The sequence below is a fragment of the Gordonia liuliyuniae genome (assembly GCF_021738805.1).
Lineage (GTDB): Bacteria > Actinomycetota > Actinomycetes > Mycobacteriales > Mycobacteriaceae > Gordonia > Gordonia liuliyuniae.
The window spans coordinates 171,336-228,057 of the sequence record NZ_JAKKOR010000002.1; the positions used below are offsets into that span (position 1 = coordinate 171,336).

Below are 56,722 nucleotides of genomic sequence, written 5' to 3' on the forward strand. Positions count from 1 at the left end.
GCAGCACGAGGAGGCGCTGGTGCGTCGTCTCGATGACGGCCTCGCGGCGTTGCCGCACGTTCGTCCGCTCCGGATATTCGACGACGCGTACGGCCGCGTCGGCATCGCGAGCTTCGTCGTCGACGGGTACACACCGCGGCAGGTGGCCGAACATCTGAGCGGCGGCCACGGGATCGGTGTGCGCGACGGCAAGTTCTGCGCGCATCCGCTGCTCGCCAAGCTCGGGCACTCCGACGGCGCGGTGCGCGCCAGCTTCGGGGTCGGCACCGGGTCCGACGACATCGACCGTCTCCTCGCCGCCCTCGCCGAGCTTGGGTGACCGACAAGCCTGCGTTAGTTCGCGTGCCGTCGAAATTACCAGCACGTATTCGCCTCAGAATCCGGATCTGAGGCGAGTACTCACCGCATACGTGCTAGTGCCTCGTATCGCTAATTCCTTAATGGCTGGCAGCGCCCCGCTGCACATCTGGCGGCGTTGCCGTCGGTCGCGATACCTACCGGTATCCTTTCCTCCTCCGCCTTGCCAGCTGCACAGCGGAACACCACCAACCGTCGAGGAATTAACGACACGCGACACTAGTAATTTCGACCGCGATGATCAAGCGCTGTAGCGCTCGACGGCTGCCTGGGCGACCTTGGCCGCCTCGTCCTTGCCGACCCAGCCGCCCGGGGTCACGGTCTTGCCGGGCTCCAGATCCTTGTAGTGCTCGAAGAAGTGGGAGATCGCCTTCAGCTCGAACTCGTCGACGTCCCCGATGTCCTGGATGTGGTCCCAGCGCGGGTCGCCTGCCGGGACAGCGAGCAGTTTGTCGTCGCCGCCTGCCTCGTCAGTCATCGTGTACATGCCGACAATGCGGGCTTTCACGATGACGCCCGGGTAGACGGACTCGGGGAGAAGGACCATCGCGTCGAGCGGGTCACCGTCCTCACCGAGTGTGTGGTCGATGTAGCCGTAATCGGCTGGGTAACCCATCGACGTGTACAGGTAGCGATCCAGGTAGACCTTGCCGGTCTCGTGATCCAACTCGTACTTATTGCGTGCACCCTTGGGGATCTCGATGGTGACCTCGAACTCCATGCGTTCTCACTCCTTCTGGTCTGTGGGACTTCCGTGTCGTGGCCGTGGGGGTTACGACCGGCGCACGAACACGTGCGACGGCACACAACGATACTGTTAGTTCTGTTCCGTGCAGTCCCCAGACCGGAGGTTCCGTGGCCCAGTCGACACCACCGATGGTGGTTCCGCCCGCCCCGCAGCCGCCGAAGCGGCGTCGGCGCGGCCTGCGAATCGCCCTTCTCGTGATCCTCGTCCTGCTGCTCGCAGGCGGTGGAATCGCAGGCTGGTGGGCGTACACCCATCGTTCGGACCCGGTGCCGGACGGGACGCCCGCGCAGCCGTCGCCCGTCGCGGTGAAGCCGGTCATCGAACCGGTGTCGCCGAACGCCCCCGTCCCGACTGCCGCCGGTGTCCGAGCTCAACTCACGCAGCCGACGAAGGACGCCGCGCTGGGCGAGTTCACCGGTCAGGTGTCGGACCCGACGACCGGACGAGTCCTGTGGAAGCTCGGGGCGGACGAAGCGAGGACACCGGCGTCGAACGCGAAGATCTTGACCGCTGCCGCCGTCCTGCTGACGCTGCCGCACGACAAGACGATCACCACCAGGGTTGTTCTCGGGAACGATGGGCAGGCGATCATCGTAGGCGCGGGTGACCCGACGCTCGCGACGGCCGGCGAAGACGAACAGACCTTCTACACCGATCCCGCGCGGATCGCGGACCTCGCCGAGCAGATCCGCAAGTCGGGGCGCGAGGTCACCTCGGTCGCGTACGCGGTCCCGGGATTCGAAGGCCCCTCGATGGACCGGACCTGGGACAAGCGCGACGTTGCCGGCGGCGACATCGCGCCGCTGTCGTCGTTGATGGTCGACGCGGGCCGTCGCGACCCGCTCGACGAGTACTCGCCGCGGACCGACGACTCCGCAGCCGAAGCCGGTCGCGCGCTCGCCGACGCGTTGGGCGTGCACTCCGAGGTCGAGGAGGTCGACGCGCCGTCGTCCGCGCAGACCATCGCGTCCGTCGAGTCGGCGCCGTTGGTGATCCGGGTCGGCGACATGATGCGGTTCAGCGACAACGTGCTCGCCGAGATGCTGTCGGTGGAGCTCGCGGAGGCGACCGGACGCGAGCCGAGCCTGTCCGGCGGCGTCGACGCGGTCCTCGCCGCCTTGAGTAAAGCGGGCTTCGACGTCGACGACGTCACCCTGCGCGACACGTCAGGTCTGTCCTACGGCGACAAAGTGCCTGCCGCGGTGCTCGACCGAGTGATGTCGGCGACGGTTTCGGGCGACAATTCGCCGAAGCTGCGGTCCCTGCTCGACACCCTGCCTGTAGCGGGCGGGAGCGGCACTCTCGCCGACCGGTTCGACCCAAAGGACAACGCGGGCGCCGGATGGGTCAGGGCCAAGACAGGAACACTGACGGGCGTCACATCGTTGACGGGAGTAGTGCAGACCGTCGACGGCCGCGTGCTGTCGTTCGCGCTGATGTCCGGCGGCACGTCGCCGGAGGATGCGCGCCCCGCGATCGACCAGGTGGCGGGCGCTCTCCGCGAATGCGGCTGCCGTGGTTGACGACACCCCAGAGGTAGGAGCATCGATGGAGACCGTGACGACATCAGAGGACGTCGAGGCAGGGGATGTCGGGGAAGGGGACGTCGACGCGCGCGAATCGCTCCCCGTCGACATCGACTGGGCGACGGCGGCGTCCGTCGGCAAACGTGTCGCACGACCGGGGCCGCGGGTCACGAGGTACACGAGCGAACAGGCTCGCATCGAACTGATCGACGCCGCGGTCCGTGCCGAAGGCCCCGTCCGCGAAGTGACCGGACTCGCGGACGGACTGCGGGTGCCGAGCGCTCGCGTCGTCGACCGCGCGGGGTGGATCGACGCGGCCGCGCACTCGATGCCCGCGATGCTGACCGACAAAACCGAGCCTGCGACGGGCTGGTCGTCCAAGATCGCCGGGGCGCAGACCGGCGGCATGCTGGCCTTCCTGTCGAGTGCGATTCTCGGCCAGTACGACCCGTTCAGTCTCGACTCGGAGACGGAAGAACCCGGGGTGCTGCTGCTGGTGGCGCCCAACATCATCGGGGTGGAACGGCAGTTGCGGGTGGTGCCGTCGGATTTCCGCTACTGGGTGTGCCTGCACGAGGTGACCCACCGAGTCCAGTTCTCCGCCAATCCCTGGATCGCCGGTTACATGCGCGACAACGTCGCGGGTCTCGCCGACGGTGACGAGGACTCGGTGACGCAGCTGCTCACGCGTGTCACCGAAAGCCTGCGCAGCGGCAAACCGCGCGAGAAGGGCATGATCGGCGTCATGCAACTGCTGCAGTCGCCTGAGCAGTTCGCGGCGTTCGAGCGGATGCTGGTGCTCGGTACTCTGTTGGAAGGGCACGCCGACCACGTGATGGACGCGGTCGGACCGGCGCACGTCCCGACCGTCGACTCGATCCGCAAGGCCTTCGACGCGCGCCGCTCGGGGCCCAAGAATCCGCTTCAGCGACTCATCCGCGCGTTGATCGGCATGGACGCCAAGATCGCTCAGTACGTGCGCGGCAAGGCGTTCGTCGACGAAGTCGTCGAGACCGTCGGCATGGAGCGTTTCAACACGATCTGGACCTCCCCCGAGACGCTGCCGCTTGCGAGCGAGATCGACGAGCCGAGCGCATGGATCGCCCGCGTCCTGTGACCGGTTCGGGGGCTCGCCTCCGGCCGACCAGCGATGGGTGATGACTGACGCGCAGGGCGCCCAACGGGCGCTCATCTCCGCGGTGCGGCACTTCGCCGCCGACCACCTGCGAGACGACGCCGTCTGCGTTGCGCTCTCGGGGGGAGCCGATTCGTCGGCGCTCACCGCCGCCGCGGTCCGTGCCGGCCTGACGGTGCACGCGATCGTCGTCGACCACGGACTCCAGGACGGGTCGGCGGACGTCGCCGAAACGGCTGCCGCCACGGCGCTCGGCCTCGGCGCGACAGCCGAGATCGTCGCTGTCCGCGTCGCCGGACCAGGCGGGACAGAGGCCGCGGCACGCGACGCCCGATATCGTGCGCTCGACGAGGCGCGTCGGGGGCGAGCGGTCCTGCTCGGGCACACCCTCGACGACCAGGCCGAGACCGTCCTCCTCGGGTTGGGCCGCGGATCGGGAGCTCGCTCGCTCGCAGGTATGCGGGCGTGGTCGGCCCCGTGGGGTCGGCCCCTGCTGGGCGTGCGCCGGACGCAGACCCGTGCCGCGTGCGACGATTGGAACCTTCCGGTGTGGGACGACCCGCACAACGACGACCCGCGCTACACGCGTGTCCGAGTCCGTTCCGAAGTGCTGCCCCTCCTCGATGACGTGTTGGCTGGGGGAGTGGCGCACGCGTTGGCGCGCACCGCGGCCCAGCTGTCCGACGATGCGGACGCGCTCGACGCGATCGCCGCCCGGGCGTTCACCGAGGCGACGACCGCACGGGGCCTCGCACTCGACCGGCTCGCTGACCTCGACGCGGCGGTCCGTACGCGCGTGGTGCGACTCTGGCTGCAGGCGATCGGCGTCGACTCGCCGCGGTACCGCGTCGTCTCGACGGTGGACGCGCTGGTCAGCGGTTGGCACGGTCAGGGGCCGATCGCGGTCGGCGGAGACGAACGGTCCCGCCTCGTCGTGACGAGACGGGACCGCGAACTGCTCGCGCAGCGCGTCAATCGCTGACCGGCTACTTAGTGTCCGGTGTGGCCGACTTCCCCGGCTTCTTCGGCGTCACGTTCTTGAACGGCGCGGTGATCGTGGTGAAGTAGCGGACCGCCGAGACGACGGCTCCGCCGCCGCCGACGACGATGGTGCCGCCGATGCCGCCGAGCGCCGCGCCCGTCGTCAGACCTGGGATACAGCCGATGGCCATGGTCAGCAGGCATCCCGCGGCCCCACCGATGACGACGCCGACGACAGTGCCGATGATCGTCGCGAGGGTTAACGTGGCACTCATCTCGGAGTTGAATCGGTTCAGCGCAGCGTCGTCGCGTTCGCGTTTGGAGCCGTACCCGTCCTTGTCGGCCACCTCGGTCGCGGCGAGTAGACGCGCGGGCGTCGCGGCCGACGTCGACGAGTCCCGCGACGGTGTCAACGTCGCGGTCCGGCCCGAGACGTGCGCGGCGATCGGGTAGGTGCGATCGTCGGGCGCGATGTACGCCAGTGGGAACTTCTCGAGCGCACGACCTCTGGCGTCGCGCACCAGAAGATGACCGCTGTCGACGGTGAGCGAACCGCTCGAGATCCGGATGATCACGTCGTCGTCGACGGCAGTGACACGCGCGTGGACGGTTCCGTCGCGCGGAGCTGCGTGCGCGGGGGACGCGATAAACGGGAGCGCGACGACGAACGCGAGTATCACGGCCGTGGCCGTGCTGATCGATTTGCTGACAGCCATGAACGTCCTTCTCTCAGGTGGCTCGGAGGGTGAGCCGAGGTCGAGATTCGCAGAAACTTCTCATCCACCCGGGGTCAATGCCGTGAGTGTGACGGGTGGGACGAAAAGTGGCACAGATTCGACCATTCGGGTGACAGTTATTCGTCTGTTCGATGGGCTGGCGTCGCCCGGTGTCAGGTGGCCGCCGACGGAACGCCCGGGTGCCGATGTCCACTCGTTGTCGACGGCGTGACAAGCTAGAAGGCGTGGCACGCGACGACAACGCCCTGGGTTCGGAAAGTGGTTACGGCGGAGACATCGATTCCGTCCTGATCAGCGAGGAACAGATACACACACGCACGGTCGAGATGGCTCGGGCCGTCGGCGAGCGATACCGGGACGCCGAAGAGGATCTGGTGCTGGTCGGCGTGCTCAAGGGCGCGATCATGTTCATGACCGATTTCGCTCGCGCGCTGCCGATCCCGTCGCAGATGGAGTTCATGGCGGTGTCGAGTTACGGCTCGTCGTCGTCGTCCTCGGGAGTCGTCCGGATCCTCAAGGACCTCGACCGCGACATCGCCGACCGCGACGTTCTGATCGTCGAAGACGTCATCGACTCCGGTCTCACCCTGTCGTGGCTGCTGAAGAACCTCGCTACTCGGTCACCGCGGTCGCTCGAGGTCGTCACCCTGCTGCGCAAGCCCGATGCGATGCGCGCGGTGATCGACGTCGCCGACGTCGGCTTCGACGTCGGCAACGAGTTCGTCGTCGGATACGGACTCGACTATGCGGAGCGATACCGCGACCTGCCTTACATCGGGACCCTCCACCCGGATGTTTACACGTCCTGAGCGGTGGAGCGGCCCGAGCGTCACACCGGGAACAACGACGGGTTCCCGGGCGTTGACCTGTAGCCTCGTATTCGTCAGTCGACGGGAAGGACTAGGGGTTCAGTGACTCGGCCCGGCGCACTCGCCGTCCGCGTCGACCACCCTCACGCGAATATCCATGAACCGTAAGAAACTGTTCCGCAATCTGGCCATCGTGGCCATCATTCTGCTCGCCCTATGGGGTTGGAGCGTCCTGCGGAACTCCGACCGCGAATATGCAGGCGTCGACACCTCGGTGGCGATAGCCCAACTCGATCAGAAGAACGTGAAGTCGGCGCAGATCGACGATCGTGAACAACGGCTTCGGATCGAACTGAAGAAGCCGATCAAGGTCGACGACGAGAACCAGACCAAGGTCACCGCCCAGTATCCGTCCGGGGTGATGCCGCGGATCTTCACCGCCGTTCAGGACTCGGGCGCGCAGACCTATCAGACGAACATCACCAAGGATTCGGGGATCTGGCAGTCGATCCTGATCTTCGTCCTGCCGATGTTGATCCTGTTGGGTTTGTTCTTCTTCTTGATGAACCGGGTGCAGGGCGGCGGCCGCGGCGGTGTGATGGGCTTCGGCAAGTCGAAGGCCAAGCAGCTCACCAAGGACATGCCGAAGACGACGTTCGCCGACGTCGCAGGCGCCGACGAGGCCGTCGAGGAACTGGATGAGATCCGCGACTTCCTGCAGAACCCGGCCCGCTATCAGGCCCTCGGTGCGAAGATCCCGAAGGGCGTGCTCCTCTACGGTCCGCCGGGAACGGGTAAGACCCTCCTGGCGCGAGCCGTCGCGGGCGAGGCGAGCGTCCCGTTCTATGCGATCTCCGGTTCGGACTTCGTCGAGATGTTCGTCGGTGTCGGCGCGTCCCGCGTGCGTGACATGTTCGAGCAGGCGAAGGAGAACAGCCCCTGCATCATCTTTGTCGACGAGATCGACGCCGTCGGCCGTCAACGCGGTGCGGGTATGGGCGGTGGCCACGACGAGCGCGAGCAGACGTTGAATCAGTTGCTCGTGGAGATGGACGGGTTCGGCGATCGCTCGGGCGTCATTGTGATGGCTGCGACGAACCGTCCCGACATCCTCGACCCGGCGCTGCTGCGTCCCGGCCGTTTCGATCGGCAGATTCCCGTCTCGAACCCGGACATCGCAGGTCGCAGGGCGATCCTCGCCGTCCACGCGAAGGGCAAGCCCATCGCGCCGGACGCCGATCTCGACGGTCTCGGCAAGCGGACCCCTGGCATGTCGGGCGCGGACCTGGCGAACGTGATCAACGAGGCGGCGCTACTGACCGCTCGTGAACACAAGAACGTGATCACCGGTGAACTCCTCGAAGAGGCGGTCGACCGCGTCGTCGGAGGCCCGCGACGTAAGAGCCGGATCATCAGCGAGCAGGAGAAGAAGACCGTCGCCTACCACGAGAGCGGGCACACGCTCGCCGCGTGGGCGATGCCCGACTTGGATCCGATCTACAAGGTCACCATCCTGGCCCGTGGCCGGACAGGCGGGCATGCGCTCGCCGTCCCCGAGCAGGACAAGGAGTTGATGACTCGCTCGGAGATGATCGCGCGACTGGTGATGGCGATGGGCGGTCGTGCCGCGGAGGAACTCGTCTTCCACGAGCCGACGACGGGCGCGAGTTCGGACATCGATCAGGCGACGAAGATCGCACGCGCCATGGTCACCGAGTACGGCATGAGCGCCAAGCTCGGGGCTGTCCGGTACGGCCAGGAGCAGGGCGACCCGTTCCTCGGTCGCGGCGTCGGCGGCGGCGGCGGCGACTACTCGACGGGTGTGGCGGCGGAGATCGACGCCGAGGTGCGCGAGCTGATCGAGGCCGCTCACACCGAGGCGTGGGCGATCCTCAACGAATACCGCGATGTCCTCGACGTGCTCGCGGGCGCATTGCTGGAGAAGGAGACGCTGGTCCGAAAGGACCTCGAGAAGATTCTCGACGGTGTCGACAAGCGCCCGCGGATCACCAAGTTCGACGTCTGGGGCGACCGCACGCCCAGCAGCGTGCCGCCGATCAAGACGCCGGGTGAGTTGGCGATCGAGCGCGGTGAACCGTGGCCGCCGAACCCGGAGCCCGTCGGCGATGCGAACGGGGCGCCGCAGCCCTACGGCGTCCCCGTGCCACCCCAGTACGGTCAGCCGCAGAACGGTCCCCAATACGGTCAACCCCAATACGGTCAACCCCAATACGGGCAACCGCAGCACGGGCAACCGCAGTACGGTCAGCCGCCGCAGCAGCAGGGGCAACCCCAGTACGGGCAGCCCCCACAAGGCCAACCCCAGTACGGCGAGCCCCAGTACGGAGATCCCCAGTACGGCGACCCGCAATACGGCGACCGGCAGTACGGGCAGCCCCAGCCCCAGCCGGGGGCGACGCGGCCGGATTACGGCGCCCCTCGCGACTGGTCGGCGCCCGGATGGCCGCCAGAGGATCAGCAGGGCGAGGAGAGACGATGACAGGCGTCGACGGTGCGCAGATCGGGATCGACAGAATCGATCGCGGCGCCGGTGTGATCGGCGAGTTCGATCAGGAGCGTGCCGAAGCGGCCGTTCGCGAACTGTTGATCGCGATCGGTGAGGACCCCGAACGTGAGGGACTCAAGCGGACTCCCCACCGCGTCGCCAACGCATATCGTGAGATGTTCGCAGGCTTGTACACCGAGCCGGACGCAGTGCTCGCGACGGTGTTCGACGAAGGCCACGACGAACTGGTCCTCGTGAAGGACATCCCGATGTATTCGACATGCGAGCACCATCTCGTCTCGTTCCGCGGGGTCGCGCACGTCGGGTACATCCCCGGCGAATCCGGTCAGGTGACCGGTCTGTCGAAGCTGGCTCGTGTCGTCGACCTGTACGCGAAACGACCGCAGGTGCAGGAGCGTCTCACCAGCCAGATCGCGGACGCGATCGTTCGCCGACTCGATCCACGCGGGGTGATCGTCGTAATCGAGGCCGAGCACCTGTGCATGGCGATGCGCGGCATCCGCAAGCCCGGTGCGACGACCACGACGTCGGCGGTCCGCGGACTGTTCAAGACGAGCGCGGTGTCGCGCGGTGAAGCGTTGGAACTGATCAGGCGGTGACCACGGCCGGTGACCCCGACCGCACCCTCGTGATGGGGGTGCTGAACGTGACCGCCGATTCGTTCTCCGACGGCGGGCGTTACCTCGACCTCGACGACGCGGTGCGGCACGGACTCGAACTGGCCGAAGCGGGCGCCGATATCGTCGACGTCGGTGGTGAGTCGACGCGTCCGGGCGCGATCCGAGTCGACCCCGACACCGAAGCCGAGCGGGTGGCGCCGGTGGTTGCCGCGTTGGCGTCGCGCGGAGTCCGCGTCTCGGTCGACACGATGCGGGCCTCGGTCGCCGAGGTTGCGTTGGAGGCCGGCGCGAGCATCGTGAACGACGTCTCCGGTGGGCGTGCGGACCCCGACATGGGCCGGGTGATCGCGCAGACGGCCGTACCGTGGGTTCTGATGCACTGGCGACCCGCGGGTGAGGGCCAGACCACCGATCGGCACTTCACGCATCGTGTCGAGGACGAGGGCGGCTATCGCGACGTCGTCGCCGAAGTGTCCGGCGAGTTGCTCGGACAGGTTGATGCGGCGGTCGCCGCGGGAGTCGACCCGGACCTCATCGTCTTGGATCCGGGCCTGGGGTTCGCGAAGACCGCCGACCACAATTGGGCGTTGCTGCACGCGCTTCCGACACTCGTCGGGTTGGGTTTCCCGGTGCTCATCGGTGCCTCGCGCAAACGCTTCCTCGGTTCGCTGCTGGCATCGGACGGGACGGACCGGCCGCCTGCGGGACGCGAGGTGGCCACGGCCGCGGTCTCGGCACTGTCGGCGGCGGGCGGCGCGTGGGGCGTGCGTGTGCATGACGTCGCCGCCAGCCGCGACGCTATCGAGGTGGCCGCCGCGTGGCGGGCAGGAGGACGGAGAGGAACCCATGGCTGACCGCATCGAGTTGCGTGGACTACGGGTCCGCGGCAACCACGGGGTATTCGACCACGAGAAGCGTGACGGGCAGGAATTCATCGTCGACGTGACGTTGTGGATCGATCTGCAGGCCGCCGCCCATAGCGACGACCTCGCCGACACCGTCGACTACGGAGCTCTGGCGCAGCTGGCGCACGCCGTGATCGCCGGGCCGGCCCGAGATCTCATCGAGACAGTCGGGGCCGAGATCGCCGACACGATCATGGCCGACGACGAGCGGATCTCCGCGTGCGAGGTAACCGTGCACAAGCCGTCGGCACCGATCCCGTTGACGTTCGACGACGTCGCCGTCGTCACTCGTCGTTCTCGGGTGTCGCGCGGAGCGCAATGAGATCGCGGGCCGTCTTGTCGGCGGGATCGAACATCGGAGACAGTGTCGGGTACCTGCGTTCGGTGCTCGACGCCGCGGGCGACGACCTGGTCGCGACGTCGGACGTGTATCGGACGGCTCCGTGGGGCGGCGTCGAACAGGACGACTTCGTCAACATCACGCTGATCGTCGCGGGCGAGCGGACGCCGCGGGAGTGGCTCGACTTCTGCCGTGCGTGCGAGCGGGCCGCGGACCGGGTCCGCGAGGTCCGATGGGGGCCGCGCACGCTCGACGTCGACGTGGTCTCCGTCGAGGTCGACGGTGTGCCGGTCGCCTCCGACGATCCGGAATTGACGCTCCCTCATCCGCGCGCCGACCAGCGTGCGTTCGTGCTGGTGCCGTGGGTGCAGGTCGATCCCGATGCGGAGTTGACCGTCGACGGTCGTGCACGGCGCGTCGCCGATCTCGTCGCGGCGCTCGACGACGCCGAAGCAGCCGGTGTGACGCGCGCGGAGGCGATCCGGTGACCGCGCGCAGACCCGATCCCGACGGTGAGGACGAGCGCCTCGGTATCACGAAGGTCCGCGATCTCGTCCTGATCGCGGTGATCGCCGGTGTCGCGCTGTGGATACTCATCCGGTACAACTACGGCGCGTTCCCTTCGCTGCCGTGGCCCGCCGGCGTGTTCCTCTACTTGCTGGCGGCCATCGAGTTCGCCACCGGTTTCATCGTGCGAGCACGGGTCGCGGGCAGAGACATCGGTCGTGCGCGCGGCCAACTGCATCCGATCGCGGCGGCGCGTGTGATGGTCCTCGGAAAGGCGTCAGCGATCCTGGGTGCGATCGCGGCGGGTGGCTGGGCCGGGGTTCTCGTGTTCCTGATGACCAACGGCCTGCTGGACGCTGCGCGCGCCGATCGTCCCGCTGCGATCGTGGGCGCCGTCGGCGGTGTGCTTCTGGCCGCCGCGGCCCTCTGGCTCGAGCACTGTTGTCGCGCACCCGACGATCCCGACGGCGACCGCGATGCGTCGGACGCCGCCCCCGCGTAGCGTTCGGCGACTCTCCGAGGTCCGGTGACCGGCGGCGACCGGACCGGCCGGTAAGTTGGCTTGCATGACCGAAGAGGCGCACAGCGGACAGACGCGTAGTTCTCGACCGTCAGCGGGCCAGTGGGCGATCGCACTGTTGATCGTGTTGGCATTGGCTGCCAGCTTGCTCATGGTCTTCAGCGACGACCTGTCCATGCAGGCGACGCTCGCGGTCATCGCAGCGCTGTGGGCGGCCGTCATCGGCGCCGTCCTGGTCACCAAGTATCGACGCCAAGCTGACACGGCCGAGAACCGGACGCGTGACCTACGCCTGGTCTACGAGTTGCAGCTCGAGCGTGAGATCGCGGCACGTCGCCAGTACGAGTCGGACGTGGAGTCGTCGATCCGGCACGAGTTGGCCGACGAGGCGAACCACGAGCTCGACGAGCTGAAGGCGCAGGTTCTGGCATTGCGGTCGAGCCTGGAACAGTTACTCGGCAAGCCGCTGCCCGAGTCGCGGATCGCGATCGGTTTGGAGCGTCCGCGCGAACTCGGTGCGGGCCTGACCGCTGCCGCCTCGTACGCCGATGTCGCCGACGATCACGCGGCGGCCGAACGGGACTTCGCGTCGACGGCTCCGCAGGCCGAGAACGGCCGCCACGTCCCTGAGCAGGCCGACGAGCCGACCCCGGTCGAGATGACCGAGATCATCCCGGTCGTCACCGACGATCCGGCCGCCGTCGAACCCGATCCCGCAGCCGAACAGGAGCCCGAGCCGGGGCCGGAGCCGGAGCCCGAGCGTGAGCCGGAACAGGAGCAGGCTCCCCGGCCAGCGCCGCCGCAGTGGCGTCCGCAGGCGCAGCGCCCCCCAGCCCCCGCTCCGCAACAGCAGCGCTACCCGCAGCCGCCGCCGATGCCGCAGGCCCCGCAGCGTCCGGGCGCTCCCCGCTTCCCGGTTGGCCCCCAGCAGCAGGGGCAGCCCCAGCAGGGGCAGCCCCAGGCCGGCGGCCACCAGCGCGCCGCCTTCGGAGCGGGCGCGTACGAGCCGCCGTCGGCGCCGTTCCGTGCGCAGCAGGGGCCGCAACAGCAACAGGCACCCCAGAACGCCCAGCCCAAGAATGCCCAGCCCCAGAACGCCCAGCCCCAGGATGCCCAGTCACAGGACGTCGAGCCGGAGATCGTCGGGGATGACGGCGCGCACGCGTCGGGTCGGCCGGCGAGTGAACTGCTTTCGCGTCTGCGCGAGGGCGCTGCAGGCGGTGGGCCGGCGACGGGTGGCCACGGCCGTCGACGCCGCGACTGATTCCCTGCTTGTCTCGCCCCTGCTGTCTTGCGGTGGGCCCACGACCGGGTGAAGCCGGTCACAGCGTTGTGGCACCTGCCGCATGCGAGGCCTATCGTGGTCAGCGGACGTCTGGTACCCGGAGCGTGCGAACAGCGCGTGGGAGGGACTGGAACGACAATGGAGGCAACGGTGGACACACCGATGGCACCGGCGCGCCTGCGCGTCGGCATCATCAGTACCGGACGCGTCGGCACTGCGCTCGGCGAGGCGTTCGCCGCTGCCGGGCACCATGTCGAATCGGTGTACGCGAACTCGCCGCGGTCTGCGGCCCGCGCCGCTGAGCGCCTGCCGTTCGCGCGCGTGCGGGAGTTCTCTGCGGTCGTCGCCGATTCCCAGCTCGTCGTCCTCGCCGTCCCGGACACCGAACTGGCAACCGTCGCCGGTGACGTCGCCGACCATGTGAAACCGGGGACGATCGTCACGCATACGGCGGGCGCACATGGCATCGAGGTCCTGGAGCCGATCGCCCACGCAGGCGGGATCGTCCTCGCCACGCATCCGGCGATGACGTTCGTCGGGTCGGCCGACGACACCGCTCGTCTGACTGCCTCGTGTTTCGGGGTGACCGCGGCCGACGAGATCGGCGACGCGATCGCGATGGCGCTCGTCATGGAACTGGGTGCGACGCCGATCCGGATCGCCGAGACGAGTCGCGCCCTGTATCACGCGGCGCTCGCGCACGGCGCCAACAATTTGAACGCACTGATCACCGACGCGGTCACCGCGTTGCGCGCCGCGATCGGTGGCCCGACGGGCGACGCGGCGGAGACCGCGACCGTCGACGGCGGCGGCATCGGCTTGGCCGAGCAACTGCTCGCGCCGCTGGTCACGGCGTCACTGGAGAACGTGCTCGCGCAGGGGCGGTCGGCGTTGACCGGTCCGGTCGCGCGCGGTGACGTCGACACCGTCGCCCGTCATCTCGACGAACTGTCCGACGTCCACGAGGGCATCGCGCGCGGCTACCGCGTGCTCGCCGGTCGCGCTGCCGCCCAGCACGACGCCGGCCCGGCCCTCCGTCACCTGCTGGAGGCACAGCCTTGACCCCGCAAGCTTCGACTCAAGCGTCGATGTTCACCCCCGGCGAACTCACGGTTCACCGTGATCCGGCCGATCTGCACCGCGTCAGTCGAGCGCTGCGGGGCGCGGGCAAGCGAGTCGCCCTGGTTCCGACGATGGGCGCGCTGCACGACGGTCACCTTCACTTGATCCGCACGGCGCAGCGCAGCGGCAACACCGTCGTCATCGTGTCGGTCTTCGTCAACCCGTTGCAGTTCGGCGTCGGCGAGGACCTCGACGCGTACCCGCGGACGTTCGACGAGGACATCGCCAAGCTGAAGGCTGCGGGCGTCGAACTCGTCTTCGCTCCGACCGTCGCCGACATGTACCCGAACGGTCCGCGCACCACAATGCATCCGGGACCGACGGGCGACATCCTCGACGGCGCGGCACGGCCCGGACATTTCTCCGGGATGTTGACGGTGGTCGGGAAGCTCCTCACCATCGCAACGCCGACGGCCGCCTATTTCGGTGAGAAGGACTACCAGCAGCTCGTCCTGGTGAACCAGATGGTTAACGACTTCAACATGGATGTCGACATCATCGGGGTGCCGACGGTCCGGGAGTCCGACGGGCTCGCGTTGTCTTCGCGCAACCGCTACCTGTCCGACGACGAGCGCACCGTCGCGACAACGTTGTCGGCGGCGCTGCTCGCCGGGACGCACGCCGCGGTGGGTGGACGCGATGCCGTCCTCGCTGCGGCGCGCGCAGTACTCGACACCCAGCCGGAGATCGAGGTCGAATATCTCGAACTGCGCGGCCGCAGCCTGGAAGAGGCTCCGGAGATCGGCGACGGCCGTCTCCTGGTGGCCGCACGCCTCGGATCGACGCGACTGATCGACAACGTCGGCGTCGCGATCGGTACCGGGTTCATTGGAAAAGAAGAGGGATGACCGCATGTTCCGCACCATGATGACGTCGAAGATCCATCGCGCCACGGTGACGCAGGCAGACCTGCACTACGTCGGTTCGGTGACCATCGACCAGGATCTGCTCGATGCCGCCGACCTGCTCGAAGGCGAGCAGGTGACGATCGTTGACATCGACAACGGCAACCGTCTCGAGACGTATGCGATCGCGGGGGAACGCGGCAGCGGTGTGATCGGAATCAACGGCGCCGCAGCGCATCTCGTCCACCCGGGAGACCTTGTGATCATCATCGCCTACGGGATGATGAACGAGGACGAGGTCCGCGCGTACGCACCGCACGTCGTGTTCGTCGACGCGGACAACCGGCCGATCACGGTCGGTGACGATCCGGCCGACGTTCCGGCAGGCTCCGGGTTGAAGGATCCGCGCCACCCCGAACGCGCCCTCGCGAGCAGCACCGCGTAGATGCTCCTGACCGTCAGCATCGGCAATACGAACATCCATCTCGGGGTGTTCGCGGGTTTCGGCGATCACGCGGAGCTGGTGCGTGACTGGCGCATCCACACCGAGCCGAACTACACGTCGGACGAGCTCGCCATGCGGCTGCGCGGACTGCTCGGCGCGGACGTCGAGCAGGTGACCGCGGTTGCCACTTTGTCGACGGTGCCGTCACTGCTGCGTGAGATGCGGGTGATGCTGCCCCGCTACTTCGGGAACGGGCCGCACGTCCTGCTCGAACCGGGCGTCCGTACCGGTGTTCCGCTGCTGGTCGACAACCCGAAGGAGATCGGCACCGATCGTGTCGCGAACGCGTTGGCCGCGCACGAGAACTTCCCGGGCCGGCCGTGCATCGTCGTCGCATGCGGAACGGCGACTGTCGTCGACGCGGTCTCGGCGACGGGCGAACTGTTGGGCGGCGCGATCGCGCCCGGCATCAACATCGGTGTCGAAGCGCTGTCGGAGTACACGGTGACCGTGCGCAAGGTGGAGCTTCGGCCGCCGCGCGGGGTCATCGGCAAGAACACGGTAGAAGCGTTGCAGTCGGGCATCCTCTACGGTTTCGCGGGCCAGATCGACGGCCTGGTGAACCGCGTTCGCCGCGACGTTCCCGGTTTCGACGGCCCGGACGTCGCGGTCGTCGCGACCGGATACCTGGCGCCGCTCATGTACGGCGAGGCCGCCACCCTCACCGATCACCACCCGCATCTCACGCTCGACGGTCTGCGTCGGGTTCACGAGCGGTCGCGCCGCCGCTGAGCCGAGCTCGGGACAGCAGTTCTGTGCTCTCCGCGGAACCGTCGAGAAGTCTGGTGGTGCGTCGGACCACCTCCCACCCGTGCATTGATACGTCGGCCCGGCGCAGTTCGAAATGGGTGGCCCCGCCACGCTGCACCGTGAAGCCGCGGCTGTGCCCGTCCGGTGAATCGTCGCGGCGGACGAGCAGGATCGTCTCGCACACCGCCGACGCGACACCACCGTTCACCGCGATGACGGCGGGGGAGTGGAAGTGGACGCAGCCGCGACCGATCAGTCCCTGATGCTGCGGCGACTCCACCATCGCGTGGATGTCTGCCCGCCCTCGCATCAGCCAGCCCTCCACGTCGTAGACGCCGTCGTCGGCCCACAGTCCAGACACGGCGTCGGCTTCGCCTGCGTCGACGAGTGGGCCGTACGACGCGATCAGTCGCGCGATGTCCCGTTCGTCTTCGAGCCGTCGGACCCGGGCCAGCAGGTCGGCGAGCACGTCGTCAGCGATGTTCGTCATTGATCTCACTTCTCTTCGCGCAGCGGAGCGACCAGTTCGGTCAGTGCTGCGAGTTGTTCTGAGTAGTTGGCGGCCGAATCGGCCGTGAGGGTGCAGGTGATCGAGGTGGCTCCCGAGTCGAGGAGGCGCGTGATCTTCTCCATCGCGCGGCCCGGATCCCAGATCGGGTCGAGAGGTGCGGTGCCGAGCACGATCTCGAACCCGGTCGGGACGTCGGCCTGTCCGAGAAGGTCGCGCAGCGCGCCGACACCGAGCCCGAACGGCATCCAGCCGTCGCCCAACTCGACGGCGCGGCGCAGCGAACGCAGGCTACGGCCACCGACCCACAGCGGTATCGACTCCTGCACGCCGCACGGTTCGACGATCAGTCCGTCGTAGTCGTAATGCTCGCCGTGGTACTCCGGACGCCGCTGCGACAGGGATGCGCGCAACGCGCGCATCGCATCGTCGGCGCGGGAGCCGCGACCTCGCCAGGCTGCGCCGAGCAGGTCGAACTCCTCCTCCAGTGAGCCGACTCCGACCCCGAGGATCACCCGGCCCGAACTGAGTCGATCGAGGGTGCCGTAGCGCTTGGCGATCTCCAACGGGTGGTGGTAGCCGAGCACGAGCACCGAGGTCGCCAGTCGGATCCGTTCGGTGCTCGCCGCCAGGAACGACAGCGTGGACAGTGGGTCCCAGTAGGCGACGCCGCGCCCCTCGGCGCTCGTCGGGACGGCGACGTGCTCGGCGCAGGTGAGGTAATCGAACCCGAGACGGTCGGCGGTCGCTGCGATCTCCGTCAGGTCGTCCACGCCGGCGTCAGCCTCCCAGGGTGAGGCCACCCCGGGTACCTGGACGACGATCGGCGTCGATATGCCGAAGCGGGGAATCGTGGTGTTGTGCTTCATACCGCCATGATGTCACCTAAACTAGAATGAATTCTAGAAATGAGGATGAATCGTAATGACTCAGTCGGATATCGCAGCATCGGACCTCGCCGAGTACGGGCCGTGGGCGCTCGTCGTCGGGGGTTCTGAAGGCGTCGGGGCACAATTCGCCGAACAACTCGCGGCCGCGGGCGTCGACCTGGTGCTCGTCGCACGTAAAGCGGGCCCGCTCGAAGAGACCGCGCAGCGATGCCGGGGGCACGGGCGCGACGTGCGGACCGTGAGCGCCGACCTCACCGTCCCCGTCGATCTCGACCGGGTCCTGCAGGCGACCGACGACCTCGACATCGGGCTGCTGGTCTGCAACGCGGGCGCCAACAGTTACGGGTCCGAATTCGTCGACGGTGATCTCGTCGAGTTCATGAAGGTACTCACCCTCAATGTCACCGTCCCGATGGCACTGGCACATCATTACGGCGCGCGCATGAAGAAGCGCGGGTCGGGAGGGATCATCACGATCGGATCACTCAGCGGCTACCTCGGCTCAGCCGAGCACACCGTGTACGGCGGAGCCAAAGCGTTCGTGCGGATCTTCACCGAAGGATTGTGGCTGGAACTGCGGGAAGCAGGCGTCGACGTCCTCCACCTGGTGCTCGGTGTCACCGATACACCGGCCATGCGACGGGCCGGTCTCGACTTCGACGTGCCCGGCCTCGTCGTCGGGCGCCCCGCGGACGTCGCCGCGGAGGGACTGGCGCATCTGTCGGACGGCCCCGTGCGCGTGGTGTCCGGGAATGAGCGGGGCGTCGCACTCGGTGGTGCCGACGACCGAGCCCGGACGGTGCTCAAGCATCATCGACTCATGACCGCATTGATGAAACGTCGTGAGGGCGACGATGCCTAGACCCAGCACGAAACGTGAGGGGGCCGCTCCGACCACAGCGGTCCAGCGTGGACGCGTGGAGGGCATCCTCCGGGTGGCGGCCCGGCTCGGCGCTGAACGCGAGCTCGACTCGGTGCGCATGGCCGACGTCGCGGCGGAGGCCGGGGTGTCCCTCGCGACTCTGTACCGTTACTACCCGACGAAACATCAGCTGTTCGCGGCGCTGATGCTCGAATACGCCGCCGATCTCGGGCCCGGACATGCCCCGAAGCAAGACGACCCGGTCGAAGCGGTGGCCGAGATGATGACCGATGCCTGTCGCAGCATGCTGGCCCGCCCGTTGCTCGGCCGCGCGATGATTGTGTCCGTCAACGCGGTCCGCGCCGAGTCGGCGGCCACCCGATTCGACCTTCGTGAACGCATTCTCGGCGTCGCGGGAATCGACACCCCGACCGTCGATGACCTGCAGCTCACCGGGATCGTCGAACAGGCGGCCTATGGCATCCTCTCGTGGGCGGTGATGGGCGAACTCACTTCGGACGAAGCCGAAGCCAGCATGCGTCGAGCCTGCCGACTGCTGCTCGCGCCGTGGCGCGACACTAACTGAGCGGGTTCGCCAACAGCAGTTCGCAGTTTCGGTCCGCGGCCGTGCCGATCCGGTCTTCCAGATGGATGTCGTTGATCGAGAGTTCGCGGTACAGGCTCGCCAGGCCCTTCTGCGACAGGTCCGACGGATCGGCGGTGTACGGGCCCTCGGCTTCGATCAGCGGCGTGAAGATGCTGAGGGTGCCGTCCTTATTGTCGGTCACCTCGACGATCCTGGCGAGCTGCGGGAAGTCGATGTGGCTGGCCGTGTTGATCTCCCAGAAGCTGTGGGCGGGTGTCGTGCCTCGATGCGGCGTCACTTCGTTGTTGTGCGTGTGGCCGTTGACCCACGCGATCACGTTCCGGTGTGTCTTGAGGCGAGCGACGAGGTGTGAGCCGTCGAACTGGGCTTCGCCGGGAGTCTCCGGGTTCGGCAGCTTCGCTGTCATCGTCGTCGACGTGTGATGGCTGAACACGATCACCAGCTGGTCGGCGTGCGCGCTGATCTGCTTCTCGATCCACGTCAGCTGCTTCTGGCTGATCGACCCGTCGGCGATCCCGAGACTGTTCGTGGTGTTCATTGCGATGCCGAGCACCCCCGGTGCGATCTGGAATCGGTACCAGCTGGGGCCGTCGGGATCGGAGAATCCGTGGCCCACCGGGCCCGCACCGGTGATCGACCGGTCGAAGTGGCTGCGGATGAACTCGCGTGGGGTGAACGGTCGTCGTCGCGCGTCCGCGGTCGCAGGCAGAGTCGGGCCGGTGGTCTTCAGCTTCGCGAGCAACCTCACCACCGACGCCGGATCACTCCGAAGCGCACTGGCGATGGCGGCCGCCGTCGGATCGGTGCCGGGGAGGTCGAATTTCACATTGCCGAGGTACAACCAGTCGATCAGGTCGTTCGGCACGGTCCCGAGCATCTGGTCGTCGTGGTTGCCGAACACTGAGTACCAGCGCATGTTCAGCCCCGGGCTGGTGTGTGACCGCATCGCCGCGTGCAGGAGCCCCGGTATGGTCGGGAAACCGTGGTCCTTGTAGAGGTCGGGCTTGTCGAGTTCGGGCCGGTAGTACATCGCCGAACCGAACGACTGCACGCCTTCGAACCGGGTCGGATGTCCGGTGTTCGGGGTGATCGTGCCGCCGGACAGCAAGTGCTGGTACCAGTCGAGTTCGACGATCTCGTGATTGTCGGTGTTGTCGCCGGTCGAGACGACGCAGTCGAACGCGCGCCCGGTGAACGGGCCGCCCGACAGGGCGTTGATGCGTTCGATCAGGGCGACTGCGCCCTGTGTGCCGAGCGCCTCCTGCGGCCGATATGCAGGTCCCTGCAGCGGGTGCACGTACTCGAAGCGGGCGGGACTCTGCACATCGGTGATGTGGATGTCGGTGAGCTGCACGAATGATGCGAGGCCGGTCCGCGTCGAGTCGCGAGTGGATTTCGCTCCGGCGAGTTCCTCGCGGACGTACAGGGGCCAGCCCTTGCCTTGGACGAGCTTGCGGTACCCCTTCTTGTCCGGCCTGCCGGCCACCCCGACCTTCTCCAGGGTGGTGCCCGCGGTGTTCGCGGACGATGCGGCACCCGGCTCGGCGCGGGCCAGGCCGGACGCGGTCGACGAGGCGGCGACCGCTCCCGCGGCGGCGGCGCTCGCGCGCAGGAACGAACGACGGGTCATGCTCATGAGACGGCCTCCGGGGATGTACAGCTCTCGTGACGACGAACACAGTGCGACGTCGACTGTATCGGCAACAGTGGTCGAACAGTCAACGTTCCTGATCGATCGATCCGATTTCGACGCGCGGTTGCGGCGCTCGAGACTGGGTGATTCGGCCCACCCGTGCGCAAAACTCTTTCCGGACTGTTCGGCGCTGTGGCAGAGTCGTCGTCGTGATCAAGAGCTGTCAGGAGTGTTGTCAGGGCTGACGTCCCCCGTGTGGACGCCCCCATCGTCAACCGCTCTGCTCGTTCGATCATTTCGAGGAATCCCTCATGACTGTTGTCGTTTCCATTCCCGTTTCTGCCCCGTTCGTCGCGGTCCCGCTGTCGGTTCAGGCGCACGAGTTCCACTCCGTTCTGCGTGATGGAGGCGCCGCCGTCGACCTACGCGACGCCTCATCGCACCGCCGGTTCGGCGCGTTGCTTGGCGCCGTTGCGATCGACTCCGCCGAGGCTCTCGACCTCCTCAGTCCGGCGTCGCCGTCGGCGTTGCGTGCGGCCACCGCCGAGGCGCAGTGGGTCCTCGTCTCCGAGGACGGGTACGACGCCGAACTACTCGCCTGGCATCTGCAGGCTCGCGGGGTCACCGGCGCCCGATTCGTCGTCGGCGGCTATCGCGCGCTGCGTGAGCGCGGGGTGACGGGGTCGGTCGGGGCCGACGCGCTCGGGCTCTACGACCCGCGCTGACCTCGTACTCGATTGGCTCCTGACCGCTGCGGCGAATTACCCTGGGTTGGTGAGTGAGCACCAGAGCGACGAGCAGACCCGCGAGGACGATCAGACCCCCGAACAGCTGCGGATCCGCCGTAAGAAGCGTGAACGCATCCTCGCCGAGGGGCGTGAGGCGTATCCCGTCGAGTTGACTCGGACGCACACGCTCGCGGAGATTCGCGCCGAGTACTCCGACCTCGAAGCGGGTTCGGAGACCGGCGTCCAGGCGGGCGTCGCGGGCCGGGTGATCTTCATCCGCAACAAGGGCAAGCTCTGTTTCGCGACTCTGCAGGAGGGCGACGGCACACAGCTGCAGGCGATGCTGTCCCAGGCGAAGGTCGGCGAGTCGTCGCTCGCATCGTGGAAGGCCGATGTCGATCTCGGCGACATCGTCTTCGTGCACGGCGAGATCATCTCCTCGCGGACCGGCGAACTGTCGGTCATGGCCGACGAGTGGCAGATGGCTTCGAAGTCCCTGCGTCCCTTGCCCGTCGCCCACAAGGAGATGAACGAGGAGTCGCGCGTCCGTCAGCGGTACGTCGATTTGATCGTCCGCCCGGAGGCCCGCGAGACCGCCCGCACGCGTGTGAAGGCGATGGCCGAGTTGCGGACGTTCCTCATCGAGCGCGACTTCCTCGAGATCGAGACCCCGATGCTGCAGACGTTGCACGGTGGTGCCGCGGCGCGTCCGTTCATCACGCATTCGAACGCCTTCGACATGGACCTGTATCTGCGTATCGCGCCGGAACTGTTCCTCAAGCGCGCTGTCGTCGGCGGCATCGAGCGGGTGTTCGAGGTGAACCGCAACTTCCGCAACGAGGGCGCCGACTCGACTCACTCGCCCGAGTTCGCGATGCTCGAGACCTATCAGGCGTACGGCACCTACGACGACGCCGCCGTCATGACCCGGGAACTCGTGCAGGCCGTCGCTCTCGGCGCGGTCGGAACGTTGACGCCGACGATGCCGGACGGGTCGACGTACGACCTGTCGGGTGAGTGGAAGTCGCTGTCGATGTACCCGTCGCTCTCGGAGGCGCTCGGTCGCCAGATCGTCCCGTTGGAGACGAGCGTCGACGAACTGCTGGCGATCGCCGCCGAGGTCGGCTTGGACGTCCCGAAGGACAAGGGATACGGCCACGGCAAGCTCGTCGAAGAGCTGTGGGAGCACCTGGTCGGTGACCATCTCGACGAGCCGGTGTTCGTGCGTGACTTCCCAGTCGAGACGTCGCCGCTCGTCCGTGCGCACCGGAGCATCCCGGGGGCCGTCGAGAAGTGGGATCTCTACGTTCGCGGGTTCGAGCTCGCCACCGGCTACTCGGAGCTCGTCGACCCGATCATTCAGCGAGAACGCTTCGTCGATCAGGCCCGCCTCGCCGCCGCAGGCGACGACGAGGCGATGGTGCTCGACGAGGAGTTCCTCGCGGCCATGGAACACGCGATGCCGCCGACTGCCGGAACCGGCATGGGCATCGACCGTCTACTGATGGCGATCACCGGTCTCGGCATCCGCGAGACGGTCCTCTTCCCCCTGGTGAAGCCCATCTCGTAGAGTCCTTGTCGGTCGAGTCCCTTTAGTTCTCCGTCGAGTCCCTTTAGTTCTCCGTCGAGTCGTAGTACATCCACGGCTCGTGGGAGACGACGCTGCCGTCCGGTGCGAGGATCTCAAGGGCGTCCGGTCGGACGTGATACGCGTATCCGTTGTTGAAGGCGTGATATCCGCCGCTCGCGTATCGCGCGGTCGGGACGACGAGCGTCGTGCCGGTCGACTTCGCGAGCCCCTTGTACGTGTAGTCGATCGCGTGGCCGGGGTTCTGGCAGATAACGACCTGCGACGACGCGGATTCGGCTTTCACGAACGCCTGACGTTCGCACCGAGGGCCGGCGGGGAAGCCGTCACCGTAGCCGGGGTCGGCCGTCGCGTGTCCGGCGCCGACTCCGGCTCCGGCGATCAGGGCGGTGGCAGCGGTCAGGGTGATGGTGCGGATTCGGTTCGTCATTCGTCTCTCCTCGTCTCGCGATGTGTCATTCTCGTGTGATTCCAGTGTGTGGCAAGCGAATCCGCGGCGTCATTCGTTCGAACCACGCCGCGGATCGTCGTCGTACTTTGGGGCGAGCATCACCGCTGGTAGTAGTACGTCCACGGCTCGCTGGAGACGACTGAACCGTTGGGTGCGGTGATCATCAAGCGGTCACGGTGCACGTGATAGGTGTAGCCGTCGTTGGTCGCGTGGAAACCGAGCGAGTTCTGGGTCGCTCCCCAGACGTCGATCCAGTTCCCAGTGGTCTTGGCTTTGCCGCTGTACGCCCACCCGGTCGGTCCTTGCACCGGGCAGATCACCACTTGGGAGACGGCCGACTCGGCCATCACTTGTACGGGCCCGTGGCAGTACGGTCCGTTCGGGAACCCGTCTGCTGACGCCTGGCCGGTACCGATCGTGACCGCGGTCGTCAGGCTCGCGGCGGCGATGCCGGCGACGGCGATGCGGGTCGCGGTGATGCGGGTGATGGAATGCTTACGCATGATGAACACGTCCTCTCGCAGGCTTGCGGAAGCGGCCGTCCGCGATCTGCGCCTATGCGTTTGGGTTGCCAACGTCGACCGCTACTGGGTACGTCGAGATCCAGGGCGTGCCACGTTAGGTGGGTGTCGTTCATGCAGATGACAGACGGAGGAAGCGTCGGGGCCGAAATCAGGGGATGAGCCGGGTCCGGCGCGCGTTGACGACCGCTTCGAAACGTGACGTCGCGTCGAGCTTCGTCATCAGTGCCTTCACGTAGTCCTTCACCGTGTAGACGCCGATGCCGAGGTGTTCGGCGATCGCGCGATTCGGCAGGCCTGCGCCGAGCAGGGCGAGGACGTCCTGTTCACGCGGGGTGAGACGCACGGTCGGCTCGTCCTCTGGGGCGTCGAGCGCGAGGCCCGCGGCGATCTCGAGCACACGTGCGCGCATCGACTCGTCGTCTACCGAGTCCGCGAGTGCGCGCAGTTGGGCGTACGAGTCGTTGACCCGCGTCCGCCAGGCCGAGAGATCGCGTTCGTCGTCGTCGGTGCGCAGCGTCGACAGGACGTCTGCGACCGCCAACTGCTGTTCCACCGCGCGCGCTTCGTCGACGACGGCGTCGAGCGACGAGCCGAGCTGTTCCTGCGCGGTGCGCCGCGCGGCGTACAGGACGCCGACCTGCTTGCGGCCCACGATAATCGGCGCCGCGACGATCGCTCGAAGCGATTCGGCGCGGATGATCTCGTCGTAGGTGTGGGTGATGAGCGGTGACCGCACATAGTCGCCGATGGCTTCCGCGCGAGCACGACCGACCACGCGACCGCCGAGGCCGTGGCCTGGGTCGAGGTTCGCGCCGCGCAGCGGCCCGACGAGGTCGCCGTCGAAGGAGAACAGTTCGATGCGTGGAGCATTGCCAGGCAGTACGCGTCCGGCGAACGCGAGACTCGCGCCGGTGCGTCGTCGGAGCCGAGCGAGCGGGCCGCGCAGACGGCGCGACAGCTCGTCTGCTGGCACACCCCTCTTCTGAGGGTTGTCGGTGTCGACGGTCACATCCATCATTGTGTCATCACGCACATCGAGAACGTGGAGGACGGGCATGAACGACCCAGCACACGGGGACCCAGCACGAGAAGATCCGGCACGGCAGGTTGCCGATTGGCTGGAGGTCTACGGCGCGTCGGACGCGAGTGCGGCGAATCTGCTGTGCGACCGACATGACCCGGACTCGGTCGCATTCACCCTGGTCGAGCCGGATCTCACGTCAGCGGCCTTCACCTACGGCGACCTCGCCGACGAGTCGCGTCGCATGGCGACGGTCCTCGCCGCGAGCGGAGTCGCGGCCGGTGACCGCGTGCCGGTGCTGCTCGGCAAACGTCGCGCCCTGATCGTGGCGCTCGTCGCGCTGTGGCGGATCGGCGCCGTGCACGTGCCCCTGTTCACCGCGTTCGCGACCGGTGCGATCGCATTGCGAGTGGAAGGCTCGGGCGCGCGGGTCGTGGTGACCGACGCGTCGCAGCGCGAGAAGGTCGACCCGATCGACGCGGTGACCGTGCTCGACGTCGACGACCTCGTCGCCGAGTCGCAGACGGCCGAACCGTCGACAGATGACGCGGTGGTCGGCGGCGACGGAGTGTTCGTGCAGCTCTACACGAGCGGCACCACGGGCAAGCCGAAGGGCGTCCCTGTCCCACTTCGGGCGCTAGCGTCATTCCAGGCGTACCAACACTTCTCGCTCGACGTCGCCGCCGACGACGTGTTCTGGAACGCGGCCGACCCGGGGTGGGCGTACGGGCTCTACTACGCGCTGATCACGCCGCTGGCCACCGGCCGCACCAGCCTATTGCTCAACGCCGGGTTCACGCCTCAGTCGACGGTCTCGGTCCTCAACGAGTTCGGCGTCACCAACTTCGCCGGGGCGCCGACGATCTACCGTTCGTTGCGGGCGCACGCGGACATGACGGGCGTGAGGCTGCGTCGAGCGTCGTCGGCTGGCGAGCCGTTGACCCCCGACATCGTCGACTTCGGTCGTGCGCATCTCGGGTGCGAGGTCCGCGACCACTACGGGCAGACCGAGATCGGCATGGTGATCGGGAATCACTGGAACGCCGACGTCGCGATGCCGTTGAAACCGGGCTCGATGGGCCAGGCGATGCCCGGATACACCGCGGGCATCGTCGACGGACAGATCGCGCTCGACGTGAAAGCAAGTCCGGCGCTGTGGTTCACCGGCTACGACGCCGCCCCCGAGAAGACCGCCGAGCGGTTCACCGGCGACGGCGCCTGGTACCTGACTGCTGACACCGGAAAGTCCGACGACGAAGGCTACTTCTCGTTCACCGCGCGCGACGACGATGTGATCCTCGCCGCCGGCTACCGCATCGGGCCGTTCGATGTGGAGAGCGTCCTCGTGACGCACGCGTCGGTGGCCGAGGTCGCCGTGGTCGGACGACCAGACCCGGAAGGGATCCGCGGCGAGGTGGTGGAAGCGTTCGTCGTGTTGAACACGGGCTTCGTCGGCGACGACGCTCTCGCGTCAGAACTGCAGGCGCTCGTCCGCGACGAGTACTCGAAGCATGCGTACCCGCGCACCGTCCACTTCATGGACGCGCTGCCGAAGACGCCGAGCGGCAAGGTGCAGAGGTTCGTCCTTCGACGGCAGTAGCGGCCAATTCGAACAAAGTTCGAATACACTATTGAATAGATCACACTCACGCGCTACGATTAGAACAACAGTTCGAGACGCGTAGTGAAGGGGTGATGACCATGTCGAACAGTTCGTGGTCGGCGCTCGACCTCGATTCGGTCGGGGCGGGCGGCGAGGCCGGGGGAGCGAAGCTCAACGCGCTGCGCGCAGGTGAGGGCTACCTCGCGTTCCTGCGTTTCCAGGCGATCTACGCGATGCTCGTCGCCGCAGCCGACGCGGAGGGTGTCGCGGTCGACGCCGCGGACCGCCGCGTGGTCGACGTGTTCGCCAGTGTCTCGCGTGAGGTGGCCGCCGCGCTGTGCGTCGCGGCTTCGACCGCAGATCGTCAGGTCAACCTCGCCGTCGAAGCAGTCGAACGCCTCTCGAAGGTCGCTCGTCTCATGCGCGATGGCGTCATCAGTGTCGCCGCATTCGGTGCCGTCGTCTTGGAGGCGACCGGCGTGGAAGACGCCGAACTGATTGCCGCCGTCGACGCCGCGACCGCATCCGAACTCGCCGAACTCGGCGGCGTCTCGCGCGGTGACGCCGAAGGCGTATCGCGTCGGATGGTCGCCGAGATCGATCCGGACGGCCTGCGCGAGCGCCGTACGGCTCGCGGTAAGGGCGTGACCGTCTCCCACGACGTGGACGGGTCGGACGTAACCATCGCCACGACTCCCGAGGATGCCGCGATGATCGACGCGAGCGTGAGGGCGGTCGCCGGGCGGGTGTGCGAGAACGACTCTCGGTCGTGCGGTGTGCGACGTCATGACGCCGCCGTCGCACTGCTGACTGGCCGCCCGTTCGTATGCGACTGCAGTGAACCGGGCTGCCCGGTGACTGCCTCGGACGACGAGATCGCCGCCGAGTTCGCCAAGATCGTCGTGCACGTGGTCGCCGACGCCGCAACTGTCGACGGCGACGCCGACAAGGCCGGCTGGCTCGACGGGTTCGGCGTGATCGATCCGCATCACGTGCGGGAGATCGCCGCCAGAACCGATGCGAGACTGCGGCCGCTCGACATCGCGGGCCTCGCCGACGGCGCCGCGCAGGCCGGGAATCCGTACCGGCCGACGGCCACGTGCGATGTGGCGATGCGTGCTGTCTTCGGCACCTGCTCGGAACCCGGCTGCGACCGTTCTGCGTGGCGCTGCGACCTCGACCACGTGACCGAGTACAACCACGACGCTCCCGCCGCGGGCGGGGCCACGTGCCCGTGCAACCTGAACCCGAAATGTCGCTACCACCACCTCGTCAAGACCTTCGCCGGCGGCTGGATCGACGACCAGATCATCGATGCCAACGGCGTCATCTGGACCGAAGTCACCACGCCGACCGGTTACACCGTGCGCTCGCGTGCCCGAAACCACTGGTTACTGCCCGACCTCGGGCTTGTGCCGTGCCGACACGGCGAGCCCGTCGCGCCGGGCGTGGTCGACGACGTCGGCCAGCCGATGCGCGGCCGATCGCGAACGAAGGCGAAGCATGCGTACCGGATGCGGATCCGCTCCCGCCGCCGCTACATCGCGGCCTGCGCGGCCGCAGCGAAGGCGGCCGAGCTCGATTCGGCGGGCCCGCCGCCGTTCTGAGGGTCGGAATCGCGGTTGAAACGCCAGTTGAGCGCGTTTCGACGACTGATCTGACGGTTTTGCGTTTCCGACAACCAGAATTCGTTACAGTTCGCGGAACCTCATCGACCGAAGGGACCGCGCAGTGAATGCATCCATCGATATCAGACGGGCCGTCCGGTCCACCTTGGCTGTCGGCGCTGCCGCCGCACTGCTCTTGGGTGGACTGACCGCTTGTTCGTCAGACGACGAATCGTCGTCCGCAGGCCCCACCACGACACTCGCCGACGATCCGGCCACCGGCGACACCATCAAGATCGGCTTCATCGCCCCCGAAGGCGGCCAGGTGACCGTCCCGAGCGTTCGCGAGGGCGCCGAGGCCGCGGCCCAGTATGTGAACGCGAACGGCGGCGGAATCGGCGGCCACAAGCTGGAGTTGGTGGTCTGCAAGCAGCACGAGGAGCCCGCCACCGCTACCAAGTGCGCGAACGAGATGGTCGAGAAGAAGGTCGCCGCCGTCGTGACCCCGCTCGGCGCGCAGGGCGCGGTGATGCTCCCGATCATTTCGGGCGCGGGCATCCCCTACATCGCGCAGGCTCCGGTCTCGCAGGCTGAGATGGTGAGTCCGGATGCGTTCATGATCTCCGGCGGCATTGTCGGGGTGCTGGCCGCCGAAGCCGCCACCGCAGCCAAGGACGGGTTGAAGAAGGTCACCGTTCTGATCGGTGACACAGGCGATGCGGCGGCGTCGGTCAAGGCACTGGGCGAGCCGATGTTCGCGCGGGCCGGCGTCGAACTCAAGGTCATCACCATCCCGACCGCCACCGCCGACCCGACGCCGCAGATCGCAGCCGGTCTCGCCGACAATCCTGACGCGGTGACCATCCTCGGTGACACCCGCCAGTGCATCCAGGGCATCAAGGCGCTCGAGAGCGCAGCCCCGGACGTGCAGAAGTACCTGATCGCCAGCTGCCTGGATCAGCCGGTGGTCGAGGCGGTGGGCGAGGAGGCATTGTCCGGCGCCAAGGCCTTCACCACGGTCAACCTGACCTCCGATGACGAGTCGGTGACCCTGTACCGCAGCGTCATGGCCGAGTACGCCCCCGACACCGATCCTCAGGGCCTGGGGTATCTGGGCTACCAGGTCGTCATGGCGGTCGCCGAAGTCGGCGGTTCGCTGCCTGCGGGCGGTGTGGGTCCCGAACAGATGAAGGCTGCACTGAAGTCGGCCACTGACGTGCCGGTCCCGGCCGCGCCGGGCCTGACCTTCACCTGCAACGGCAAGGCGATGCCGCAGCTGCCGTCGCTGTGCAGCAAGGCGATGCTCGTCAGCACCGTCGGTGACGACCTGAAGTTCACCGACACCGTCGTCGTCAACAAGTAGTCACTCCTGCCAACGTTCGCCGGGTCGCACCCACGCGGCCCGGCGAACGTTGGCCGGTACGCCCGCATCGGCACACACACTGAACGGCACTCATGATTGATCACTTGGCCTTCTTCACTCTCGGCCTCGGTAACGGCGCGGTATTCGCCGCGCTCGGCCTCGCGCTGGTGATGACCTATAAGAGCTCCGGCGTCGTCAACTTCGCGACCGGTGCCATCGCCCTCTACGCCGCCTACACGTACGCCTACTTGCGGCAGGGCGAACTCCTGAATCCGATACCGGGTTTCCCGACCACCGTGGACCTGGGAGGCAAGTGGTCGGTGCTGCCTGCGATGCTCGTCGCGGTGCTCGTGGCCTCACTGCTCGGGGTGGTGCTCTACCTGATCGTCTTCCGGCCGCTGCGTGCCGCCCCCGCGCTGGCCAAAGCGGTCGCGGCGATCGGCGTGATGCTGGTACTGCAGGCGCTACTGGCCCTGCGCGTCGGCGCCGACTCGCCGACGGTGGGACGGATCTTCCCCAGCGAGAACATTCACGTGGGCGACGTGTCTGTGCCCACCGCCAACTTCTGGCTCGCGGCAGTGATCGTCGGTCTCGCGGTCCTGGCCGCGCTGGTCCTGCGTTACACGCGCTTCGGTATCGCCACCGAAGCAGCGGCCGAATCAGAGCGGGGCGCGTTGGTGACCGGGCTCTCGCCGGACCGGATCGCCGTCGCCAACTGGGCACTGTCATCGGCTACCGCCGGTATCGGCGGCGTTTTGATCGCGCCGATGGTTCCGCTCAACCCCGTCGCGTACACCATGTTCATCGTGCCCGCGCTGGCCGCCGCGCTCGTCGGCAACTTCTCCAGTATCGGGTTGACCGTGGCCGCGGGCCTGCTGATCGGCATGCTGCAGGCGGAGACCACCAAACTGCAGGTCACCTACGAGTGGTTCCCCGACGCGGGCGTCGCCGAAGCTGTGCCGCTGCTGTTGATCATCGTCTTCCTCTTGGTGCGCGGGCAGCGGTTGCCCGGGCGCGGCGTCCTCGCCCGACGGGACCTGGGCCGTTCGCCGCGGCCGAACCACCTGGTGATCGGCACCGCGGTCGGTGTGGTCATCGCGGTCGGTGCGCTCTTCGGCACCTCGGGCAGCATGCGACTGGCTGTGGTGATGAGCCTGATCTACGGTGTCATCGCGCTCTCGCAGGTGGTCGTCACCGGCTACGCCGGACAGGTCTCGCTTGCGCAGTTGTCGCTAGCCGGGGCAGCGGCCTACTCACTATCGCGCTTGTCCACCACGGTAGATCTGCCGTTTCCGGTCGCACCGTTGCTGGCCGCTCTGGCCGCGATGGTGATCGGCGTGGTGGTCGGCCTTCCCGCACTGCGCGTGCGCGGCCTCCCACTGATGGTCGCCACGCTGGCCCTCGCCGTCTTCCTGGAGGCCTTCTGGTTCCGCAACCCCAGCTTCAACGGCGGCCTGCAAGGTGCGCCGGTCGGCGAACCGACGTTGTTCGGGCTCGATCTGGGCATCGGCCGCGGCGAGGGGTATCCGCGCATCGTCTTCGGTCTGCTCTGTCTGGCGGTACTCGTCCTGTGTGCGCTCAGCGTTGCGTGGCTGCGTCGCAGTCGGCTGGGCGCGTCGATGCTCGCGGTCCGCGCCAACGAGCGCTCGGCCGCGGCTTCGGGAATCAACGTCGGTGCCACCAAACTGCTCGCCTTCGCCATCGCCTCCTTCCTGGCCGGTCTCGGCGGCGCCCTGCTCGCCTACCAGCAGACGCTCGCCACGGCAGACACCTACCGTGTCTTCTCCGGCATCGGCCTGTTCGTGCTCTTCTACATCGCCGGCGTCACCTCGGTCTCCGGGGCGCTGCTGGCCGGGGTGCTGGCGCCCGGCGCGGTGATGTCGTATGTACTCGACATTGGTGACTACTACCTGTTGATCAGCGGAATCCTACTGGTGGTGACCATCGTCGCGAACCCGGACGGAATCGTCGGTCAGCTTCAACGGGTGCCACTCCCGGCATTCCTGCGTCGACCGCCGAAGGCACTCGACACGGACGAGGCTGCGTCTGACGGGCCGGAGGACGCGGAACCGAGCGGGCCGACGGCCATCGGCGATACGGTCGGCCCCGCGCTCACCGTCGCGGGCGTCTCGGTCCACTACGGCCCGGTGGTGGCCGTCGACGACGTGAGTTTCGACCTGCAGCCCGGCGAAATCGTCGGCCTCATCGGACCCAACGGTGCGGGTAAGACCACTTTGGTCGACGCGATCAGCGGCTTCGCGCCGTCCGTCGGCACTATCGCACTCGGCGGCACCGGCCTGGCTGGACTCCCGCCCCACCGGCGGTCGCGCGCCGGTCTGGGCCGCACTTTCCAGGACATCGAGCTGTACGACGAACTGACGGTCGCCGAGAACGTCACCGTCGGAGTGCGACGCGACGACCATGACGCTCCGGCCACCGTCCGCCGGGTCCTACGGCTCCTCGACGTCGGGCACCTGGCGACCGTCGCCGCGGCGGACCTGTCGCAGGGGCAGCGGCAGCTGGTGTCGGTGGCGCGTGTACTCGCCGGGAAGCCCCGCGTTGCGCTGCTCGACGAGCCCGCTGCCGGCCTCGATTCGTCGGAGAGCCGGTGGCTCGGCGAGCGACTCGGCGCCGCGCGTCGCAGCGGCACCACCCTGCTGCTGATCGATCACGACATGGACTTGGTGCTGTCGGTGTGCGACCGGGTGATCGTGCTCGACCTCGGCCGGTTGATCGCCGTCGGCACTCCGGATGAGATCCGCGCGGACACCGAGGTCATCGCCGCCTATCTCGGAACCCCCGTCACCAGAGAGAACATTGACAACAGTGAGGAGGTAGAGGCATGAGCGTGCTGGAAGCACTAGCCCTCGACGCCGGATACCGCTCCGACAGCCCCGTGGTCCGCGGTATCGACCTGGCGGTGGAGCCCGGCGAAATCGTCGCACTGCTCGGCCCCAACGGCGCAGGCAAGACGACGCTGCTGGAGACCTTCGCTGGTCTCCTACCGCGTCTCGACGGCCGGGTGGTCGTGGACGGCGTCGCCGTCCGCTCGGGCGACCCTCGGGCAGCGGTGCGTGGCGGGCTGGTGCTGGTACCAGATGACCGGGCGTTGTTTCGCGGCCTGAGTTGCGAGAAGAATCTCCGTCTGGCGGTTGGCTCGGCTCGGCGCTCGGAAGGCCGAGCGCGACTGGACCAGGCGCTGGAGTGGTTCCCGGCGTTGGCCAAGCGGATGAAGGTGGACGCCGGGCAGGTCTCCGGTGGTGAACAGCAGATGCTCGCGATCTCCCGTGCGCTGCTGCAGCAGCCGAAGGCATTGCTGATCGACGAACTCAGCATGGGGTTGGCGCCGGTGATCGTTGAGTCGATCCTGCCGGTCCTGCGCAGTGTCGCACGGGAGCAGGGCACAGCGATGATTCTGGTGGAACAGCACGTGCGCCTCGCGTTGGAGGCCGCTGATCGGGCTGTGGTTCTCGTCCACGGCAGCATCGCGTTCGAGTGCTCGGCGACCGAGCTCGCCGCCGATCTGCCCCGACTCGAGCGTGCCTACCTCGGCGAGTCGGCCGCGGTTTGATTCGCGTGGAGACCGACTCCGCGGCGCGGCCGTGCCTCGCCGTCGGGGACGTACGACGCGGACCGTGGTGCACGCGTCCACAGGACGTCGTCGCCCACCTCCAGTCCATCGGACTTCAGCGTCCGCTTGAGGATCTTGTTCGTGGCGGTGACAGGCAGGTCGTCGGCGATCCGGAGGAACGACGGCCACGCCTTCGGCGACAGATCTGGCTGAGCGGCGAGGAAGTCGGTGAGTTCGTCGGGGGTGAGGCTCGCGTAGTCGTTGAGTACGACGGCCGCCATCACAGCGTCGCCGACCACCGGATCGGGGACGGCGTAGACGGCCACCCGGTTGAGCGCGGGGAGCCGCTGCAAGACTCGCTCGATCGGCCCGGCAGCAAGGTTCTCGCCGTCCACGCGTAGCCAGTCGCCGGTGCGCCCGGCCAGGTAGATCCAGCCGTCGTCGTCGGTGTAGGCCAGGTCGCCGGACCAGTACATTCCGTCGCGCAGTCGGTCGCTGGTCGAGACCTCGTCGTTGTAGTAGCCGGTGAAGAGGCCGCCGCCGGAGGTGTTCACCAACTCGCCGACGGCCTCATCGGCGTTGCTCAAGGCGCCGACGGCGTTGAACTGCGCGCGCGGGCATTCGGTGCCCGTCGAGCGATCGTAGATCGCGACGCCGGGAAACCCCTTACCGATCGAGCCCGCCGGGGTGCCCGGCTCGCGAGTGATGATGATCGCCAACTCGGTGGAGCCGAATCCGTCCCATACGGCGCAGTCGAAGCGACGTGCGAACTCGTCGATGTCCCGGTCGGTGGCCTCGTTGCCGAACGCGACGCGCAGTGTGGAGTCGGCATCGTCCGGGCGACTCGGGGTGGCGAGGATGTAGGCGAGCGGCTTGCCGACGTAGTTCATATACGTGACGCCGAAACGGCGCACGTCGTCGAGGAAGGCCGACGCCGAGAAATGGGCGGGCACCATCGCCGCGCCGGATGACAGCGCCACGCAGTAGCCGCCGAGGAGCGCGGCCGAATGGAACAGCGGCATGGACAGGTAGCAGACGTCGTCGGCGGTCACCTCGAACCTCCCCACAAGCGGTGGTCCCGCGAACGGAATCATCATGTGCGCGAAGCGAACCGGCTTAGGGTCTCCGCTGGTGCCCGAGGTGAAGATGAGCATGAACGGGTCCGCCGGCCCGGGCACCGAATGCGGCTCGAGTGGACCGGCCGACTCGAGACGCCCGGCCCATTCGGGTGAAGACGTGTCGATCACGGTGATCCCGGACAGGTCCAGGCCCTCCACCAGTCCGCGGTGCGCCGCATCGGTCAGCAGGATCTGGCAGTCGGCGCGTCGTAGGTCGGCGGTCAGCGACTCTCCGCGCCGGGTGTCGTTGACGCCGACGGTCACGTAGCCGCCGAGCGCGCCAGCGGCCAGCGCGATCAACATGGCCGGGGTGTTGCCGAGGAGCACGCCGACGTGTACGGGGCGGTCGGGGTCGGTGGCGTCGAGGACCGCCGCGGCGGTGCGTCGGCCTTCGGCTACGTACTCAGCCCAGGTCCAGGTGCGCTCGTCGGCGATGACGGCAGTGCCGGAATCGCCGGCCCGTTCTTCCAGTAATTGCGTCACGGTCTCGGCCATGCCTTGAATCTAGAACGTGTTGCAGACGGATGTGCCCGAACGGTCACCTGCATCTCCTGCGGTCCACACGTTTCGAGTGGCCTTGAAACCGAATGTCGAGTCCCTTCGGTGCGACTGTGATGCCGACTGCTCTTGACAGTGTCCTGTGATCTCGCCTATACCTTGGAGGTCGGTAGTTAAGGGCTTAGATAATTCGTCCTGACCCACTGCCTCAGCCCATCGTCCAGGAGTATGTATGAAGAATCTCGATGTCGCCGTCGTTGGAGCTGGTGTGGGAGGGCTCACTGCAGCCATTGCGATGCGCCGCTTGGGGAACCGTGTCTCGGTTTACGAGCAGTCGTCAGGCTTCTCCCGGGTGGGGGCCGACATCAATCTCACCCCGAATGCAGTACGCGCCTTGGACGGTCTCGGCGGCGGTGTGGCCGAGTGGATCCGAGCCAACGGCGGTCGGCCACAGTTTCGGCTCAGTCGTATGTGGGACACGGGCGAGGAGACCTCACGGATCGAACTCGGTGCCGACGCAGAGCAGCGTTACGGGTCACCGCAGCTCACCCTGCACCGCGCGGACCTGATGACGGCGCTCGAGTCGGAACTTCCGGACGGCGTCGTTGAACTCGGCAAGCGACTCGAGAACATCGTCGACGGTCCGGGGGGTGTCCGCCTGCGATTCTCTGATGGCAGTGAGGCCACGGCCGCCGTGGTGATCGGTGCAGACGGCATACACTCGCGGGTGCGCGAGGCGCTACTCGGCGCCGACTCGCCGGAGTTCACCGGCATCGTCGCATTCCGTGCCGTCGTCCCGGCTGATCGTGTGGGTGACCTGGTGAACGCCGATTGCTTCATCAAGTGGTGGGGCCCCGATTTGAGCACTCAGATCGTGACCTTTCCCCTCGGGCTCGACGAGGTCTTCGTCTTCGCTACCGTAGGGCAGCCCGAGTGGACCGAGGAATCCTGGTCGACGCCGGGCAGCATCGCGGAACTCCAGGGCCTCTATGCCGACTTTCATCCCGACGCCCGAGCTCTCCTTGACCGGTGCGGTGACGTGTTGAAGTCGGCGTTGTACGTCCGTCGGCCGCTGCCTTCGTGGAGCGGCGAGCGAGCTGTACTGCTCGGCGACGCCTGTCACCCGATGACGCCGTTCATGGCGCAGGGTGCCGGACAGGCTTGTGAGGACGCAGTGGTGCTCGCTCGTTGTCTCTCCGAATCGGACGACCCGTCCAGCGCCTTCGCGCGATACGAAGCCGTCCGCAAGCCCAGAACGTCCGAGATTCAGGCCAAGTCGCGCGGCAACGACTGGCTCCGTTCTGCCGGCAATGGCGACTGGGTCTATGCCTATGACGCCTGGTCGGTGCCGGTCGACGCGTGAACGCAGCGCCCTCCTCGGCCTATCAAGAAGCTTCCCGTCGCGTCGTGTGTGCACGATGGCAAATCAGAGGCAACGCATGAACCGCAATGCGATTTAGGTCTAAACAAATCTCTAGTCAACTATCTCTGAGTCCCTCCCCACGAGTCCCACAACAGCCCAAGGAACGCTCACATGGAGAAAATCCTGACACCGAAGAACGGCCATTCGGCTGACTCGATCAACGCGCGAATGGAACGCTTGCCGGCAAGCGGCTGGCACGTCAGAGCCCGCGTGATCGTCGGCGCTGTCACGTTCTTCGACGGCTTCGACCAGCTGATGATCGCCTACTCGATCCCCGACCTTCCAGTCGCCTGGAATCTGACCTCCACGATGATCGCCTGGGTTATCGCGGTCGGCGGTATCGGCATGCTCGGCGGAGCGCTGGCCGGCGGCTGGCTCGCCGATCGGATCGGCCGCCTCAACGTCATCCAGATCGCCCTCGTAATCTACGCAATCACCAGCCTCGGCATGGCGTTCACTCACTCTCTGGTGCTCTTCATGGTGCTGAGATTCATACAGGGTGTAGGTCTCGGCGCCGAGGTTCCGGTCGCCGCGGCGTACATCGGCGAGATCGCCCGCACGGAGAATCGCGGAAAGTTCGTCCTCCTCTACGAGACGATTTTCCCCCTTGGTCTGGTCATGTCCGCGATCGTATCCGCGTGGGTCGTTCCGAACCACGGCTATCAGGTCCTGTTCGCGCTCGGTGCGATCCCCGTCCTCCTCGTCCCGTTGCTGCGTCGTCTTCCCGAGTCGCCGCGCTGGCTGGCGGCCCGAAACCGCATCGACGAAGCTGCCGAGTCGATGGCTCGCATCGAAGACGAGATCGTCGGTCGCTGGGGCAAGGAGCTTGAGGAGCCGCGGCCGTCGAACGCTAATCATGTAGAACTGGTCCGGGCGAGCATCGTGGAGCTCTTCCGCGGCGTCTACCTACGGCGCACTCTGATGCTCGCGGTGATCTGGCTGTGCGCGTACTTCGTCAACTACGGCATCGCCTCATGGCTGCCGACCTTGTACAAACAGCACTTCGGGCTCAGCATCACGAGCGCGCTGCACTACAGCATCTTCACGACTGTCGCCGGACTGATCGGTTGCGTCATCATCGCGTTCGTGATCGACGGACTCGGACGTCGCCTGTGCATCTCGGCTGCGATGGCGATGTGCGCACTCACACTCGGCTTGCTCGCCGGATTCGGCACAAGCACCGCGATGTCGGTCCTCATCTGGTCGGCGGTCGCCGCACTTCTCGTCTTCTCCGTCAATATGGCGCTCTACGTCTATACCGCTGAGCTGTACCCGACGCGTATGCGTGCCATGGGCGCTGCGTTCGGCGGCGCGGCCGGTCGTCTCGGCATCATCATGGGGCCGTTGGTAGTCGGCTGGACTCTCGACCATGGCGGGTCGCTGACCTGGGTGTTCGGTGTGTTCGCAGTCGTTGCAGCCATCGGAGCCGTCGTCGTCGCGATCTTCGCAGAAGAGACCAAGCAACGCACCCTCGAGGAGATCTCGGCATGACCGCCCGACCGACTTTCATCGGACTGCCCGACGAGGCGTTCGTCGGCGGCAAGTGGCGCACGGCGTCCGGCCCGACATCCGAGATCACCGACCCGGCGAACGGACAGATCTTGCAGACGGTGTCCCAGTGCACGGCGACCGACGTCGACGATGCCGTCGCCGCAGGCGCCGCAGCATCGGCCGACCCGGGGTGGTGCGGCCTGCTCCCACATCAGCGGGCGCGCTACCTGCACCGGATCGCCGACCTGATCGAGCGTGACGCGGATCGCCTCGCGACACTGCAGACGTTCAACACCGGCAAGACGTTCACCGAGACGCGTGCGCTGGTCGGAAGTGCGGCCGCAACGTTCCGGTATTTCGCGGCCGTCGTCGAGACGCACGACGAGCCGATGACTACAGCGCGCGGGAATTACCGCACCTGGATCCAGCACGAACCGATCGGCGTCATCGGTGCGATCGCGCCGTGGAACTCACCAATCGCGAGCGATGCGCAGAAGCTCGCACCCGCGCTGGCCGCCGGGAACGCCGTCATCCTCAAGCCAGCCGAGTGGACGCCGCTGGTGTCGCTCGCGCTCGCCCGACTCATCGAGGAGTCCGGCCTGCCTGCGGGTCTCGTGTCGGTGCTGCCCGGCAGGGGCTCGGTGGTCGGCGACGCGATTGTCCGACACCCGGGAGTCGGGAAGGTCAGTTTCACTGGTGGGACGTCCACTGGCCGGGGCCTGGCGCACATCGCCGCCGACAAGCTCATGCCGGTGTCGCTCGAACTCGGCGGCAAGTCGCCCACCGTGGTCCTCGACGACGCTGACGTCGAGCAGGCGATCGCCGGCGTCATATACGGGATCTTCTCGTCGTCGGGCCAGAGCTGCATCGCCGGTTCACGACTGTTCGTGCAGGAGAGCCTGTACGACGAGTTCGTCGGGCGGCTCATTGAACGCACTCGGTCACTGCGAGTGGGCGACGGGTTCGACCCCTCGACTCGCGTGGGTCCGTTGGTCCATCGCCGTCACCGCGACTCGGTCGCCGGCTACGTCGACCTCGCTCGCGAGGAAGGTGGTCGGATCCTTTGCGGTGGAGCTATTCCCGACGATCCGGCGCTTGCCTGCGGGGCGTACTACCTGCCGACGATCATCGACGGTCTGGGAGCGCAGGCTCGGGCGTGCCGCGAAGAGATATTCGGTCCGGTCCTCGTGGTGCTGCCGTTCACCGACGACGACGATCTGGTCGCCAAGGCCAACGATAGTGTCTACGGCCTCGCCGCGGGCATCTGGACGCGCGACTACCGTCGGGCGCTGGCGCTTGCCGGTCGCATCGACGCGGGCACCGTGTGGATCAACACCTACAAGGCCTTCTCGATCTCGACTCCGTTCGGCGGCATCAAGGAGAGCGGGCTCGGCACAGAGAAGGGCCGCGAGGGCATCGCGGCGTACTCGCGGGTGAAGGGCGTCTACCTCGGTATGGATCCCGAGCCGAATCCGTGGGTCCCGGCCTGAATCGGATCACAGCCAGGGCTTCCCTGTGAAGCCCTTCACATCCTAGTAGTTAAGCGCTAAGATGTTAGTAACAAAGATTTGGAGGACGTCACCATGGATCAGCCGATCGTGACGCTGAGGAAGCTTCGCTCAGTCGAGCTACGGACAACCGCTCCCGCAGAGTCGACCGACTTCTACACCGACGTGTGGGGGTTGGCGATGGTCGAGCGGGGGGACGAGGGGGCCTGGCTCCGTGGCACCGGCGACGAGCATCACGTTCTGCAGTTGACTGCAGCCGAGCAGAACGGTCTCGGTCGCATCACCTTCGCCGTCGCGACACCCGCCGACATCGACGAGGCGGCACGCCGCCTGGAACTGCGCGGCGTGCCGATCGTCGCGGGTCCCGGACCGACTGGTGAGATCTCCGCGGGGTACGGCGTCAGCTTCGTCGACCCCGAGGGCCGCGTCATCCAGTTACTTGCCGACGCGTACGCCGTCACCAGGATGTATCGCCAGGAAGCCGTCCCGGTGGGCGTAACTCATGTCGTGCTCAACACCGTCGACATCGACGCTGCTGTCGCCTTCTATCGCGACGTGCTCGGCATGCGGGTCTCCGATTGGTCCGAACACCAGATGGCGTTCATGCGTTGCAACTCGGACCACCACAGCATCGCCTTCAACCAGGCGGAGTGGACCGCGGTGAATCACGTCGCCTACGAGATGCCGTCGGTCGATCACTTCATGCGCGGCATCGGCAGGCTCCGTCACCACGGTGTCTCGCCCATGTGGGGGCCGGGCCGACATGGACCGGGTGACAACACCTTCTCCTACTTCTCGGACCCCGCCGGACTCGTGTGCGAGTACACCTCCGGTATCGCGCAGGTCGACGAGGATCGCTGGCTGTGCCGCGTCTGGCGCCGTGTGCCCGAACTGTCCGACACGTGGGGCACTGCCGGCGCACCGTCTGCTGAGGTCCGCGCACACATGGCGGGCGTCCCCGACGACGGCGCTTTCGGCACGCGGCCCGACTTGCGGGAACTCGCGCGACGGTGAGTGGAGGAGTCATGACTGAACTACATGTGATCGACGAGGGAGCCGGCCCCGCGGTGGTACTCCTCCACGGCATCGGCGGGAGCTCAAGAACCTTCGGCCCGCAGTTCGCGGAGCTCACCCAGGACATGCGACTGATCGCGTGGGATGCGCCCGGCTACGGCGAGTCCGCCGATGTCGACGAGCGTCTCACCATGGACGATTACGCCGACCAGCTCGCCGCGCTGATCGAGGCGCGTTGCGGCGACGGTGGCGCGCACGTACTCGGAATGTCGTGGGGCGGCGTCATCGCGACCCGTCTCGCGATTCGCCGGCCGGACCTGGTCCGAAGCCTGATCCTCGGCAGTTCGACGGTCGGTTCGGGTGCGAACCCCGCGGCCGCGGCGGCGATGAGGTCCCGCGCCGACGACGTTGCACGCGACATCGGCGCCTTCGTGGAGGACCGCGCCCGCCGGCTTCTCCCGGCCACCGCCGACGACGACGCCGTCACCGAGGTCGCGCGCGAGATGGCCGCAGTTATCCGCCCCGCCGGGTACCGGAGTGCCGCAGAGGCGATGGCCGCCACCGACCACACCGCGGACCTGACAGGAATCGACATCCCGACACTCGTGATTTCGGGCGATTGCGACGAGGTGACCGGGCACGCCGCGTCGCAGGCCCTCGCAGGCGGCATCCCCGGTGCCGTCTATGTCACGCTGCGCGGCGCGGGCCACCTCGCCAATCGCGACTGCTCGGACGCCTTCAACGCCTGGACCGGATCGTTCATCCAGATCGCCGAGCGTCTGCGCTCGCAGTAGAACCGACCACCGAACCCCGACCACCCAAAACCCCGACCACCGAAACAGGGAGAACCGACATGGATTACCAGACATCCGACCTCGCAGAGTTCACCGACTCGCTCATCCTGACTCGCGCAAGCCGCCATGAAGACTGGGACGCCCTCGGCTTCCAGGCCAAAGCGGGCGACCAGTTCAAGCGGGCGCAGATCCGATACGTCGGATCGGGCGCCACCGGCAATCACGAGGGCGACAAGCGCACCATCGCGTCGAACGGTTTCACATTCTCGAACATGCTGCTGCCCGCGGGCGCCGAAGGGCCCGAGCACACCCACCATGACGCCGAAGAGGCCTTCTTCGTCCTCGAAGGCGAGATCGAGGTCGGCGTGCACCGCGACGGCAAAGAGGAAAAGCGCACCCTCGGCTACCGCGATATGATCGTCGTGCCCGCAGGCGTCCCGCGCAGCCTCCGGAACGCCACCGGCGAACCGGCGCTCTTCTGCGTCATCATCGGTGCGCAGAAGCCGCAGGTGCCAACGTATCCCGAAACCTCCGTCATGCACGGCGTCACGCGGGACTGATCAGATGACGCATCTGCAGGACCGGACGGTGCTCGTCACCGGCGGGGGCCGCGGTCTCGGACTCGCGATCGCCGAGCACGCCGGACACGCTGGAGCCCGTGTGTGGATCGCCGACATCCGCGAGGACTGGGGCGCCGCCGCCGTCGACGCGCTCGACGCCGCGGGGGTGCGTGCATCGTTCTGCCCTGTAGATGTGCGGTCGGAGGACTCCGTTGCCGCGATGGCGTCTGTGGTCACCGCGGACGGTCCGGTGTTCGGCCTGGTCAACAGTGCCGCGCTGGCCGATGGCGTCGGCGGCAAGGCCGTGCACGAACTAGCCGTCTCCGAATGGGACCGCGTCATGGAGGTGAACCTGCGCGGCACGTTCCTCGTCAGCCGAGCCCTCACGCCACAGATGATCGGCGTCGGCGGGGGACGGATCATCAACATCGGGTCGGACGCCGCGCTCTATGGCTCCAAGAACCTGTGCCACTACATTTCGTCCAAGGGCGGAGTCTCGGCACTCACTCGCGCTATGGCCCGTGACCTGGGTGAACACGCGATCACTGTCAACACAGTCTCGCCCGGCCTCACCGAATCGGAGTCGGCGGAGCAGGTACCGGAACACCGGCACGAACTGTATCGCCGCAACCGTCCGCTCACGCGGACTCAGCAGCCTGCCGACCTCGTCGGCGCCGTCAGCTTCCTGCTCGGCGACGCCGCGTCGTACATCACCGGCCAGGAACTCGTCGTCGACGGCGGCTTCGTCTTCCACTAGAAGGGTCTGATCACATGGATCTCCAGCTCGCCGACCGGGCCTACCTTGTCACCGGCGGAAGCTCGGGCGTCGGCCTGGCGACCGTGCGGACACTCCTCGCTGAGGGGGCGCGCATCGTGACCTGCGCTCGCGACGGCAGTCGTCTCGCCGACGTCGTCGCTGCGGCCGCACCCGACGCCGCGGACCGCGTCGTCACCTGCGGGGCGGACGTCCGTAACCCCGACGACGTGAACGCGGTCGTCGCGGCGGCCGTCGACCGTTTCGGAAGACTCGACGGACTGGTCAACAACGCGGGCGGATCGCGGATGGCTCCGCGGTCGCAAACCACGCTCGACGACTGGCGAGACGAACTCGACCTCAAGTTCTCAAGCGTTCTGAACACCGTCGACGCGGCGCTCCCACACCTGCGACACGCGGACGCCGCGGCCATCGTCAACGTGAACGCGGTCCTCGCACGCCAGCCCGAGACCCGCCTCGTCGCGACCAGCGCCGCCCGCGCTGGACTGCTCAACCTCAGCAAGTCGCTGTCGGCGGAGCTCGCACCCGATATTCGCGTGAACTCCGTTGCACTCGGCCTGATCGACACCGGGCAGTGGCGCCGCCGCTACGACGAGTCGGGCCAGAGCAAGTCGTTCGCCGACTGGGAGGCGGAGATCGCCGACGATCGCGGCGTTGTCCTCGGCCGTTTCGGGCGGGCGGACGAGGTCGCGGACATGATCGTCATGCTGCTCTCGCCGCGCGCGTCGTACGTGACCGGTTCCTGCCTCGACGTGTGCGGCGGCGTCGCCCGTTACGTCTGATCACTCATTCATCCCTGGAGGCACCATGACCACCACCCCAACCACCGGAGGCGACCTGCTCGTTCAGGTACTCCGCGAAGCAGGCGTCGACACCGTGTTCGGCATCGTGAGCGTGCACAACCTGCCGCTCGTCGAAGCGGTCGCTGCGCAGTTGCGCTTCGTTCCTGTCCGGCACGAGGCAAGTGCAGTCAGCGCCGCTGACGGGTACGCCCGGGCGACCGGCGGCCTCGGATGCGCCCTGACGAGCACCGGAACAGGCGCAGGCAATGCAGCAGGATCGCTCATCGAGTCCCTCAGCGCGGGCACATCGGTTCTGCACGTGACCGGCCAGGTCCAGCTGCAGTACCTGGGGTCCGGTCGCGGCTTCATCCACGAGACGAAGGATCAGCTCGGCATGCTTACCGCAGTGTCGTCGTATGCCGCGACGATCACCGATGCGGGCGATGCCGGAAAGATCCTGCGCGACGGGGTGCGACGCGCACTCGCCTCACCGGGTGGCCCGGTGTCGATCGAATGGCCGATCGACCTGCAGTACATCGAACAGGGCCTCGCGCCATTTCCAGCCGCTGAGCGTGAGTCGGCGTCGCCGATCGGCACCGCTGATCTGGCGCAGGTTCGCGCGGCGATCGAGCAGTCCAGCCGCCCGGTGATCTGGGCCGGCGGCGGCGCAACTGGCACTGGGCCAGCGCTGACCAGGCTCGTCCAGACCTGGGGTGTGCCTCTGCTGACCAGCAACTCAGGTCGCGGCGCCGTCGACGAGGCGCATCCGCTGTGCATCGGCAACTACGGTGCGACGCCGGGCGGCCGTGAACTCCTTGCCGACGCCGACCTCCTGATATCGCTCGGCACCCATTTCCGCAGCAACGAGACCGGCGACTACTCGATCCCGGTTCCCGCCCGCCACATCCAGGTGGATCTCGATCCGGCAGCGCCGGGCCGGGTGTTCCCCTGCACGACCGCGATCGTCGCTGATGTAGCGGCGGTCGTCGGCGGCATCCTTCAGACGGTCTCGCTCGACGGCCTCGTCGACCCGGAGTGGACGGCTCGTGCCACTACGACTCGCGACCAGGTCCGGAGCCGTCAGCGCGACGGTCTAGGCGATCACGCGCTCCTGTGTGACGCAGTCCGTGATGCGCTGCCCTCCGAGTCCGTCGTCGCTCGCGACGTGACGATCGCCTCCAGTTCGTGGGGCAACCGGCTCCTGCCGATCAGCGACCCGCGGACCAATGTGTTCCCGCGCGGCGGTGGCATCGGACAGGGGCTCGGCATGGCGATAGGCGCCGCGCTCGCCGACGAGACCCGACCGACGCTGGCGATGGTCGGCGACGGCGGTCTGGCCGTGCACTTCGGCGAGATACTGACCGTGGCTCAGGAGCAGCCGTGGCTCGTCGTCTTGGTGTTCAACGACAAGGGCTACGGCGTGCTGCGAAACATGCAGGCGGCGACCGGCCCGACCTACGCGGTGGACCTCGCGACGCCAGACTTCGCTGCCCTGTCGGCGTCAATCAGCCTCGAATACATGCGAATCGGTTCTGCGTCCGACGCTGAAAGCGTGATGCGCGACGCCGTATCCCGCCGCAAGCCGGTGATCGTCGAAGTGGATCTGGTGGAGTTCGGGCCGATGCCTGCGCCGTTCACTCCGCCGGTCACGGTACCGAGCATGAAGCAGGAGTGAAGACATGAATCTCGATACCGGAACGTTCGACCTGGTCGTTCGCACCATGCGCTGGGAGGCAGACGGGGTGGTGTCGGTGCATCTGGAGGACCCAGACGGCGCCGCGCTCCCGGAGTGGAGTCCGGGATCGCACATCGACGTGCACCTCGGCAGGGGAATCGTCCGGCAGTACTCGTTGTGCGGCGACCAGGAGGACAAGACCGTATACCGGATCGGCGTCCTCCGGGATCCCGCGACCCGCGGCGGATCCCGCTATGTGCACGAATCGCTACGACCAGGGCACCTCGTACCGGTCAGCGTGCCGCGCAACAACTTCGAACTCCTTGGCGCACCGAACTACGTGTTCGTCGCCGGCGGAATCGGCGTCACCCCGATGCTGCCGATGATTGCCGAGGCGCACCGCTCGGGCGCCGACTGGGAATTGCACTACGGCGGTCGCAGCCGAGAGACGATGGCGTTCGTCGACGAGCTCAGCGCATACGGCGACCGGGTTCGCATCGTCAGCGAGGACCGCGAGGGCGTTCTCGACCTGGACGCTCTGCTGTCCGTGCCGCGAGCACAGACCCTGGTGTACACGTGCGGCCCGGAGGGGCTGCTGTCCGCCGTCGAACAGCGCGGCACCGCCTGGGACGACGAGACCGTTCGCCTCGAGCGTTTCAAGCCGAAGTCTCGGGCCGAGGACGACGAACCCGGCGCCGACTCCGCGATCACGGTGCGCTGCGATGCGTCGGGCGTGACCGTCGAGGTCGCTCCCGACGCCCCGATCCTCGATGTCCTCGAATCCGCGGGTGTCGACGTGCCGAGTTCATGCCGTGAAGGCATGTGCGGCAGCTGCGAGACCAGAGTTCTCCGCGGCGTCCCGGACCATCGGGACTATGTCCTCTCCAGCTCGGAACAGGAATCAGGCGAAACCATGATGATCTGCGTTTCGCGCGCACAGACCGATGAATTGGTACTCGACCTCTAGGAGGAACACGATGAGTCTGTACCTGGTGCCGCATCAGGCACGAAAATTCGAACCGACCCCGTACGAGCGGAAGCTCGCAGGCGCGATCGAGGAGGTGTTCGGGGATGGTGGACACACGCTTGAGGCCCTCATCGAAGGCCTCAACGAGAACGGCTTCCACGGCCCAGACGGCAAGCCGTGGTCTCAGGACTCGTTCACGGCCGAGATGGCACGAATGGGAGAACAGTGATGGCACGCGTACACAGCCCGGGCCCGCTGTCCGCAGACGACATCTTCGCCACTGGCATGCGTGATCAGTGGCATGCGGTGTGTCCGTCCGACTGGGTGGAGCGCGGGGCGATCAAGCGCCTCGAACGACTCGGTGAGCAGTGGGTGGTCTACCGGCAGTCCGACGGACGAGTCCGCATCCTCGCCGACCGGTGCCCACACCGCGGTGCGCCGCTCTCGCAGGGCATGCACCTCGGTGATCGGATCGCCTGCCAATATCACGGCGTTCAGGTGGACGGTGACGGAACGGTCTTGTCGGTGCCGGGCATGCCGGGCTGCAACTTGGAGGGGAAGAAGCTGGTCCGCAGCCTTCCCACGCAAGAGGTCGGCGGCGCGATCCTCGCCTGGTTCGGCACCGATCCCGACGCTGAGCCCGCACCTCTGCAGTTGCCGGACCCGCTCGTCGACGAAGGTGTCTCGGCGTTTCTCTGCTACGCGGAGTGGAACGCTCCGTGGCGGTTCGCGGTCGAGAACCTACTTGACCCGATGCACGGCGCGTTCTTGCACCACGAGTCGCATTCGATGGCCGGCGGCGCGACGTCGGCTCGCTTCCGTATCCGGGAGACCGATCGCGGATTCTTCTTCGAGAAGACCGACCAGCGCGGCATGAACTTCGACTGGGTGGAGCTCTGCCGCACCGGCGCCGACTGGGTAGATCTCGAGATCCCGTACCCGGCGACCGCCGGCCCGGGCGGGCCGTTCGGCATCGTCGGCATGGCGACCCCCATCGGCGCGACGTCGTGCGCGGTGTTCTTTTGGAGGTACCGACGCGTCTCCGGCTGGGAGCGCGATGTGTGGCGTTTTCTGTACCGCACCAACCTGGAGGAGCGGCATTGGGCGGTTCTCGAGCAGGACCGGGTCATGCTCGAGGCGATGGCGTACGACGCAGACCAGGCGGAGAACCTCTATCAGCACGACCTGGGCGTCATCCGTCTCCGACGGATGTACCGCGCGCAGGCCGAGGAGCAGGCGACGGCGTTGGCCGACGCCTGACGCGAGGGATGAGAAGAACGGCCGGTGCGGGATCGCGCCGGCCGTCCTTCTCGTCCGTCGTGACGGTTCAGCGTCGTGACGGTCCAGCGGGATTACGCCGAGTCCTTCTCCATATCGGGCGCGGCGGAGTCGCTCATGGAGGCGCTCAGCTTGCGGAGCAGGTCCGCGAGCTGCGATTGCTCGTCGGGGGGCAAGCCCGCCAGGAGGCGCTGTTCGTTTGCGAAGTGTGCCTCGGCGGCCTCGTCGATGAGACGCATTCCTGAGGTGGTGAGGCACGCGTACACCACACGTCGGTCTTCGGGGTCTCGTTTGCGTTCGACGAACCCGGCCTTCTCGAGCCGGTCGACGCGGAGGGTGACCCCGCCGGTCGTAACGAGTGTCGTCTTGGCGAGCTGCCCCGACGTCATGCGATAGGGGGCACCGGACCGGCGGAGTGCGGCGAGGACGTCGAATGAGGCCATGTTGAGGTCGTATTCGGCGAACAGGTTAGACAGCGACGACTGGTACTGCAGATAGGCCCGGTGCAGCCGCCCGAAGACTTCGAGCGCCGAGACGTCTAGGCCTGGCCTCTCCGAACGCCATTGGCGAACTGCGTCGTCGACGCCGTCCGACGCGGCGATGTGGTCGGTCACGACGTGTCCTCCTCCCTGTCCGTAGGTTGCGGCTCGCGCCGATCAACGCTGGTGATCCCCCAGGTACGCGATCGCATCGATCTCCACCGTGGCCCCGTAGGGGAGACCGCTCACTTCGAGGAAGGTACGCGCCGGTCGCGGCGCGGTGAATCGACGCTCGAACTGGCGGTTCGCCTCTTCGCGGAGGGACAGATCAGTCACGTAGTAGGTAAGTTTTACCACGTCGTCGATGGCAGCCCCGGCGGTCGCGAGACGATCGACCATGCGGTCGATCGCGGCGTCGAGTGCCTCGTCGCGGCCAGGGACCGGCCGGTAGTCGTGATCGACGGACAGTGCTCCCGACACGTAGACATGGTCGCCCGCGCTGTACGCGGGGCTGTACGGGTGCTGCGGTGATGTGGTGACGGACATACGACTACGGCCTCCTGGGTTCGATGTTCCGTCATTTAGTTTAGTGCTTAATTATTAAGTCGCAAGGGGGGTCGTCCTGGAGTTCGTTGAGTCTAGACGCGGTTCAGGAAAGTGTGCCCGAACCGAATGGTCACGTGGACGGCTCAGTTCAGTACGTCTCGAAACGACTTCGCGGCCGTGGCCAGTGTGGGGAGGCTGCCGCGCTGAGCTAGCTAGCCCAATTCGCGCTTGAGCACCTTGCCGGAGGGGTTGCGGGGGAATACATCGACGAACTCGATTGAGCGGGGGAGTTTGAAGTTCGCGAGGTGTTCACGGGCGTAAGCCAGCACGTCGTCGACGGTCACGGTCGCGTTGGCCGCGACGGTGACGAACGCCTTCCCGACCTCGCCCATCCGCTCGTCTGGTACGCCGATCACCGCGACCTCGGTGACACCGTCGACACGCGCGAGGACCTGTTCGACCTCGGCCGGGTAGACGTTGAATCCGCCGCTGATGTACATGTCCTTGAGCCGGTCGGTGATCGTCAGATTGCCGCGGTCATCGAGAGTGCCGACATCTCCGGTGTGCAGCCACCCGTCGGCGTCGATCGTCGCGGCCGTCGCCTCGGGATCGTCGAGGTAGCCGCGCATCACCATCGCGCCACGCGCCAAGACCTCGCCCTGGTCAGACAGCTTCACTTCCATACCTTCGTAGGCACGTCCGCAGGTCGTGGCGACAGTCACCGCGTCGTCGTCGGCGCGGCAGGTCGTGACGAATCCGCTCGTCTCGGTCTGCCCGTACGCGGTCAGCACCGTCTCGACCCCGAGATCGGATTGAATGCGTTCGATCAGCACCACGGGGACGATCGTCGCGCCGGTCACCACGAGCCGCAGGCTCGACAGGTCGTAGTCGGGGCGAGCCGGATCGTCGAGCACCGTCTGGAAGATCGTCGGTGCACCGGGGAACACCGTCACCTTCTCGGCGTTGATCAAACGCATCGCCTCGGTGGGGGAGTAGACGGCGAGCGGAATCATCGTGACGCCGAACAGCAGGCACGGCAGGATCCCCGCCTTGTAACCGAACGTGTGGAAGTACGGATTCACCATCAGGTAGCGGTCGGTGTCGGACAGTCGTCCGTTCGACGCCCAGGCGTGCGACCCGGCCAGCGTGTGGCGGTGCTCAGCCAGCACGCCCTTCGGCGAACCCGTGGTTCCGGAGGTGAACAGGATGTCTGACAAATCGTCTTCGGCGACGGCGTCCGCCCGCTGCCGCGCGAGCACGATCGCGTCGTCGGAGACGTCGAGAAAGTGATCCCAGGCGATGGTGTCCGGCGCGTCGACGGGTGACTCCAACGGGATGCCGACCACCGTCCGTCCCTCCGCGACTGGCGAGGCCGACACCTCGGCGAGCCGATCGATCCCGGCGAACCCGCCCGACGCGACGACGACCGTTGCCCCCGACCGCTCGATGATGTCCGATGCCTCGCTGACCGTGTATCGCGTGTTGAGCGGCACGAGGACGGCGCCCGCGTAATGAGTGCCGAGTGCGGCTACCGGCCAGTGGTGGCTGTTTGGTGCCCATACGGCTACTCGGTCGCCCGGTTCGACGCCCACGTCGACCAGGCCCGCGGCGAACTTCCGCACCTGATCGCCGAGCTCGCTCCAGGTGAGACGCACGGGCTGCGCCCACTGCTCGTCGACCACGGCGACTCGATCGGGCCAGAGCTCTTCGGCGCGGTGCATGGCGGCGGGGGTGGTCATCGGGGACGGAAGCATGATCAAAACCTAGCAAATGCTTGCTAGGTTAAGCTAGGTCTCATGACGACGATCAATCTCGCCGATCGGGCAGTCGACCTCGGCGAATGGGCGGCCCGCACGACCGATGCGGACCGACTGTTCGAAGAGTCGGTGCGCGACTGGCTCGCCGACAACCTCGTCGGAGACTTCGCGAATCTGCGGGGTCGCGGCGGACCCGGCAGCGAACACGAGTTCTTCGCCGAGCGACTCGAATGGGACCGGCATCTCGCCGCTGCCGGGTGGACGTGTCTCGGCTGGCCCGTCGAACACGGCGGTCGCGGCGCCACGATCGGGCAGCGCATCATCTTTCACCGCGAGTATGCCCGAGCAGGTGCGCCCGCGCGCGTGAACCACCTCGGCGAAGAACTCCTGGGCCCGACGCTCATCGAATACGGCACACCCGAACAGCAGCGACGATTCCTTCCACATATCGTCGACGTGACCGAACTCTGGGCGCAGGGCTACTCCGAGCCAGGTGCCGGAAGCGACCTCGCGGGCGTCGCCACGTCGGCCGTCCTCGACGACGACCGCTGGGTGATCAACGGTCAGAAGATCTGGACGTCGCTCGCTCACCTGTCGCAGTGGTGCTTCGTCATCGCGCGCACCGAGAAGGGGTCGACCAGGCACAAGGGCCTCAGCTTTCTGCTCGTCCCTCTCGACGCCGACGGCGTGACGATCCGTCCGATCCAGCAGATCACCGGAACGTCCGAGTTCAACGAGGTGTTTTTCGACGACGCGAAAACATCCGCGGATCTCATCGTCGGCGAGCCGGGTGACGGGTGGAGAGTCGCGATGGGGCTGCTGCAGTTCGAGCGCGGCGTCTCGACGCTGGGACAGCAGGTCGGGTTCCGTCGTGAACTCGACGACTTGATCGACTTGGCCAAGCACAACCGCGCGATCGACAACCCGGAGATCGCGTCGCGGCTCCGTCGAGCGACAGTCGGCCTGACTGTCATGGAGGCGAACGCGCGCCGCACGCTCTCCGGTGACATCGTCTCCGAAGCGGGAGCCGCGTCGGTCACGAAACTCCTGTGGGGCAACTGGCACCGCGACCTCGGTGAGCTCGCGGTGGCTGTCGCGGGCGCGCCGTCGCTCATCGGTCCGGCCGCGACCACCGAAGGTCGCGCCAACGACATTGCCGACCCCGAACACGTGGAACTCGACGAACAACAGCGCCTTCTGCTGTTCAGTCGCGCCGACACGATCTACGGCGGCTCCAACGAAGTGCAACGCAACATCATCGCCGAGCGAGTCCTCGGCCTACCCCGAGAGGCCCGCGCATGAACTCCCCCGTCACCCCCTCGCCGCTGGCGACCCCGCCCAATGAGGTCGCCGGCCACGACCTGCTGAAGGGCAAGAAGGTCGTCGTGACCGCGGCAGCGGGCACCGGCATCGGCTTCGCCACCGCCCGTCGCGCACTGCTCGAAGGTGCGGACGTCCTCGTCTCTGACTTCCACGAGCGACGCCTCGGCGAGACCGTCGAGAAGTTGGGCGCCGAGTTCGGTGCGGAACGCGTCGTCTCGCACGTCTGCGACGTGTCGAGCACCGCGCAGGTCGACGCGCTGATCGCGGCGGCAGCCGACCGTCTCGGACACATCGACGTCCTGGTCAACAATGCGGGGCTTGGCGGCGAGACGCCGGTCGCCGACATGACCGACGAACAGTGGGATCGCGTCGTCGACATCACGCTGACCAGCACGTTCCGTTCCACTCGCGCCGCGCTGCGATACTTCCGCGACGCGGCGCACGGCGGGATCATCGTCAACAACGCCTCGGTCCTCGGCTGGCGTGCCCAGCGCGGGCAGGCCCACTACGCCGCAGCCAAGGCCGGTGTCATGGCACTCACCCGTTGCTCCGCCGTCGAAGCCGCCGACTACGGCGTCCGCATCAACGCGGTCGCGCCGTCGATCGCCAAGCACCCGTTTCTGGCGAAGGTCACCTCAGACGAACTGCTCGACGAGCTCGCTTCGCGCGAAGCGTACGGCCGGGCCGCCGAAGTGTGGGAGATCGCCGCGACCATCGCGATGCTCGCCAGCGACTACACCACTTACCTGACCGGCGAGATCGTCTCGATCTCCAGCCAGCGCGCCTGACCCGCGCATTCACGAAGGAGTCACACCATGACCGCACCTCAGGCATACGTCGTCGACGCCGTCCGCACGCCGGTCGGCAAGCGCGGGGGGTCCCTCGCCGCGATTCACCCCGCCGATCTCGGCGCACATGTGATCCGCGCGATCATTGACCGCACCGGCATCGCCCCCGAGGTCGTCGACGACGTGATCTTCGGCTGCGTCGACACCGTCGGACCTCAGGCTGGCAACGTCGCGCGGACGGCGTGGCTCACCGCGGGTATGCCGCTCGGTGTCCCCGGGACCACCGTCGACCGGCAGTGCGGGTCGAGTCAGCAAGCGATCCACTTCGCGGCGCAGGCCGTGATGAGCGGGACGCAGGACGTCGTGCTCGCAGGCGGACTTCAGAACATGAGCGCCATCCCGATCAGCCAGGCGATGATCGCGGGCCAGCCGCTCGGCTTCACCACCCCCACTGCGGAGTCGCCGGGCTGGACCAAGCGGTTCGGCGGCGCCGAGATCAGCCAGTTCGTCGGAGCCGACATGATGGCCAAGCGGTGGGACATCAGCCGCACCGATATGGAGGCGTGGGCCCTGCAGAGCCACGAACGCGCCCGCGCGGCGATCGCCGCGGGACGCTTCGACAACGAGTATGTCCCGTTGGGCGACTGTGTCGTCGACGAGTGTCCGCGCGAGACGTCGCTGGAGAAGATGGCTTCGCTGCAGGTGCTCGCCGAAGGTTCCGAGTTGACCGCTGCCGTGGCCTCGCAGATCTGTGACGGTGCGTCGGCGACGCTCGTCGTCTCGGAGGACGCGCTCGCTCGATACGGACTCACTCCGCGTGCTCGCATCCACCACATGTCGGTGCGCGGCGACGACCCGGTAATGATGCTGTCCGCACCGATTCCCGCGACGAAGCACGCGCTGGAGAAGACCGGCATGACCATCGATGACATCGACGTCGTCGAGATCAACGAGGCGTTCGCGCCGGTCGTTCTCGCCTGGCTTAAGGAGACTGGAGCCGACCCGGCCCGCGTCAACGTCAACGGCGGCGGTATCGCGCTGGGGCATCCGCTGGGCGCCACCGGGGCCAAACTGTTCGCGACCCTGCTCAACGAACTCGAACGCACCGGTGGGCGTTATGGCTTGCAGACCATGTGCGAGGGCGGCGGCACCGCCAACGTGACGATCATCGAACGTCTCGGCTGACTGGACAGCAGGACCTCAGACGTCACCCACACGAGACCCCCACGCTGCGGGCGAGCACCGGAAGGTGCTCGCCCGCAGTGCATTTCCTCACTCCGTCGCAATGGTGACCTACCTCCTCAAATCGATTATGTGTGACATTGACAACACAATTAACCAGTGTAACTATTATCAGAGACACGTATTCGATGAGAGGAGCGGGCAATGGGCAGGTTGGACGGCAAGGTCGCATTCATCACCGGGGCCGCACGCGGACAGGGCCGCAGTCATGCGATCCGGCTGGCGCAGGAAGGCGCCGACATCATCGCGCTCGATGTCTGTGCGCCGATCCCGAGCGTGGAGCGGTTCTACCCCGGAGCCTCCGACGACGACATGGCCGAGACGATCGACAAGGTCAAGCAGTTCGGGGGTCGCATCGTGTCGGCGACAGCAGACGTGCGCGACTTCGACGCGGTGGCGAGAGTCGTCGCCGACGGAGTCACCGACTTCGGTGGAATCGACATCGTCAGCGCCAACGCGGGCATCTTCGTCTTCGGCGACCCGTCCCACCTCGTCAGTGAGAACGACTGGGACGACGTCCTCGACATCAACCTCAAAGGCGTCTGGCATACCTGCAAAGCCGTGACACCCGCCATGATCGACGCGGGCAAGGGCGGGTCGATCATCCTCACCAGCTCGACGGCCGGTATCAAGGGCACGCCGAACGTCGCGCCGTACACGGCGAGCAAACACGCTGTCGTGGGACTCATGAAGACGCTCGCGCTCGAACTGGCCCCCCACTCGATTCGAGTCAACACCATCCATCCGACCGGCGTGGCCACCGACATGATCCTCAACGAAGCGACGTTCAAGTTGTTCCTGCCAGATGAGGAGCACCCAACCACAGAGCAAGCGGCACCGGTGTTCACCACGACCAATGCGCTGCCGATCCCGTGGGTCGAAGCCGACGACATCAGCAATGCGCTGCTGTTCCTGGCGTCGGACGAGGCTCGGTACGTCACCGGCAACGAGCTCAAAGTCGACGCAGGCTACTGCATCAAGTGACGGGGGAGAACCGACAGATGACGGGGCTTATCGAATGACAGAACTCCTCGAACAATTCGACGCGGTCGACGGTGAAGCGGTCGCCTCCGAGTGGGCGGCGCGCTTCTCCGAGGCGGTCCATACGGGCGCGGGCGCGGCAGGCCTGTTCAGCGAGGACGCGTGGTGGCGTGATCTGCTGGCGTTCACCGGCGACCTACACAGCAGGCAGGGGTCCGCCGCATTGGCCGCACAGGCCCTCAGTGCACGCGGCGTGCTTCGTGGCGCCGTGCAGGTAGCGGCCCCGCCGGGGTCTATCGCAGTGCTGCCGGGCGACCGCGGCCTCGTGACCGCGTTCCTCGCGTTCGATACCGTCGACGGCCGCGGCCAGGGCCTGGTCCGGTTGGTTGAGGCAGAGGGCAGATGGCGCGCGGTGTCGCTCTTCACCACGCTCGAAGAACTCCGCGACCTGCCGTTCGCGGCCGGGGCCGCCAGGCCGGACGGCAACTCGGTCGACGGTCGGACGTGGCACGCACGACGCGCGGCGGAACGCGACCTGGCCGACGGAGAACCGGACGTACTCATCGTCGGAGCGGGGCACAGCGGTCTCGGGCTTGCCGCCTATCTGCGTGCGATGGGTCTGCGGCCGCTGCTCGTCGACCAGAATCAGCGGGTCGGCGACAACTGGCGCAGACGATACGACTCGCTCGTCCTGCACGACCCGGTTCACTACGACGAACTGCCGTTCTTTCCGTATCCGCAGACATGGCCGGTGTTCGCGCCCAAAGAGAAGGTGGGTGACTGGCTCGAGCTGTACGCATCGGCGATGGAACTCGACGTCTGGTGTTCCACGACGGTCGCCGGCGCTGATCGAGTCGGCGATCGCTGGCGGGTCACGGTGCGCCGTGCCGACGCCGGCGGGGTCGAGACCACGCGGACGGTGTCGCCCGCGCATATCGTCCTCGCGACCGGTGTCAGCGGGACCGTGCCGCAGACGCCGCATGTGCAGGGCGAGTTCGACGGACCTGTCACCCACTCGAGCGGCTATCGGGGCGGCGGTTACGGAGGCAAGCAGGTTGTGGTGGTCGGCACCGGCAACAGCGGACACGACGTCGCTCAGGATCTCGTGGAGCACGGTGACCGAGTGACGCTCATCCAGCGCGGGCCAACCTATGTGGTCAGTGCGGGTGCAGTCAGCGAGGTCATGATGGGCGCCGCGTATTCGGACGACTCTCCGCCGACCTCGATCTCCGACTATCTCGGCGCGTCGTCACCTCATCTGTCCGCGGTTTCGACGGCGGGTCTACAGGCGGCGACGGCAGCAATGGCGGAGTACGACGCCGACCTGCGCCGCGACCTCGCCGCCGCGGGCTTTGCGCTCTCGTCCGGCGAAGACGGGACGGGATCCATGCGCCTGTTCCTCGGACGTGGTGGCGGTTACTACATCGACGTCGGATGCAGCCGGTACATCGCCGACGGCACCATCGCAGTCCGATCGGGCGTGTCAGTCGCTGGCTACGACGGTTCCGACGTCGTGCTGTCGGACGGTTCACACGTCACCGCGGACGCCGTGGTGCTCGCGACCGGCTTCGGCGGCATGGAGAACACGGCGCGCGCGATCTTCGGCGACGACCTCGCCGACCGCTGTGGGTCGGTCTGGGGTCTCGACGACGAGGGCGAGGTGCGTGGCGTGTGGCGTCGCACAGCGCAGCCCGGATTCTGGTTCACCGGTGGCAATCTCGGCTTCGCACGCATGTACAACCGCTATCTCGCGCTGGCTATCGGCCAGGACCATCTCACGACCCAAACCTAGAAGGGCAACGACATGACAATCGACGAGCTTCTGCAGATAGAGGAAATTCGGCAGCTCCGGATCGGCTACTCGAACTACTTCGACGGGCACGACGTCGCGGGCTTGACGACGCTGTTCTGCGAAGACGCGGTGTGCGAATTCCCGGAAGAGTACGGCGGTGACTGGATCGGCCGCGACACCATCATCGCGAACTTCACCCGTGAACTCGACCGGTTGGGCGAGCCGTACGACACGATGCACGTCGTCACCAACCCGTGGATCACGCTGACCGGATCAGACAGCGCGCACGGCCGCTGCTACCTCATCGATCTGCTGACCAGACAGAAGGCGGGCAGCGGTCACTGCACCACCACAGGTGGCCACGCGAACCCCCTGTACTACCTCGGCATGTACGAGGACGACTATCGGAAAGAGGGCGGGGTGTGGAAGTTCGCACGCATCAAGCTCCCGTTCTTCTGGCCGGACCGGACGTTCGAGTCGGTCAAGCATCCGGATTGACCGCACGAGGTCGACAGGTGTCCGCGTCAGCGGCTGGCACAGAACTGCGCTGTCGTCGAATGGGTTCGACCGGGTAGAGCCGCGCGCTGGGTGATGCGCGGGTGGCTGATGTGACACACGGTGATTCCAGTTGAGAAGGGGTGCTCGAAACGGCTCTGAGAAGTCAGGTCAGGCCCGGTTTTCGGGCTGTTGATCCTCGTCAGGTGGTGGGTCGCCCGTTGGCATGATTCTGCCGGATTTATAACGGTTCGATCACTT

Annotated in this window: 55 protein-coding genes (1 of these 55 running past the window's edge); 43 read left to right on the plus strand and 12 right to left on the minus strand. The window is 67.0% G+C overall.

The window, feature by feature from the left end; genetic code table 11:
* A protein-coding gene (locus L5G33_RS03665) for an aminotransferase class V-fold PLP-dependent enzyme (RefSeq protein ID WP_236996797.1) crosses the window boundary here: on the plus strand, positions 1–319 show its 3' portion. The gene continues 914 nt to the left of window position 1, outside the view; 319 of the gene's 1,233 nt are visible here — the last part of the coding sequence; the start codon falls outside the window, past its left edge; its stop codon occupies positions 317–319.
* 279 nt (positions 320–598) lie between these two features.
* Here L5G33_RS03665 and L5G33_RS03670 read toward each other — a convergent pair whose 3' ends face one another.
* Positions 599–1,078, minus strand: a complete 480-nt coding sequence (locus L5G33_RS03670) for an inorganic diphosphatase (protein ID WP_236996798.1) — start codon at positions 1,076–1,078, stop codon at positions 599–601.
* A 155-nt stretch (positions 1,079–1,233) separates the two neighbouring features.
* Between L5G33_RS03670 and dacB the strand changes: the two genes are divergently transcribed.
* Genes dacB through tilS form a run of 3 tightly spaced genes read left to right on the plus strand, consistent with a single transcriptional unit; the run spans position 1,234 to position 4,748 of the window.
* Positions 1,234–2,628 (plus strand): D-alanyl-D-alanine carboxypeptidase/D-alanyl-D-alanine endopeptidase, encoded by a 1,395-nt coding sequence (gene dacB / locus L5G33_RS03675; RefSeq protein WP_236996868.1) that lies wholly within the window; start codon positions 1,234–1,236, stop codon positions 2,626–2,628.
* A 25-nt stretch (positions 2,629–2,653) separates the two neighbouring features.
* A complete protein-coding gene (locus tag L5G33_RS03680; RefSeq protein WP_236996799.1) occupies positions 2,654–3,748 on the plus strand; it encodes an Rv3626c family coenzyme F420 biosynthesis-associated protein in 1,095 nt (364 codons plus the stop codon).
* Positions 3,749–3,788: 40 nt separating this feature from the next.
* Positions 3,789–4,748: a tRNA lysidine(34) synthetase TilS gene (tilS, locus tag L5G33_RS03685; protein WP_236996800.1), complete on the plus strand. Its 960-nt coding sequence runs from the start codon at positions 3,789–3,791 to the stop codon at positions 4,746–4,748.
* A gap of 4 nt (positions 4,749–4,752) precedes the next feature.
* Here the strand turns inward: tilS and L5G33_RS03690 are convergent, their stop codons facing one another.
* Complete coding sequence (locus L5G33_RS03690; RefSeq protein ID WP_236996801.1) at positions 4,753–5,463, minus strand: DUF8020 domain-containing protein; 711 nt, start codon at positions 5,461–5,463, stop codon at positions 4,753–4,755.
* Between the two features lie 245 nt (positions 5,464–5,708).
* Between L5G33_RS03690 and hpt the strand changes: the two genes are divergently transcribed.
* From hpt to L5G33_RS03750, 12 genes are all read left to right on the plus strand, one after another.
* Entirely contained in the window at positions 5,709–6,293 is a 585-nt protein-coding gene (gene hpt / locus L5G33_RS03695; RefSeq protein WP_236996802.1) for a hypoxanthine phosphoribosyltransferase, read from the plus strand.
* 157 nt (positions 6,294–6,450) lie between these two features.
* Positions 6,451–8,793 carry an ATP-dependent zinc metalloprotease FtsH gene (gene ftsH / locus L5G33_RS03700; protein ID WP_236996803.1) on the plus strand — a complete coding sequence of 781 codons (2,343 nt, stop codon included), beginning with the start codon at positions 6,451–6,453 and terminating at the stop codon, positions 8,791–8,793.
* The gene (gene folE / locus L5G33_RS03705) at positions 8,790–9,419 is read left to right on the plus strand and encodes a GTP cyclohydrolase I FolE (protein WP_236996804.1); all 630 of its coding nucleotides are present in this window, start codon (positions 8,790–8,792) and stop codon (positions 9,417–9,419) included. Before ftsH ends, folE begins: the two co-directional genes overlap by 4 nt.
* Before the next feature lie 32 nt (positions 9,420–9,451).
* Positions 9,452–10,294 (plus strand): dihydropteroate synthase, encoded by an 843-nt coding sequence (gene folP / locus L5G33_RS03710; protein ID WP_236996869.1) that lies wholly within the window; start codon positions 9,452–9,454, stop codon positions 10,292–10,294.
* Positions 10,287–10,667: a dihydroneopterin aldolase gene (gene folB / locus L5G33_RS03715; protein ID WP_236996805.1), complete on the plus strand. Its 381-nt coding sequence runs from the start codon at positions 10,287–10,289 to the stop codon at positions 10,665–10,667. The genes folP and folB overlap by 8 nt, the downstream gene beginning before the upstream one ends.
* Positions 10,664–11,173, plus strand: coding sequence for a 2-amino-4-hydroxy-6-hydroxymethyldihydropteridine diphosphokinase (gene folK / locus L5G33_RS03720; protein ID WP_236996806.1), 510 nt, complete (start codon positions 10,664–10,666; stop codon positions 11,171–11,173). Before folB ends, folK begins: the two co-directional genes overlap by 4 nt.
* On the plus strand, positions 11,170–11,694 hold the full coding sequence (locus L5G33_RS03725; protein WP_236996807.1) for a DUF3180 domain-containing protein: 525 nt from the start codon (positions 11,170–11,172) through the stop codon (positions 11,692–11,694). Before folK ends, L5G33_RS03725 begins: the two co-directional genes overlap by 4 nt.
* A 64-nt stretch (positions 11,695–11,758) precedes the next feature.
* Positions 11,759–12,976, plus strand: a complete 1,218-nt coding sequence (locus L5G33_RS19235) for a DUF6779 domain-containing protein (RefSeq protein ID WP_265742460.1) — start codon at positions 11,759–11,761, stop codon at positions 12,974–12,976.
* A gap of 171 nt (positions 12,977–13,147) precedes the next feature.
* On the plus strand, positions 13,148–14,059 hold the full coding sequence (locus L5G33_RS03735) for a Rossmann-like and DUF2520 domain-containing protein (protein WP_236996808.1): 912 nt from the start codon (positions 13,148–13,150) through the stop codon (positions 14,057–14,059).
* Positions 14,060–14,085: 26 nt separating this feature from the next.
* Positions 14,086–14,967: a pantoate--beta-alanine ligase gene (gene panC, locus L5G33_RS03740; RefSeq protein WP_236996870.1), complete on the plus strand. Its 882-nt coding sequence runs from the start codon at positions 14,086–14,088 to the stop codon at positions 14,965–14,967.
* Between the two features lie 4 nt (positions 14,968–14,971).
* Positions 14,972–15,409, plus strand: coding sequence for an aspartate 1-decarboxylase (panD, locus tag L5G33_RS03745; protein ID WP_236996809.1), 438 nt, complete (start codon positions 14,972–14,974; stop codon positions 15,407–15,409).
* Positions 15,410–16,201, plus strand: coding sequence for a type III pantothenate kinase (locus L5G33_RS03750; RefSeq protein ID WP_236996810.1), 792 nt, complete (start codon positions 15,410–15,412; stop codon positions 16,199–16,201).
* Here the strand turns inward: L5G33_RS03750 and L5G33_RS03755 are convergent.
* Both L5G33_RS03755 and L5G33_RS03760 read right to left on the minus strand, forming a co-directional pair.
* A complete protein-coding gene (locus L5G33_RS03755; protein ID WP_236996811.1) occupies positions 16,152–16,709 on the minus strand; it encodes a nuclear transport factor 2 family protein in 558 nt (185 codons plus the stop codon). The genes L5G33_RS03750 and L5G33_RS03755 overlap by 50 nt on opposite strands.
* A 5-nt stretch (positions 16,710–16,714) precedes the next feature.
* Positions 16,715–17,596, minus strand: coding sequence for an LLM class F420-dependent oxidoreductase (locus L5G33_RS03760; RefSeq protein ID WP_236996812.1), 882 nt, complete (start codon positions 17,594–17,596; stop codon positions 16,715–16,717).
* Between the two features lie 55 nt (positions 17,597–17,651).
* On the opposite strand from L5G33_RS03760, the gene L5G33_RS03765 reads away from it, so the two are divergent.
* Both L5G33_RS03765 and L5G33_RS03770 read left to right on the plus strand, forming a co-directional pair.
* Entirely contained in the window at positions 17,652–18,479 is an 828-nt protein-coding gene (locus L5G33_RS03765) for an SDR family NAD(P)-dependent oxidoreductase (protein WP_236996813.1), read from the plus strand.
* A 55-nt stretch (positions 18,480–18,534) separates the two neighbouring features.
* Positions 18,535–19,065 carry a TetR/AcrR family transcriptional regulator gene (locus L5G33_RS03770; RefSeq protein ID WP_236996814.1) on the plus strand — a complete coding sequence of 177 codons (531 nt, stop codon included), beginning with the start codon at positions 18,535–18,537 and terminating at the stop codon, positions 19,063–19,065.
* Here the strand turns inward: L5G33_RS03770 and L5G33_RS03775 are convergent.
* Positions 19,058–20,722 (minus strand): TIGR03767 family metallophosphoesterase, encoded by a 1,665-nt coding sequence (locus L5G33_RS03775; RefSeq protein WP_236996815.1) that lies wholly within the window; start codon positions 20,720–20,722, stop codon positions 19,058–19,060. The two genes, L5G33_RS03770 and L5G33_RS03775, sit on opposite strands and share 8 nt — an antisense overlap.
* Positions 20,723–21,030: 308 nt before the next feature.
* On the opposite strand from L5G33_RS03775, the gene L5G33_RS03780 reads away from it, so the two are divergent.
* Positions 21,031–21,444 carry a rhodanese-like domain-containing protein gene (locus L5G33_RS03780; RefSeq protein WP_236996816.1) on the plus strand — a complete coding sequence of 138 codons (414 nt, stop codon included), beginning with the start codon at positions 21,031–21,033 and terminating at the stop codon, positions 21,442–21,444.
* A gap of 49 nt (positions 21,445–21,493) precedes the next feature.
* Positions 21,494–23,017 carry a lysine--tRNA ligase gene (gene lysS / locus L5G33_RS03785; RefSeq protein WP_236996817.1) on the plus strand — a complete coding sequence of 508 codons (1,524 nt, stop codon included), beginning with the start codon at positions 21,494–21,496 and terminating at the stop codon, positions 23,015–23,017.
* A 43-nt stretch (positions 23,018–23,060) separates the two neighbouring features.
* On the opposite strand, the gene L5G33_RS03790 is transcribed toward lysS, so the two are convergent.
* From L5G33_RS03790 to L5G33_RS03800, 3 genes are all read right to left on the minus strand, one after another.
* Positions 23,061–23,465, minus strand: coding sequence for a hypothetical protein (locus tag L5G33_RS03790; protein WP_236996818.1), 405 nt, complete (start codon positions 23,463–23,465; stop codon positions 23,061–23,063).
* A gap of 119 nt (positions 23,466–23,584) precedes the next feature.
* The gene (locus L5G33_RS03795; RefSeq protein ID WP_236996819.1) at positions 23,585–23,989 is read right to left on the minus strand and encodes a hypothetical protein; all 405 of its coding nucleotides are present in this window, start codon (positions 23,987–23,989) and stop codon (positions 23,585–23,587) included.
* Between the two features lie 169 nt (positions 23,990–24,158).
* Positions 24,159–25,025, minus strand: a complete 867-nt coding sequence (locus L5G33_RS03800; RefSeq protein WP_236996871.1) for a LuxR C-terminal-related transcriptional regulator — start codon at positions 25,023–25,025, stop codon at positions 24,159–24,161.
* A gap of 40 nt (positions 25,026–25,065) precedes the next feature.
* On the opposite strand from L5G33_RS03800, the gene L5G33_RS03805 reads away from it, so the two are divergent.
* The 5 genes from L5G33_RS03805 (at position 25,066) to L5G33_RS03825 (ending at position 33,175) form a co-directional block, all read left to right on the plus strand.
* Positions 25,066–26,631, plus strand: a complete 1,566-nt coding sequence (locus L5G33_RS03805; RefSeq protein ID WP_236996820.1) for an AMP-binding protein — start codon at positions 25,066–25,068, stop codon at positions 26,629–26,631.
* 95 nt (positions 26,632–26,726) lie between these two features.
* Entirely contained in the window at positions 26,727–28,241 is a 1,515-nt protein-coding gene (locus L5G33_RS03810; RefSeq protein ID WP_236996821.1) for an HNH endonuclease signature motif containing protein, read from the plus strand.
* 124 nt (positions 28,242–28,365) lie between these two features.
* Positions 28,366–29,604, plus strand: coding sequence for an ABC transporter substrate-binding protein (locus L5G33_RS03815; protein WP_236996822.1), 1,239 nt, complete (start codon positions 28,366–28,368; stop codon positions 29,602–29,604).
* 92 nt (positions 29,605–29,696) lie between these two features.
* Positions 29,697–32,450 (plus strand): branched-chain amino acid ABC transporter permease/ATP-binding protein, encoded by a 2,754-nt coding sequence (locus L5G33_RS03820; RefSeq protein ID WP_236996823.1) that lies wholly within the window; start codon positions 29,697–29,699, stop codon positions 32,448–32,450.
* Complete coding sequence (locus tag L5G33_RS03825) at positions 32,447–33,175, plus strand: ABC transporter ATP-binding protein (RefSeq protein ID WP_236996824.1); 729 nt, start codon at positions 32,447–32,449, stop codon at positions 33,173–33,175. Before L5G33_RS03820 ends, L5G33_RS03825 begins: the two co-directional genes overlap by 4 nt.
* Here the strand turns inward: L5G33_RS03825 and fadD1 are convergent.
* The gene (gene fadD1 / locus L5G33_RS03830; protein ID WP_236996825.1) at positions 33,148–34,788 is read right to left on the minus strand and encodes a fatty-acid--CoA ligase FadD1; all 1,641 of its coding nucleotides are present in this window, start codon (positions 34,786–34,788) and stop codon (positions 33,148–33,150) included. The two genes, L5G33_RS03825 and fadD1, sit on opposite strands and share 28 nt — an antisense overlap.
* A 235-nt stretch (positions 34,789–35,023) precedes the next feature.
* Here fadD1 and L5G33_RS03835 point away from each other — a divergent pair, with 235 nt between their 5' ends.
* From L5G33_RS03835 to L5G33_RS03890, 12 genes are all read left to right on the plus strand, one after another.
* Positions 35,024–36,154, plus strand: coding sequence for an FAD-dependent monooxygenase (locus L5G33_RS03835; protein WP_236996826.1), 1,131 nt, complete (start codon positions 35,024–35,026; stop codon positions 36,152–36,154).
* 171 nt (positions 36,155–36,325) lie between these two features.
* Positions 36,326–37,705, plus strand: coding sequence for an MFS transporter (locus L5G33_RS03840; protein WP_236996827.1), 1,380 nt, complete (start codon positions 36,326–36,328; stop codon positions 37,703–37,705).
* Complete coding sequence (locus tag L5G33_RS03845) at positions 37,702–39,195, plus strand: aldehyde dehydrogenase (RefSeq protein WP_236996828.1); 1,494 nt, start codon at positions 37,702–37,704, stop codon at positions 39,193–39,195. The genes L5G33_RS03840 and L5G33_RS03845 overlap by 4 nt, the downstream gene beginning before the upstream one ends.
* A gap of 93 nt (positions 39,196–39,288) precedes the next feature.
* Positions 39,289–40,227: a VOC family protein gene (locus L5G33_RS03850; RefSeq protein WP_236996829.1), complete on the plus strand. Its 939-nt coding sequence runs from the start codon at positions 39,289–39,291 to the stop codon at positions 40,225–40,227.
* Between the two features lie 11 nt (positions 40,228–40,238).
* Entirely contained in the window at positions 40,239–41,021 is a 783-nt protein-coding gene (locus L5G33_RS03855; RefSeq protein ID WP_236996830.1) for an alpha/beta fold hydrolase, read from the plus strand.
* 59 nt (positions 41,022–41,080) lie between these two features.
* Positions 41,081–41,581 carry a cupin domain-containing protein gene (locus L5G33_RS03860; RefSeq protein WP_236996831.1) on the plus strand — a complete coding sequence of 167 codons (501 nt, stop codon included), beginning with the start codon at positions 41,081–41,083 and terminating at the stop codon, positions 41,579–41,581.
* A 4-nt stretch (positions 41,582–41,585) separates the two neighbouring features.
* The gene (locus tag L5G33_RS03865; RefSeq protein ID WP_236996832.1) at positions 41,586–42,338 is read left to right on the plus strand and encodes an SDR family oxidoreductase; all 753 of its coding nucleotides are present in this window, start codon (positions 41,586–41,588) and stop codon (positions 42,336–42,338) included.
* Positions 42,339–42,352: 14 nt separating this feature from the next.
* Entirely contained in the window at positions 42,353–43,138 is a 786-nt protein-coding gene (locus L5G33_RS03870) for an SDR family oxidoreductase (RefSeq protein WP_236996833.1), read from the plus strand.
* Between the two features lie 25 nt (positions 43,139–43,163).
* The gene (locus tag L5G33_RS03875) at positions 43,164–44,813 is read left to right on the plus strand and encodes a thiamine pyrophosphate-binding protein (RefSeq protein ID WP_236996834.1); all 1,650 of its coding nucleotides are present in this window, start codon (positions 43,164–43,166) and stop codon (positions 44,811–44,813) included.
* 4 nt (positions 44,814–44,817) lie between these two features.
* A complete protein-coding gene (locus L5G33_RS03880; protein WP_236996835.1) occupies positions 44,818–45,780 on the plus strand; it encodes a PDR/VanB family oxidoreductase in 963 nt (320 codons plus the stop codon).
* 10 nt (positions 45,781–45,790) lie between these two features.
* A complete protein-coding gene (locus L5G33_RS03885) occupies positions 45,791–46,009 on the plus strand; it encodes a recombinase-like helix-turn-helix domain-containing protein (protein ID WP_236996836.1) in 219 nt (72 codons plus the stop codon).
* The gene (locus L5G33_RS03890) at positions 46,009–47,040 is read left to right on the plus strand and encodes a Rieske 2Fe-2S domain-containing protein (protein WP_265742464.1); all 1,032 of its coding nucleotides are present in this window, start codon (positions 46,009–46,011) and stop codon (positions 47,038–47,040) included. The genes L5G33_RS03885 and L5G33_RS03890 overlap by 1 nt, the downstream gene beginning before the upstream one ends.
* Before the next feature lie 92 nt (positions 47,041–47,132).
* Here the strand turns inward: L5G33_RS03890 and L5G33_RS03895 are convergent, their stop codons facing one another.
* The 3 genes from L5G33_RS03895 to L5G33_RS03905 form a co-directional block, all read right to left on the minus strand.
* Complete coding sequence (locus L5G33_RS03895; protein ID WP_236996838.1) at positions 47,133–47,672, minus strand: MarR family winged helix-turn-helix transcriptional regulator; 540 nt, start codon at positions 47,670–47,672, stop codon at positions 47,133–47,135.
* A gap of 42 nt (positions 47,673–47,714) precedes the next feature.
* Positions 47,715–48,083, minus strand: a complete 369-nt coding sequence (locus L5G33_RS03900) for a RidA family protein (RefSeq protein ID WP_236996839.1) — start codon at positions 48,081–48,083, stop codon at positions 47,715–47,717.
* Positions 48,084–48,295: 212 nt separating this feature from the next.
* Positions 48,296–49,837 carry a FadD3 family acyl-CoA ligase gene (locus L5G33_RS03905; RefSeq protein ID WP_236996840.1) on the minus strand — a complete coding sequence of 514 codons (1,542 nt, stop codon included), beginning with the start codon at positions 49,835–49,837 and terminating at the stop codon, positions 48,296–48,298.
* A gap of 42 nt (positions 49,838–49,879) precedes the next feature.
* Between L5G33_RS03905 and L5G33_RS03910 the strand changes: the two genes are divergently transcribed.
* From L5G33_RS03910 to L5G33_RS03935, 6 genes are all read left to right on the plus strand, one after another.
* A complete protein-coding gene (locus L5G33_RS03910) occupies positions 49,880–51,142 on the plus strand; it encodes an acyl-CoA dehydrogenase family protein (protein ID WP_236996841.1) in 1,263 nt (420 codons plus the stop codon).
* Positions 51,139–51,951, plus strand: coding sequence for an SDR family oxidoreductase (locus L5G33_RS03915; RefSeq protein ID WP_236996842.1), 813 nt, complete (start codon positions 51,139–51,141; stop codon positions 51,949–51,951). The genes L5G33_RS03910 and L5G33_RS03915 overlap by 4 nt, the downstream gene beginning before the upstream one ends.
* Positions 51,952–51,978: 27 nt before the next feature.
* Positions 51,979–53,136 (plus strand): acetyl-CoA C-acetyltransferase, encoded by a 1,158-nt coding sequence (locus L5G33_RS03920; RefSeq protein ID WP_236996843.1) that lies wholly within the window; start codon positions 51,979–51,981, stop codon positions 53,134–53,136.
* Positions 53,137–53,337: 201 nt separating this feature from the next.
* Positions 53,338–54,177, plus strand: a complete 840-nt coding sequence (locus L5G33_RS03925; RefSeq protein ID WP_236996844.1) for a mycofactocin-coupled SDR family oxidoreductase — start codon at positions 53,338–53,340, stop codon at positions 54,175–54,177.
* A gap of 34 nt (positions 54,178–54,211) precedes the next feature.
* Positions 54,212–55,966: a flavin-containing monooxygenase gene (locus tag L5G33_RS03930; RefSeq protein ID WP_236996845.1), complete on the plus strand. Its 1,755-nt coding sequence runs from the start codon at positions 54,212–54,214 to the stop codon at positions 55,964–55,966.
* Positions 55,967–55,978: 12 nt separating this feature from the next.
* The gene (locus L5G33_RS03935) at positions 55,979–56,464 is read left to right on the plus strand and encodes a nuclear transport factor 2 family protein (RefSeq protein WP_236996846.1); all 486 of its coding nucleotides are present in this window, start codon (positions 55,979–55,981) and stop codon (positions 56,462–56,464) included.
* Positions 56,465–56,722 lie beyond the last annotated feature (258 nt).

Coding starts and splice junctions, on each gene's coding strand:
- L5G33_RS03860 (WP_236996831.1), top strand. CDS start 41,081: ATGGATTACCAGACATCCGACCTCGCAGAGTTCACCGACTCGCTCATC.
- L5G33_RS03885 (WP_236996836.1), top strand. CDS start 45,791: ATGAGTCTGTACCTGGTGCCGCATCAGGCACGAAAATTCGAACCGACC.
- L5G33_RS03750 (WP_236996810.1), top strand. CDS start 15,410: ATGCTCCTGACCGTCAGCATCGGCAATACGAACATCCATCTCGGGGTG.
- L5G33_RS03760 (WP_236996812.1), bottom strand. CDS start 17,596: ATGAAGCACAACACCACGATTCCCCGCTTCGGCATATCGACGCCGATC.
- L5G33_RS03680 (WP_236996799.1), top strand. CDS start 2,654: ATGGAGACCGTGACGACATCAGAGGACGTCGAGGCAGGGGATGTCGGG.
- L5G33_RS03935 (WP_236996846.1), top strand. CDS start 55,979: ATGACAATCGACGAGCTTCTGCAGATAGAGGAAATTCGGCAGCTCCGG.
- L5G33_RS03825 (WP_236996824.1), top strand. CDS start 32,447: ATGAGCGTGCTGGAAGCACTAGCCCTCGACGCCGGATACCGCTCCGAC.
- L5G33_RS03765 (WP_236996813.1), top strand. CDS start 17,652: ATGACTCAGTCGGATATCGCAGCATCGGACCTCGCCGAGTACGGGCCG.
- L5G33_RS03865 (WP_236996832.1), top strand. CDS start 41,586: ATGACGCATCTGCAGGACCGGACGGTGCTCGTCACCGGCGGGGGCCGC.
- panD (WP_236996809.1), top strand. CDS start 14,972: ATGTTCCGCACCATGATGACGTCGAAGATCCATCGCGCCACGGTGACG.
- L5G33_RS03920 (WP_236996843.1), top strand. CDS start 51,979: ATGACCGCACCTCAGGCATACGTCGTCGACGCCGTCCGCACGCCGGTC.
- L5G33_RS03840 (WP_236996827.1), top strand. CDS start 36,326: ATGGAGAAAATCCTGACACCGAAGAACGGCCATTCGGCTGACTCGATC.
- L5G33_RS03880 (WP_236996835.1), top strand. CDS start 44,818: ATGAATCTCGATACCGGAACGTTCGACCTGGTCGTTCGCACCATGCGC.
- folB (WP_236996805.1), top strand. CDS start 10,287: ATGGCTGACCGCATCGAGTTGCGTGGACTACGGGTCCGCGGCAACCAC.
- L5G33_RS03835 (WP_236996826.1), top strand. CDS start 35,024: ATGAAGAATCTCGATGTCGCCGTCGTTGGAGCTGGTGTGGGAGGGCTC.
- L5G33_RS03870 (WP_236996833.1), top strand. CDS start 42,353: ATGGATCTCCAGCTCGCCGACCGGGCCTACCTTGTCACCGGCGGAAGC.
- panC (WP_236996870.1), top strand. CDS start 14,086: ATGTTCACCCCCGGCGAACTCACGGTTCACCGTGATCCGGCCGATCTG.
- tilS (WP_236996800.1), top strand. CDS start 3,789: ATGACTGACGCGCAGGGCGCCCAACGGGCGCTCATCTCCGCGGTGCGG.
- folP (WP_236996869.1), top strand. CDS start 9,452: ATGGGGGTGCTGAACGTGACCGCCGATTCGTTCTCCGACGGCGGGCGT.
- folE (WP_236996804.1), top strand. CDS start 8,790: ATGACAGGCGTCGACGGTGCGCAGATCGGGATCGACAGAATCGATCGC.
- L5G33_RS19235 (WP_265742460.1), top strand. CDS start 11,759: ATGACCGAAGAGGCGCACAGCGGACAGACGCGTAGTTCTCGACCGTCA.
- L5G33_RS03755 (WP_236996811.1), bottom strand. CDS start 16,709: ATGACGAACATCGCTGACGACGTGCTCGCCGACCTGCTGGCCCGGGTC.
- L5G33_RS03690 (WP_236996801.1), bottom strand. CDS start 5,463: ATGGCTGTCAGCAAATCGATCAGCACGGCCACGGCCGTGATACTCGCG.
- L5G33_RS03905 (WP_236996840.1), bottom strand. CDS start 49,837: ATGCTTCCGTCCCCGATGACCACCCCCGCCGCCATGCACCGCGCCGAA.
- L5G33_RS03900 (WP_236996839.1), bottom strand. CDS start 48,083: ATGTCCGTCACCACATCACCGCAGCACCCGTACAGCCCCGCGTACAGC.
- L5G33_RS03805 (WP_236996820.1), top strand. CDS start 25,066: ATGAACGACCCAGCACACGGGGACCCAGCACGAGAAGATCCGGCACGG.
- L5G33_RS03855 (WP_236996830.1), top strand. CDS start 40,239: ATGACTGAACTACATGTGATCGACGAGGGAGCCGGCCCCGCGGTGGTA.
- L5G33_RS03890 (WP_265742464.1), top strand. CDS start 46,009: ATGGCACGCGTACACAGCCCGGGCCCGCTGTCCGCAGACGACATCTTC.
- L5G33_RS03850 (WP_236996829.1), top strand. CDS start 39,289: ATGGATCAGCCGATCGTGACGCTGAGGAAGCTTCGCTCAGTCGAGCTA.
- ftsH (WP_236996803.1), top strand. CDS start 6,451: ATGAACCGTAAGAAACTGTTCCGCAATCTGGCCATCGTGGCCATCATT.
- L5G33_RS03925 (WP_236996844.1), top strand. CDS start 53,338: ATGGGCAGGTTGGACGGCAAGGTCGCATTCATCACCGGGGCCGCACGC.
- folK (WP_236996806.1), top strand. CDS start 10,664: ATGAGATCGCGGGCCGTCTTGTCGGCGGGATCGAACATCGGAGACAGT.
- L5G33_RS03820 (WP_236996823.1), top strand. CDS start 29,697: ATGATTGATCACTTGGCCTTCTTCACTCTCGGCCTCGGTAACGGCGCG.
- L5G33_RS03790 (WP_236996818.1), bottom strand. CDS start 23,465: ATGACGAACCGAATCCGCACCATCACCCTGACCGCTGCCACCGCCCTG.
- L5G33_RS03845 (WP_236996828.1), top strand. CDS start 37,702: ATGACCGCCCGACCGACTTTCATCGGACTGCCCGACGAGGCGTTCGTC.
- L5G33_RS03915 (WP_236996842.1), top strand. CDS start 51,139: ATGAACTCCCCCGTCACCCCCTCGCCGCTGGCGACCCCGCCCAATGAG.
- L5G33_RS03780 (WP_236996816.1), top strand. CDS start 21,031: ATGACTGTTGTCGTTTCCATTCCCGTTTCTGCCCCGTTCGTCGCGGTC.
- L5G33_RS03910 (WP_236996841.1), top strand. CDS start 49,880: ATGACGACGATCAATCTCGCCGATCGGGCAGTCGACCTCGGCGAATGG.
- L5G33_RS03810 (WP_236996821.1), top strand. CDS start 26,727: ATGACCATGTCGAACAGTTCGTGGTCGGCGCTCGACCTCGATTCGGTC.
- L5G33_RS03930 (WP_236996845.1), top strand. CDS start 54,212: ATGACAGAACTCCTCGAACAATTCGACGCGGTCGACGGTGAAGCGGTC.
- L5G33_RS03670 (WP_236996798.1), bottom strand. CDS start 1,078: ATGGAGTTCGAGGTCACCATCGAGATCCCCAAGGGTGCACGCAATAAG.
- fadD1 (WP_236996825.1), bottom strand. CDS start 34,788: ATGGCCGAGACCGTGACGCAATTACTGGAAGAACGGGCCGGCGATTCC.
- L5G33_RS03800 (WP_236996871.1), bottom strand. CDS start 25,025: ATGGATGTGACCGTCGACACCGACAACCCTCAGAAGAGGGGTGTGCCA.
- L5G33_RS03775 (WP_236996815.1), bottom strand. CDS start 20,722: ATGAGCATGACCCGTCGTTCGTTCCTGCGCGCGAGCGCCGCCGCCGCG.
- L5G33_RS03795 (WP_236996819.1), bottom strand. CDS start 23,989: ATGCGTAAGCATTCCATCACCCGCATCACCGCGACCCGCATCGCCGTC.
- L5G33_RS03875 (WP_236996834.1), top strand. CDS start 43,164: ATGACCACCACCCCAACCACCGGAGGCGACCTGCTCGTTCAGGTACTC.
- dacB (WP_236996868.1), top strand. CDS start 1,234: ATGGTGGTTCCGCCCGCCCCGCAGCCGCCGAAGCGGCGTCGGCGCGGC.